At 71.6% G+C, this 56,639-nt stretch carries 55 protein-coding genes and 2 tRNA genes; 24 read left to right on the forward strand and 33 right to left on the reverse strand.

The features are described 5' to 3' along the window. Positions 1-107 precede the first annotated feature (107 nt). Both Csp2054_RS11330 and Csp2054_RS17795 read right to left on the reverse strand, forming a co-directional pair. Positions 108-1,646 carry a phospholipid carrier-dependent glycosyltransferase gene (locus Csp2054_RS11330; protein ID WP_096899430.1) on the reverse strand — a complete coding sequence of 513 codons (1,539 nt, stop codon included), beginning with the start codon at positions 1,644-1,646 and terminating at the stop codon, positions 108-110. A gap of 122 nt (positions 1,647-1,768) precedes the next feature. Beyond that, positions 1,769-2,404 (reverse strand): TetR/AcrR family transcriptional regulator, encoded by a 636-nt coding sequence (locus Csp2054_RS17795; protein ID WP_141399243.1) that lies wholly within the window; start codon positions 2,402-2,404, stop codon positions 1,769-1,771. Between the two features lie 32 nt (positions 2,405-2,436). Between Csp2054_RS17795 and Csp2054_RS11340 the strand changes: the two genes are divergently transcribed. Genes Csp2054_RS11340 through Csp2054_RS11355 form a run of 4 tightly spaced genes read left to right on the forward strand, consistent with a single transcriptional unit; the run spans position 2,437 to position 7,628 of the window. Beyond that, positions 2,437-4,092, forward strand: coding sequence for an ABC transporter substrate-binding protein (locus Csp2054_RS11340; protein WP_096899431.1), 1,656 nt, complete (start codon positions 2,437-2,439; stop codon positions 4,090-4,092). Between the two features lie 40 nt (positions 4,093-4,132). Next, positions 4,133-5,155, forward strand: a complete 1,023-nt coding sequence (locus Csp2054_RS11345) for an ABC transporter permease (RefSeq protein WP_255252711.1) — start codon at positions 4,133-4,135, stop codon at positions 5,153-5,155. Next, a complete protein-coding gene (locus Csp2054_RS11350) occupies positions 5,152-6,021 on the forward strand; it encodes an ABC transporter permease (protein ID WP_096899432.1) in 870 nt (289 codons plus the stop codon). Before Csp2054_RS11345 ends, Csp2054_RS11350 begins: the two co-directional genes overlap by 4 nt. Next, a complete protein-coding gene (locus Csp2054_RS11355) occupies positions 6,018-7,628 on the forward strand; it encodes an ATP-binding cassette domain-containing protein (protein ID WP_255252712.1) in 1,611 nt (536 codons plus the stop codon). The genes Csp2054_RS11350 and Csp2054_RS11355 overlap by 4 nt, the downstream gene beginning before the upstream one ends. Before the next feature lie 243 nt (positions 7,629-7,871). On the opposite strand, the gene proP is transcribed toward Csp2054_RS11355, so the two are convergent. Beyond that, positions 7,872-9,449, reverse strand: a complete 1,578-nt coding sequence (proP, locus tag Csp2054_RS11360) for a glycine betaine/L-proline transporter ProP (RefSeq protein WP_096899433.1) — start codon at positions 9,447-9,449, stop codon at positions 7,872-7,874. Positions 9,450-9,673: 224 nt separating this feature from the next. Between proP and valS the strand changes: the two genes are divergently transcribed. The 4 genes from valS to Csp2054_RS11380 all read left to right on the forward strand — a co-directional run bounded on the left by valS (position 9,674) and on the right by Csp2054_RS11380 (position 15,526). Next, the gene (gene valS, locus Csp2054_RS11365) at positions 9,674-12,268 is read left to right on the forward strand and encodes a valine--tRNA ligase (protein WP_096899434.1); all 2,595 of its coding nucleotides are present in this window, start codon (positions 9,674-9,676) and stop codon (positions 12,266-12,268) included. A gap of 88 nt (positions 12,269-12,356) precedes the next feature. Next, on the forward strand, positions 12,357-12,584 hold the full coding sequence (locus tag Csp2054_RS11370) for a hypothetical protein (protein ID WP_255252713.1): 228 nt from the start codon (positions 12,357-12,359) through the stop codon (positions 12,582-12,584). Positions 12,585-12,703: 119 nt separating this feature from the next. Next, positions 12,704-13,288, forward strand: a complete 585-nt coding sequence (locus Csp2054_RS11375) for a TetR/AcrR family transcriptional regulator (protein ID WP_096899436.1) — start codon at positions 12,704-12,706, stop codon at positions 13,286-13,288. A 210-nt stretch (positions 13,289-13,498) separates the two neighbouring features. After that, positions 13,499-15,526 carry a M3 family metallopeptidase gene (locus Csp2054_RS11380; protein ID WP_096899437.1) on the forward strand — a complete coding sequence of 676 codons (2,028 nt, stop codon included), beginning with the start codon at positions 13,499-13,501 and terminating at the stop codon, positions 15,524-15,526. A 178-nt stretch (positions 15,527-15,704) separates the two neighbouring features. Here the strand turns inward: Csp2054_RS11380 and clpX are convergent, their stop codons facing one another. Beyond that, a complete protein-coding gene (clpX, locus tag Csp2054_RS11385) occupies positions 15,705-16,985 on the reverse strand; it encodes an ATP-dependent Clp protease ATP-binding subunit ClpX (protein WP_096899527.1) in 1,281 nt (426 codons plus the stop codon). A gap of 232 nt (positions 16,986-17,217) precedes the next feature. Between clpX and Csp2054_RS11390 the strand changes: the two genes are divergently transcribed. Together Csp2054_RS11390 and Csp2054_RS11395 are read left to right on the forward strand one after the other, a co-directional pair. After that, positions 17,218-17,943 (forward strand): YcnI family protein, encoded by a 726-nt coding sequence (locus tag Csp2054_RS11390; protein WP_096899438.1) that lies wholly within the window; start codon positions 17,218-17,220, stop codon positions 17,941-17,943. A gap of 65 nt (positions 17,944-18,008) precedes the next feature. Further along, entirely contained in the window at positions 18,009-18,623 is a 615-nt protein-coding gene (locus Csp2054_RS11395; RefSeq protein WP_096899439.1) for a copper resistance protein CopC, read from the forward strand. 237 nt (positions 18,624-18,860) lie between these two features. On the opposite strand, the gene Csp2054_RS11400 is transcribed toward Csp2054_RS11395, so the two are convergent. The 5 genes from Csp2054_RS11400 to Csp2054_RS11420 form a co-directional block, all read right to left on the reverse strand. Next, on the reverse strand, positions 18,861-19,520 hold the full coding sequence (locus Csp2054_RS11400) for an ATP-dependent Clp protease proteolytic subunit (RefSeq protein ID WP_058725494.1): 660 nt from the start codon (positions 19,518-19,520) through the stop codon (positions 18,861-18,863). A 29-nt stretch (positions 19,521-19,549) separates the two neighbouring features. Next, positions 19,550-20,179, reverse strand: a complete 630-nt coding sequence (locus Csp2054_RS11405) for an ATP-dependent Clp protease proteolytic subunit (protein ID WP_058725495.1) — start codon at positions 20,177-20,179, stop codon at positions 19,550-19,552. 169 nt (positions 20,180-20,348) lie between these two features. After that, positions 20,349-21,677 carry a trigger factor gene (gene tig, locus Csp2054_RS11410; RefSeq protein ID WP_096899440.1) on the reverse strand — a complete coding sequence of 443 codons (1,329 nt, stop codon included), beginning with the start codon at positions 21,675-21,677 and terminating at the stop codon, positions 20,349-20,351. 36 nt (positions 21,678-21,713) lie between these two features. Next, positions 21,714-21,790, reverse strand: a tRNA-Pro gene (locus Csp2054_RS11415). A gap of 136 nt (positions 21,791-21,926) precedes the next feature. Next, positions 21,927-22,190 carry a hypothetical protein gene (locus tag Csp2054_RS11420; RefSeq protein WP_096899441.1) on the reverse strand — a complete coding sequence of 88 codons (264 nt, stop codon included), beginning with the start codon at positions 22,188-22,190 and terminating at the stop codon, positions 21,927-21,929. An 81-nt stretch (positions 22,191-22,271) separates the two neighbouring features. On the opposite strand from Csp2054_RS11420, the gene Csp2054_RS11425 reads away from it, so the two are divergent. Next, a tRNA-Gly gene (locus Csp2054_RS11425) sits at positions 22,272-22,342 on the forward strand. Between the two features lie 119 nt (positions 22,343-22,461). Here the strand turns inward: Csp2054_RS11425 and Csp2054_RS18545 are convergent. After that, entirely contained in the window at positions 22,462-22,623 is a 162-nt protein-coding gene (locus Csp2054_RS18545) for a DUF1905 domain-containing protein (RefSeq protein ID WP_255252714.1), read from the reverse strand. Beyond that, positions 22,620-22,751: a hypothetical protein gene (locus Csp2054_RS18550; RefSeq protein WP_255252715.1), complete on the reverse strand. Its 132-nt coding sequence runs from the start codon at positions 22,749-22,751 to the stop codon at positions 22,620-22,622. Before Csp2054_RS18550 ends, Csp2054_RS18545 begins: the two co-directional genes overlap by 4 nt. Positions 22,752-23,067: 316 nt before the next feature. Here Csp2054_RS18550 and Csp2054_RS11435 point away from each other — a divergent pair, with 316 nt between their 5' ends. After that, positions 23,068-23,664 carry an ArsR/SmtB family transcription factor gene (locus tag Csp2054_RS11435; RefSeq protein WP_096899442.1) on the forward strand — a complete coding sequence of 199 codons (597 nt, stop codon included), beginning with the start codon at positions 23,068-23,070 and terminating at the stop codon, positions 23,662-23,664. Next, complete coding sequence (locus Csp2054_RS11440) at positions 23,661-23,897, forward strand: hypothetical protein (RefSeq protein WP_096899443.1); 237 nt, start codon at positions 23,661-23,663, stop codon at positions 23,895-23,897. The genes Csp2054_RS11435 and Csp2054_RS11440 overlap by 4 nt, the downstream gene beginning before the upstream one ends. Before the next feature lie 3 nt (positions 23,898-23,900). Here Csp2054_RS11440 and Csp2054_RS11445 read toward each other — a convergent pair whose 3' ends face one another. The 7 genes from Csp2054_RS11445 to Csp2054_RS11475 all read right to left on the reverse strand — a co-directional run bounded on the left by Csp2054_RS11445 (position 23,901) and on the right by Csp2054_RS11475 (position 33,144). Continuing rightward, on the reverse strand, positions 23,901-24,191 hold the full coding sequence (locus Csp2054_RS11445) for a DUF1905 domain-containing protein (protein WP_096899444.1): 291 nt from the start codon (positions 24,189-24,191) through the stop codon (positions 23,901-23,903). A 268-nt stretch (positions 24,192-24,459) separates the two neighbouring features. Next, entirely contained in the window at positions 24,460-25,419 is a 960-nt protein-coding gene (locus Csp2054_RS11450; protein ID WP_096899445.1) for an endo-beta-N-acetylglucosaminidase H, read from the reverse strand. Positions 25,420-25,523: 104 nt separating this feature from the next. Further along, positions 25,524-28,580, reverse strand: coding sequence for an alpha-mannosidase (locus tag Csp2054_RS11455; RefSeq protein WP_096899446.1), 3,057 nt, complete (start codon positions 28,578-28,580; stop codon positions 25,524-25,526). Between the two features lie 91 nt (positions 28,581-28,671). Further along, positions 28,672-30,021 (reverse strand): glycoside hydrolase 5 family protein, encoded by a 1,350-nt coding sequence (locus Csp2054_RS11460; RefSeq protein ID WP_096899447.1) that lies wholly within the window; start codon positions 30,019-30,021, stop codon positions 28,672-28,674. After that, positions 30,021-30,983, reverse strand: a complete 963-nt coding sequence (locus tag Csp2054_RS11465) for a carbohydrate ABC transporter permease (protein WP_217990914.1) — start codon at positions 30,981-30,983, stop codon at positions 30,021-30,023. The genes Csp2054_RS11460 and Csp2054_RS11465 overlap by 1 nt, the downstream gene beginning before the upstream one ends. Further along, on the reverse strand, positions 30,980-31,852 hold the full coding sequence (locus Csp2054_RS11470; protein ID WP_096899448.1) for a carbohydrate ABC transporter permease: 873 nt from the start codon (positions 31,850-31,852) through the stop codon (positions 30,980-30,982). The genes Csp2054_RS11465 and Csp2054_RS11470 overlap by 4 nt, the downstream gene beginning before the upstream one ends. Then, positions 31,852-33,144, reverse strand: coding sequence for an ABC transporter substrate-binding protein (locus Csp2054_RS11475; protein WP_096899449.1), 1,293 nt, complete (start codon positions 33,142-33,144; stop codon positions 31,852-31,854). Before Csp2054_RS11475 ends, Csp2054_RS11470 begins: the two co-directional genes overlap by 1 nt. Before the next feature lie 101 nt (positions 33,145-33,245). On the opposite strand from Csp2054_RS11475, the gene Csp2054_RS11480 reads away from it, so the two are divergent. Next, entirely contained in the window at positions 33,246-34,301 is a 1,056-nt protein-coding gene (locus tag Csp2054_RS11480; RefSeq protein ID WP_096899450.1) for a LacI family DNA-binding transcriptional regulator, read from the forward strand. A gap of 117 nt (positions 34,302-34,418) precedes the next feature. Beyond that, the gene (locus Csp2054_RS18145; RefSeq protein ID WP_176491672.1) at positions 34,419-34,571 is read left to right on the forward strand and encodes a hypothetical protein; all 153 of its coding nucleotides are present in this window, start codon (positions 34,419-34,421) and stop codon (positions 34,569-34,571) included. Positions 34,572-34,677: 106 nt separating this feature from the next. On the opposite strand, the gene Csp2054_RS11485 is transcribed toward Csp2054_RS18145, so the two are convergent. From Csp2054_RS11485 to Csp2054_RS11495, 3 genes are read right to left on the reverse strand one after another with little or no spacing between them, the layout of a single operon-like run. Next, positions 34,678-35,541, reverse strand: a complete 864-nt coding sequence (locus Csp2054_RS11485) for an EamA family transporter (protein WP_096899451.1) — start codon at positions 35,539-35,541, stop codon at positions 34,678-34,680. 24 nt (positions 35,542-35,565) lie between these two features. Next, on the reverse strand, positions 35,566-36,228 hold the full coding sequence (locus tag Csp2054_RS11490; protein ID WP_096899452.1) for a response regulator transcription factor: 663 nt from the start codon (positions 36,226-36,228) through the stop codon (positions 35,566-35,568). Positions 36,229-36,246: 18 nt separating this feature from the next. Further along, positions 36,247-37,743, reverse strand: coding sequence for a sensor histidine kinase (locus tag Csp2054_RS11495; protein WP_096899453.1), 1,497 nt, complete (start codon positions 37,741-37,743; stop codon positions 36,247-36,249). 125 nt (positions 37,744-37,868) lie between these two features. Between Csp2054_RS11495 and Csp2054_RS11500 the strand changes: the two genes are divergently transcribed. Both Csp2054_RS11500 and Csp2054_RS11505 read left to right on the forward strand, forming a co-directional pair. Further along, positions 37,869-38,444, forward strand: coding sequence for a hypothetical protein (locus Csp2054_RS11500; protein WP_141399244.1), 576 nt, complete (start codon positions 37,869-37,871; stop codon positions 38,442-38,444). Positions 38,445-38,507: 63 nt separating this feature from the next. Beyond that, complete coding sequence (locus Csp2054_RS11505) at positions 38,508-39,332, forward strand: helix-turn-helix domain-containing protein (RefSeq protein WP_096899455.1); 825 nt, start codon at positions 38,508-38,510, stop codon at positions 39,330-39,332. Positions 39,333-39,676: 344 nt separating this feature from the next. On the opposite strand, the gene Csp2054_RS11510 is transcribed toward Csp2054_RS11505, so the two are convergent. Next, positions 39,677-41,080, reverse strand: coding sequence for a serine hydrolase domain-containing protein (locus Csp2054_RS11510; protein WP_096899529.1), 1,404 nt, complete (start codon positions 41,078-41,080; stop codon positions 39,677-39,679). Positions 41,081-41,113: 33 nt separating this feature from the next. Here Csp2054_RS11510 and Csp2054_RS11515 point away from each other — a divergent pair, with 33 nt between their 5' ends. Beyond that, positions 41,114-41,803, forward strand: a complete 690-nt coding sequence (locus Csp2054_RS11515; RefSeq protein WP_096899456.1) for an FMN-binding negative transcriptional regulator — start codon at positions 41,114-41,116, stop codon at positions 41,801-41,803. A 41-nt stretch (positions 41,804-41,844) separates the two neighbouring features. Beyond that, complete coding sequence (locus Csp2054_RS11520) at positions 41,845-43,287, forward strand: amidohydrolase (RefSeq protein WP_255252716.1); 1,443 nt, start codon at positions 41,845-41,847, stop codon at positions 43,285-43,287. A 15-nt stretch (positions 43,288-43,302) separates the two neighbouring features. Here the strand turns inward: Csp2054_RS11520 and Csp2054_RS11525 are convergent, their stop codons facing one another. The 3 genes from Csp2054_RS11525 to Csp2054_RS11535 are packed head-to-tail and all read right to left on the reverse strand — an operon-like array spanning position 43,303 to position 45,390. Beyond that, positions 43,303-44,232, reverse strand: coding sequence for an Fpg/Nei family DNA glycosylase (locus Csp2054_RS11525; RefSeq protein WP_096899457.1), 930 nt, complete (start codon positions 44,230-44,232; stop codon positions 43,303-43,305). Positions 44,233-44,250: 18 nt separating this feature from the next. After that, positions 44,251-44,739 carry a ribose-5-phosphate isomerase gene (locus Csp2054_RS11530; RefSeq protein ID WP_096899458.1) on the reverse strand — a complete coding sequence of 163 codons (489 nt, stop codon included), beginning with the start codon at positions 44,737-44,739 and terminating at the stop codon, positions 44,251-44,253. A gap of 21 nt (positions 44,740-44,760) precedes the next feature. Continuing rightward, positions 44,761-45,390, reverse strand: coding sequence for a helix-turn-helix domain-containing protein (locus tag Csp2054_RS11535; protein ID WP_096899459.1), 630 nt, complete (start codon positions 45,388-45,390; stop codon positions 44,761-44,763). Between Csp2054_RS11535 and Csp2054_RS11540 the strand changes: the two genes are divergently transcribed. After that, entirely contained in the window at positions 45,389-45,916 is a 528-nt protein-coding gene (locus Csp2054_RS11540) for a GNAT family N-acetyltransferase (RefSeq protein WP_096899460.1), read from the forward strand. The two genes, Csp2054_RS11535 and Csp2054_RS11540, sit on opposite strands and share 2 nt — an antisense overlap. A gap of 17 nt (positions 45,917-45,933) precedes the next feature. On the opposite strand, the gene Csp2054_RS11545 is transcribed toward Csp2054_RS11540, so the two are convergent. The 6 genes from Csp2054_RS11545 to Csp2054_RS11570 form a co-directional block, all read right to left on the reverse strand. Continuing rightward, positions 45,934-46,983, reverse strand: coding sequence for a hypothetical protein (locus Csp2054_RS11545; RefSeq protein WP_141399245.1), 1,050 nt, complete (start codon positions 46,981-46,983; stop codon positions 45,934-45,936). Further along, positions 46,976-47,431 (reverse strand): hypothetical protein, encoded by a 456-nt coding sequence (locus Csp2054_RS11550; RefSeq protein ID WP_096899462.1) that lies wholly within the window; start codon positions 47,429-47,431, stop codon positions 46,976-46,978. Before Csp2054_RS11550 ends, Csp2054_RS11545 begins: the two co-directional genes overlap by 8 nt. A gap of 61 nt (positions 47,432-47,492) precedes the next feature. Next, positions 47,493-48,080, reverse strand: a complete 588-nt coding sequence (locus Csp2054_RS11555; protein ID WP_096899463.1) for a hypothetical protein — start codon at positions 48,078-48,080, stop codon at positions 47,493-47,495. Then, a complete protein-coding gene (locus Csp2054_RS11560; protein WP_096899464.1) occupies positions 48,014-48,712 on the reverse strand; it encodes a hypothetical protein in 699 nt (232 codons plus the stop codon). The genes Csp2054_RS11555 and Csp2054_RS11560 overlap by 67 nt, the downstream gene beginning before the upstream one ends. Beyond that, positions 48,709-48,966, reverse strand: coding sequence for a hypothetical protein (locus Csp2054_RS11565; RefSeq protein ID WP_141399246.1), 258 nt, complete (start codon positions 48,964-48,966; stop codon positions 48,709-48,711). Before Csp2054_RS11565 ends, Csp2054_RS11560 begins: the two co-directional genes overlap by 4 nt. 159 nt (positions 48,967-49,125) lie before the next feature. After that, positions 49,126-49,767: a DsbA family protein gene (locus tag Csp2054_RS11570; protein WP_411897153.1), complete on the reverse strand. Its 642-nt coding sequence runs from the start codon at positions 49,765-49,767 to the stop codon at positions 49,126-49,128. Between the two features lie 127 nt (positions 49,768-49,894). Here Csp2054_RS11570 and pepN point away from each other — a divergent pair, with 127 nt between their 5' ends. From pepN to Csp2054_RS11585, 3 genes are all read left to right on the forward strand, one after another. Next, positions 49,895-52,435: an aminopeptidase N gene (gene pepN / locus Csp2054_RS11575; RefSeq protein ID WP_096899467.1), complete on the forward strand. Its 2,541-nt coding sequence runs from the start codon at positions 49,895-49,897 to the stop codon at positions 52,433-52,435. 73 nt (positions 52,436-52,508) lie between these two features. Further along, a complete protein-coding gene (locus tag Csp2054_RS11580; protein WP_096899468.1) occupies positions 52,509-53,567 on the forward strand; it encodes a mechanosensitive ion channel family protein in 1,059 nt (352 codons plus the stop codon). Continuing rightward, positions 53,564-54,034 (forward strand): globin, encoded by a 471-nt coding sequence (locus tag Csp2054_RS11585; RefSeq protein ID WP_096899469.1) that lies wholly within the window; start codon positions 53,564-53,566, stop codon positions 54,032-54,034. Before Csp2054_RS11580 ends, Csp2054_RS11585 begins: the two co-directional genes overlap by 4 nt. Positions 54,035-54,134: 100 nt before the next feature. Here the strand turns inward: Csp2054_RS11585 and Csp2054_RS11590 are convergent, their stop codons facing one another. After that, the gene (locus Csp2054_RS11590; protein WP_096899470.1) at positions 54,135-54,977 is read right to left on the reverse strand and encodes an NAD-dependent epimerase/dehydratase family protein; all 843 of its coding nucleotides are present in this window, start codon (positions 54,975-54,977) and stop codon (positions 54,135-54,137) included. A 52-nt stretch (positions 54,978-55,029) separates the two neighbouring features. Further along, complete coding sequence (locus Csp2054_RS11595) at positions 55,030-55,731, reverse strand: hypothetical protein (RefSeq protein WP_096899471.1); 702 nt, start codon at positions 55,729-55,731, stop codon at positions 55,030-55,032. 42 nt (positions 55,732-55,773) lie between these two features. On the opposite strand from Csp2054_RS11595, the gene Csp2054_RS11600 reads away from it, so the two are divergent. Beyond that, positions 55,774-56,628: an acyl-CoA thioesterase gene (locus Csp2054_RS11600; RefSeq protein WP_176491673.1), complete on the forward strand. Its 855-nt coding sequence runs from the start codon at positions 55,774-55,776 to the stop codon at positions 56,626-56,628. Positions 56,629-56,639: the final 11 nt, after the last annotated feature.

Genomic DNA, 56,639 nt, shown 5'->3' on the forward strand with positions numbered 1-56,639 from the left:
AGCGCCCGGTCCGGCGGGAGCGCCCGGTCCGGCGGGAGCGCCCGGTCCGGCGGATGCGCCCGATCCGGCGGGTGCGCCCGGTCCGGCGGATGCGCCCGCTCGGGCGGTCAGCGGGCCGGTACGAGGGCGACGGTCCGGTCGCCGCGCCGCACGGCGAGCCCGTCCTGCACCACCCAGACCCGCAGGTCGTCGACGTGGAACTCGCGGAAGGCGGCGGGGTGGTCCCGCAGGAGGCGCGCGATCTCCGGGTCCATCGGGAACCGCGGATCGACGCCCTCGACGACCACCCCGTAGTCACCTGACCGGGTCTCCTGGGTCTGCCCTCGCCTGCCGATGAAGGGCGCGAACGCCTGCTGCGTCGCCCCCGCGACGAGCAGCTGGTCGCCCGCGGGGACGCCGTGTGCTGCGAGCGCGGCGCCGATCCGTGCGAAGCCGGTCGACCGCGTCTCGGCCACGGTCCGGGCGACGGTCACGGCCGGCAGCACGGTCGCCGCGACGGCCACGAGCGCCACGACGGTCGTCACGGGTGGGCGGAGTCGCGCGAGCCGCACGAGCCCGATCGCGGCCAGGGCGATCGCCCACGGCATCCACACGTGGTAGTAGTGCGGCAGCGCGACGTTGGCTGTGCAGTAGAACAGGACGAGCAGCCCGAGCGAGATCCCCAGGAGCGCGACGAGCCGGTCCGGCCGGACCACCAGGGCGGCGACGATCCCGACGACGAGCACGACGGTGGTCGGCCACCCGACACCCTCCTCGACACGGACGAAGTTCGTCCACCACGGCGCGAGTTCGTGCACCCGGCCGAGCAGGTAGATCTCGTGCCCCTTGGCGTCGTGCTCGCCCTGGAACGCGAGCATGTACTGGATCGCCCTCCACCCGCCGACGGGGGCGTACGCCGCGACGAACACCACGGCGAACCCGACGGCCGCCACGACCCCGCCCGTGACCAGGCCGATCCAGCGGCGGAACAGCACCGGGACCGCGACGAGTGACAGCACGAGCACGGCGGTGGACACCTTCGACGTGACCGATGCGGCGAGCAGCGCCCCCGAAGCGGCCATCCACCACCAGCCGGCCCACGGGCCGTCGTCCGAGCGCCGTCGGACGCCCCACTGCCAGGCGGCGGCGACGGCGGCGACGGCGAAGAAGGTCATCATCGGCTCGAGCAGCGCGAGCCGGTCGATCCGCACGGCCTCCCCGCTGGCGACCCGCATCCAGGTGGGCGAGTCGCCGCGGGGGCTGAGCCACCACAGGCCCGCGGCGAGGAGCGCCCCCCAGAAGCCGACCGGACGGCGGAGCCAGGCGAACAGGACCGCGCCCGTGGCGAACGACGCGGTGGCGGCGAGGTAGCGGGGGCCGGCGACGCCCTGCCCGACGACGAGTTGCACGAACCCGTAGAGGTACTTCGCGAAGGGCGGGTGCTGCAGGTTGTCGGACAACCGGCCGTGCACGTAGTCCCACCCGGAGCTGATGTAGATGAGCTCGTCACCGTACGGCGTCTGCCGGCTGATGCGCCAGAAGGCCACGTACAGGCCGAGCGCGACGACCACCACGAACGCCACGGTGCGGAGCACGGTGACGGTCCGCACCGCGGTGTCGGCGCGCCGGGGAGCACGCTCCCGCACCACGGGAGGGTCGACGGTCATGAGCGTCGAGCATACTGAGGCCCGGCCGGGGAACCGGCGTGCGACGGGCCCCGGTTCCGGCGGGAACGCTCAGCCACGGCCGACGCGGCGACACCGACGCGGTCGCGGTCGCGCCGACGCGGTCAGACGCTGCGCGCGTCGAGCCCGGCGGCGACCGGGGTGAGCGCGGCCGCCACGTACTCCACGAGCGGCCCGCGGGACACCCCGTCGAACACCCAGACGCCGAACGCCGCGGCCGCCGCCCCGAGCAGGGCGCCGGCGACCGTCTGCGGCCAGAGCGCGCCCGGCCGTTCGCCGGTCCGACCGGCCACGAACGCGGCCACCGCGCCGTGCTGCTGCATGACCCGTGCCGCGACGCTCGCGACGAGCTCGGACCCGATGCCCATCACCTCGGCCTGGGCGACGGCCCACGGCACCCGTTCCGGGTCGTGTTCACGGGCGGCCGCGAGCAGGGCCTCCTCGACCGCGCGGACGGCGCTCGGCTCCGTGGAGGTGTCCAGCAGCCCGGGCAGCGAGGCGACCGCGGCGTCGAGTTCGAGCCACATGACGTCGGACTTGGCGGCGAAGTAGTTGAAGAAGGTGGCGCGGCTCACCCCGGCGCGGGCGGCGATCTGGTCCACGGTGGTCCGGCCGTACCCCTGCTCGAGGAAGAGCTCCGCCGCGGCGTCCGCGAGGACCTCGGCACTCGACCGGCGGGGCCGCCCACCACGGCGGACCACCTCGTCGGCGGGTGTCGACCCGGTCCCCTGCGCGTCCATGGCTCCCAGTAAACCGCTAGAATCGTCCAGCCATGAAGTTGGACCCAGTACAGAAACGCCGCGCCCGTGTCGCGGCCACCCTCGCCGGAACGGCCGCGCTCGCCCTCGCCCTCAGCGCCTGCACCGGCGGCGGCCAGTCGAGCAGCAGCACCCCCGTGGCGGGCGGCACGCTCGTGTACGCCTCGGGCGACGCCGAACCGACGTGCCTCGACCCGCACGTCGGCGGCAACTACCCGCAGGCCCTGCTGTCCAGCCAGTACATCGAGGAACTCACCGCGCTCGAGGACGGCCGACCGGTCCCCGCGCTGGCGGAGTCGTGGACGACGTCGGACGACGGCAAGACCCTGACCTTCCGACTCCGCGACGACGTGACCTTCACCGACGGCACGCCCTTCGACGCGGCCGCGGTCGTCGCGAACATCGAGCACGTGCAGGACCCGGCGACGGCGTCGAGCACCGGGTACCTCGCGCTGCAGTCGATCGCGAAGGCCACCGCGACCGACGACCACACCGTCACGCTCACCCTGAGCCGTCCGGACAGCGCGCTGCTCGAGTCGTTCTCGCAGCCCTGGGTCGGCATGGAGTCCCCGAAGGCCCTCGGGCGGTCCGAGGCGCAGAACTGCGAGTCCCCCGTCGGCACCGGCCCGTTCCGCATCACGGACTGGAAGCACGGCGACCGGGTCACCCTGACGAAGAACGCCGACTACACCCCGCTCGGCAAGCAGGCCGGCAGCACGACGAAGCCGCGGCTGAGCGGCATCACGTGGCGGTTCCTCCCCGACTCGACCTCGCGCTACGCGGCGCTGCAGTCCGGCCAGGTCGACGTCATCGACAACGCCCAGCCCGACCAGATCCGGGCCGCGAAGGCCGGGAAGACCATCCGCGACCTCGACGCACCCCGACCGGGCGCCTCCAACCGGCTCGAACTGAACTCGGGCCACGGCGTCTTCCGTGACGAGACCGTGCGCAAGGCGTTCATCCACGGCGCCGAGGTCGACCCGGGCATCAAGTCCCTGTTCCTCGGCACCGCGAAGCGCTCGTACTCGCTGCTCTCGAGCGTCGAGCCGTTCGCGTACTCGGCCGACGGCGACACGCTCTTCGACCACGACGCGTCCGAGGCCGCGAAGCTCCTCGACGACGCCGGTTGGAAGAAGGGCTCGGACGGCATCCGGACGAAGGACGGCAAGCGGCTGACGGTGACGTTCCCGGTGTCGACGAACCAGTCGATCCCCGCCGAGCGCAGCCTCTTCCAGCAGATCCAGGCCTCCGAGAAGGCCGTCGGGTTCGACGTCGAGATCAAGGAGCTCGACCTGTCGAGCTGGTACGCGGCGCTCGCGGCGAACCAGTACGACGTCGTCAGCGCGCCGTACACGAAGGTCGGCGCCGACGTCCTCCGGATCCTGTACGACAGCGCGAGCATCACGCCGGCACCGTCGGGCTACTTCGCGAACCTCGCGCAGCTCGACGACCCGACGGTCGACCGGCTGCTCGAGCAGGCCGCTCGGACCGCCGACACGAGCCAGCGCGGCGCGCTCTACGAGCAGGCACAGGAGGACATCCTCGCCAGCGCCACCGTGCTGCCGCTGTACGACCAGCAGAACCACTTCCTCGTGTCGTCGAAGGTGCACGACGTCGAGACCACGGCCGTCTCCACGCCGTGGTTCGGTTCCGCCTGGATCGACCGCTGACGGCCGGCAGCGTGACCGACGACCGGACGGGAGGCCCGACGTGACCCCGCCACGGCCGCTGCGGTCCGCCGCGCGGTCGCGGTGGGCCCGGTGGGGTCTGGTCCGCCTGGCCGGCGGGGTCGGCGTCCTGTGGGCGGTCGCGACGATCGTGTTCGTCGCGATCCGCCTGATCCCCGGCGACCCGGCGCTCGCGATCCTCGGTGGCCCGGGGTCGCAGGCCTCCGCCGCGGCGCTCGACCGGGTCCGGCAGGAGTACGGTCTCGACGCCCCGGTCGTGGTGCAGTACGCGGTGTTCGTCGGCCGACTCGCGACCGGGCAGCTCGGCGACTCGTACGCCTTCCGCACCCCGGTGGCGACGCTGCTCGCGCAGGAGCTGCCGGTCACGCTGACCCTGGCGGTCGCGGGGCTCGTCGTCGCCTGGGCACTCGCGATCGTCCTGGCGTGGTGGTCCACCCAGCGCGGCCGGATCGCCGCCGGGGTCACCGGGGCGATCACCGTCACGGCGAGCGTCATGCCGCACTTCTGGCTCGGCAGCGTGCTCATCGTGGTCTTCGCATCGGCGCTCGGGTGGTTCCCCGCGGTCAGCGACGGATCGGTGCGCGGGTGGGTGCTCCCGGTCGTCACGGTCGCGGTGCCGGTCGCCGGCTACCTCGCCGAGACCGTGCGCGACGGCATCGTGGACGCGCAGCGGTCGACCTTCGCGCTGGCCGCCCGCGGACGGGGCGAGGGCCGGACCGGCCTGTTCCTCCGCCACACGCTCCGGCACGCGGCGCTGCCCGGCATCGCGCTGTCCGCCTGGGCCTTCGGCTCGCTGGTGTCCGGCGCGGTCGTCGTGGAGTCGGTGTTCGCGCTGCCCGGGGTCGGCCGCGCACTCGTGACCGCGGTCACGCAGCGCGACATGCCCCTCGTGGCGGGGATCGCGCTCGTGTCCGCCGCGGCCTACGTGGTGGTCCTCGCCCTCGCCGACCTGGCCGAGCGCGCGGTCGACCGCCGGCCGCGTACCGGAGCGGTGACGCGCCGTCCGCGCGCGGTGCGACCCGGCCCCGAGGCGGTCGTGCGGTGAGCGGTCTGCCGGATCCGCGCCTCCCGGCCGGGCGGTCGTCCGGCGGTCCCGAGCGACGTCCTGGGGGGACGCTCGGGGCCGCCGGCTGGGCGGCCGCGGCCGTGGTCGTGCTGGCGGTGGTCGCCGCGGTGGCACCCGCGCTGCTCGGCGGTGCGCACCCGCTCGCCGTGCACCCGGAGGACGCCCTGCTGCCACCGTCATGGGCGCACCCGTTCGGCACCGACGAATCCGGTCGGGACGTCCTCGCGCGGGTCGTCGCCGGGACGCGGGCGTCGCTGGTCGTCGGACTCGCGGCCACCGTCGTCGGGACCGTCGCGGGCACCGTGCTGGGGCTCGCCGCCGGTGTCGGCGGGCGGATCGTGGACGCCGTCATCGGCCGCGTGACCGAGGTCGCGTTCGCACTGCCGCTCCTGCTCGTCGCGCTCGTCGTCATCGCGGTCACGGGGCCCGGCCCCGTCCCGGCCGTGCTCGCGGTCGGCTTCGCCACGGCGCCGGGGTACGCGCGGATCGTGCGCGCCTCCGTCCTCGCCGCGCGGGGCTCGCAGGTCGTCGAGACCGCGGTCCTGCTCGGACGCTCGCCCGCAAGCACCCTCGTCCGGCACGTCCTCCCCCGGGCGCTGTGGCCCCTGGTGGCGGTCGGCACGCTCGGTGTCGGTCAGGCCGTCGTGTGGGCGTCGGCACTGAGCTACCTCGGGGTGGGGACCCCGCCGCCGGCACCGGAGTGGGGGGCGATGCTCGCAGACGGCCGCACCTACCTGCAGACCGCGCCGTGGATGAGCACCTTCCCCGGGCTCGCGATCGTGGTGCTGGCCACCGCGGTCACCGTCCTCGGTCGCGCGGTCCGACGCCGAGGGACCGCCCGGTGAGCGCCGCGCCCGTGCTGGCGGTCGCGGGGCTCTCCGTCACCATCGACGGCGTGCGCATCGTGTCCGACGTGTCGTTCGAGGTCGCGGCGGGCGAGTGCGTGGCGCTCGTCGGCGCATCCGGGTCGGGCAAGACCGTCACCGCCCGCGCACTGCTGGGGCTCTCCGCCGACCGCGCCGTCGTCGAGGCCGAACGCCTCGAGGTCGCCGGCACGGACGCCCGCGGGCTGCGCGAACGGGGTTGGCGACGCCTGCGCGGCACGGCGGTCGGGTACGTCGGCCAGGAGGCGCTCGGCGCGCTCGACCCGCTCCGCCCGGTCGGACGCGAGGTCGCGGACGCCCTCCGGCTGCACACGGACCTCCGCGCGGCGGACCGGGTCGAGGCCGTCAGGACCGCGCTCGCCGGCGTCGGGCTCGACCCGGACACCGCGACCGACGGCCGGCTCGCCGGGACGCTCTCGGGCGGGATGCGGCAGCGGGCACTCATCGCCGCCGCGACGATCGGCTCCCCCGCACTCGTGGTCGCCGACGAACCGACGACCGCCCTCGACGCCGGGGTCGCCGTCACCGTCATGGAGCAACTGCGCCGGGCACAGCGGGCCGGAGCCGGGCTGCTCGTGATCACGCACGACCTCGGACTCGTCAGCGGGTGGGCCGACCGGGTCGCGGTGGTGGACGGTGGCCGCATCGTCGAGCAGGGTCCGGTCGACCGGGTCCTCCTCGCACCCGAGCACCCGGCCACCGCGGCGCTCGTCGAGGCCGCCCGTGCCGGCTCGGTGCCTCGGACGCCGGTCGAGGAGCGTGCGGTCGGGACGCCGACCATGGCCGGGGAGCGGCCGGCGACGGTCCTCGTCGCCGAGGGCCTCACGCGCTCGTTCGACGACACCGCGGCGGTCCGGGGCGTGTCGTTCCGCCTCGACCGCGGCCGCGTGCTCGGCATCATCGGCGCGTCCGGGTCGGGCAAGACCACGGTCGCGAGGATGCTGCTCGGCCTGGAGTCCCCCGACACCGGCTCCGTGACGCTCGACGGTGCGCCGTGGGCGCCGCTGCCCGAACGGGAGCGCCGGCCCCGTCGACACCGCATCGGTGCCGTCGTGCAGGACCCGGGGGCGACGTTCGACGAGCGGTGGGACGTCGAACGCGTGCTCGCCGACGCGTTCTCCGACGGTGCCGAGCGGCGTGCGCGCGGTGGCCTCGGCGAGCGGGTCGACGGCGCGCTCCGGCAGGTCGGGCTCGACCCGGCGCTGCGGTCGCGGTCGCCGCTGACCCTGTCGGGCGGGCAGCGGCAGCGGCTGGCGATCGCGCGGGCGCTCGCCACCGACCCGGAGGTCCTGGTGCTCGACGAACCGGTCACCGCGCTCGACGCGACCGTGCAGGACGCCGTGCTCGGGCTGCTCGAACGGCTCCGGGACACCACCGGCGTGGCCATGGTGTTCGTCTCGCACGACCTGCGGGCCGTCCGGCGGATCGCGGACGACGTGCTCGTCGTGCACGAGGGCACGGTCGTCGAGCACGGTCCGGCGGCGGCGGTGTTCGCCCGGCCGACGCACCCGGTGACCGCTCGGCTGCTGCGCGCCGCCGAGGTCCTGGCATCCGGTCCCGCCGCCTGACGGCCGCACCGGCGAGCCCGCGCGGCGCCGCGCCCGCAGCGGCACCCGAGCCCGCACCCGCAGCCGCGCCCGCACCCGCAGCCGCGCCCGTACCCGAAACTCGGCCCCGCGGACAGTTCCGCGGGCGGACACCTGCGGAACTGTCCGCTCAGCCGAGACTCGGGGCAGCGGTCCTGCACCCGGGCGACCAGACGTCCACCGCGCGGCGCGTGACGGACCGGTGGGGAGCCTCCCGGCCGGTCGTCAGGAGCCGGCGGGCGCCGTCCCCTCGGCTGCGCCCCGCGGGGCGTCGCCCGCGAGGACCGGGATCTCGCTCGTCGAGAAGTCCCGGGCCCAGTCGGACCGCGCGAGGTCGGACTCCGGGTCGTTGTAGTCCTCGATGACCGCCGCGACCTCGTCCTCGTGCGCGACCGTCGGTCCCGACCCGAGGAGCGGGGTGGCGGCGGTCTCCTTCGTGCAGTACACCGCGACGAGGCCGATGACGGCCGCGAGCATGAGGTAGAAGGCGGGGATGTCCTCGGCCCAGCCGAGTCCGGCGTCCTTCGCGGCGTTGATGAGCGCCGCGGTCGCGAGCGGGGTGGTGCCGCCGAAGAGCGAGACGGAGACGTTGAACGCGATCGCGAGCGCGCCGTACCGGATGATCGTCGGGAAGAGGGCGGGCAGCGTCGACGGCATCGTCGACGTGAACGTCACGAGCACGAGTCCGAGGACGAGCAGGCCGACGAACACGCCGACCCCGGAGCCGCTCTGGACCAGCTTGAGCGAGGGCCACGACAGCAGCAGGAACCCGAGGCAGCCCGCCGCGAGCACGGGCCGACGGCCGAACCGGTCGGAGAGCCGTCCGCCGAACGTGATGACGACCATCATGAGGATCATCACGATGACGATGAGGATCAGCCCGAAGGTGGCGTCCTGACCGAGGTTCTGCTCGAGGTACGTCGGCATGTACGACAGCAGCATGTAGTCGGTCACGTTGAAGACCAGCACGAGGCCGATGCAGACGAGGAGGCCGCGCCAGTTCTCGGCGAACAGCTTGAGGAACGGCGTCTTCTGCGACTCACGCTCGGCGGCCTGCTCCTGCTGCTTCTGGAAGGCCGGGGTCTCCTCGAGCTTGAGCCGGAGGTAGAGGCCGATGAGCCCGAGCGGGCCGGCGACGATGAACGGGATGCGCCAGCCCCAGCTCAGCAGGGCGTCCTCGGAGAGGCCGAACTGCAGAGCCGTGACGATCGACGCGCCGAGCACGTAGCCGGCGAGCGTGCCGAACTCGAGCCACGAGCCCATGAAGCCGCGCCGCTTGTCCGGCGAGTACTCGGCGATGAACGTCGCGGCGCCGCCGTACTCGCCGCCGGTCGAGAAGCCCTGCACGAAGCGGGCCACGAGCAGGAGCACCGGCGCCCAGAAGCCGATCGTCGCGTAGGACGGGATCAGCCCGATCATCAACGTGCCGGCGGCCATCAGGATCATCGTCAGCGCGAGGACCTTCTGGCGGCCGATCTTGTCGCCGATCGGGCCGAACACGGCACCGCCGATCGGGCGGACGATGAACGCGGCGGCGAAGAAGCCGAACGTCGCGACGATGTTCGCGGCCGCGTCGCCCTGCGGCAGGAAGACCCGCGAGATCGTGACGGTCAGGTACGCGAAGATGCCGAAGTCGAACCACTCCATCGCGTTCCCGAGGGCGGCGGCGGCCACGGCGCGCTTGAGGAGCGACTCCTCGACGACCGTGACGTCGTCCTCCGTGAGCCTGCGGCGGGCGCGCTCGGTGCGTGCCGTCGTGCGGCCCTCGTGCGCGGGGTGCGCCGCGTGGTTCGTGGTCGGCATGGGTCCTCCGGGTGGAGCTGCATCGGGGTCCGGGATCACGACGGACGGCGACGATGCAGCTCGGGAGCGAGTGGCCGCCCGTCGAACAAACTCCGACAGCCTAGCAGATGGAGCGCTCCACGGGCCGTCGGGCCGCTATCATGGCCGGACGCGCAGCGTGCGCGGACACGTCAGGCACCTCACCACGGACTCGGTGCCGCCCACATCGATCGAAAGGCCCTGCCATGTCGAAGCCCATCCCGGAGAAGCCCACCGTCGACGGACTCGAGGAAGCGTGGGGCCCGGTCTGGGAGCAGGACGGCACCTACCGCTTCGACCGTGCCGCCGCCGGCGACCGCTCGGCCGTGTACTCGATCGACACCCCGCCGCCGACCGCCTCGGGCTCGCTGCACATCGGCCACGTGTTCTCGTACACGCACACCGACCTCAAGGCCCGGTACGAGCGGATGCGCGGCAAGCACGTCTTCTACCCGATGGGCTGGGACGACAACGGCCTCCCGACCGAGCGCCGGGTGCAGAACTACTACGGCGTCCGCTGCGACCCGCAGCTCCCCTACGACCCGGCGTTCGTCCCGCCGTTCGAGGGCGGCGACAACAAGTCCTCCAAGGCCGCCGACCAGCTGCCGATCTCGCGCCGCAACTTCATCGAACTCTGCGAGCGCCTGACCGTGCAGGACGAGCAGCAGTTCGAGCACCTCTTCCGCACCCTCGGCCTGTCGGTCGACTGGACCCAGTCGTACCGGACGATCGACGACACCTCCCGGGCCAGCGCGCAGCGTGCCTTCCTCCGCAACCTCGAGCGTGGCGAGGCCTACCAGGCCGACGCCCCGACCCTCTGGGACGTCACCTTCCGCACGGCCGTCGCCCAGGCCGAGCTCGAGGACAAGGAGATGCCCGGCGCGTACCACGGCATCGCGTTCCACCGCACCGACGGCGGTGACGACGTCGTCATCCAGACCACCCGCCCCGAGCTCCTCGCCGCGTGCGTCGCCCTCGTCGCGCACCCGGACGACGAGCGCTTCCAGGACCTCTTCGGCACCACCGTCCGCTCCCCGCTGTTCGACGTCGAGGTCCCGGTGCTCGCACACCACCTCGCGCAGCAGGACAAGGGCGCCGGCATCGCCATGGTGTGCACGTTCGGTGACACCACGGACGTCGTCTGGTGGCGCGAGCTGCAGCTGCCGAACCGCGCGATCATCGGCTTCGACGGTCGTGTGCGCTCGGACGAGCCGACGTGGATCGAGAGTGCCCGCGGCAAGGAGCTCTACGCCGAGATGGCCGGCAAGACCGTGTTCTCGGCGAAGAAGGTCGTCGTGGACGCCCTCACCGAGTCCGGCGAGCTGATCGGCGACGTGAAGACGATCAACCACCCGGTCAAGTTCTTCGAGAAGGGCGACAAGCCGCTCGAGATCGTCTCGACCCGCCAGTGGTACATCGTGAACGGCGCCCGCGAGGAGCAGCTCAAGGCGACGCTGCGACAGCGCGGCGAGGAGATCGCGTTCCACCCGGACTTCATGCGCGTCCGCTACGACAACTGGGTCGGCGGCCTCTCCGGCGACTGGCTCATCTCCCGCCAGCGCTTCTTCGGCGTGCCGCTGCCGGTCTGGTACCCGCTCGACGCCGACGGCAACCCGGTGTACGACCAGCCGATCGTCCCGACCGAGGCGCAGCTCCCGGTCGACCCGGCGTCCGAGCCGGCACCCGGGTACGAGGAGTCGCAGCGCGGTGTCGCCGGCGGATTCCAGGGCGAACTCGACGTCATGGACACCTGGGCCACCTCGTCGCTCACCCCGCAGCTCGCGGGCAAGTGGGAGTCCGACCCGGCGCTCTACGACCTGGTGTTCCCGTACGACGTCCGCCCGCAGGCGCAGGACATCATCCGGACGTGGCTGTTCACGACCGTGCTGCGCAGCCAGCTCGAGGCGGCGCAAGCGCCGTGGAAGCACGCGAGCATCTCCGGCTTCATCGTCGACCCCGACCGCAAGAAGATGTCGAAGTCGAAGGGCAACGTCGTCACGCCGCTGTCGATCCTCGAGCAGCACGGAGCGGACGCGGTCCGGTACTGGGCGGCCTCGTCGAAGCTCGGCACGGACGCGGCGTTCGACCCGCAGAACCCGAAGCAGATCAAGGTCGGACGGCGTCTGGCGATCAAGGTCCTCAACGCGGCGAAGTTCGTCTACGGCTTCCCGCTGCCCGAGGGCGCGCACACGGTGACCGAGGCGCTCGACGTCGACGTGCTCGCCGAGCTCGGCACCGTCATCGACCAGGCGACCGCCGCGTTCGACGCGTTCGACCACGCCCGTGCCCTCGAGGTCACCGAGCGCTTCTTCTGGACGTTCTGCGACGACTACCTCGAGCTCGTCAAGGAGCGGGCGTACGGCACCGCGACCGACGCGACGCACGAGACGCAGGCGAGCGCGGTCCTCGCGCTCCGCGCCGCGATCGACGCGCTGCTGCGTCTGCTGGCGCCGTTCCTCCCGTTCGCGACCGAGGAGGTGTGGGCCTGGACCCACGAGTCCAGCGTGCACCGCGCACAGTGGCCGACGCGGGACGAGCTGCCCACGCAGGCCGAGCCGACGGGGCTGCTCGCGGCCGTCGGGCAGGCACTCATCGGCATCCGCGGTGCGAAGACGGCGGCCAAGGCATCGCAGAAGACGCCCGTGACCCGCGCGGTCGTCGCTGCCCCGGCGGAGACGCGAGCGCTGATCGAGCGTGCCGCGGTCGACCTGGCGGCCGTCGGCCGCATCGCCGACCTGTCGTTCACCGACGGGGCGGAACTGGCCGTCACCGAGATCGAGCTGGCGGAACAGCCGGCGTAGGGTCGCGTGGGCCGGCCGGGTTGCGTCCGCGACCCGGCCGGCGAACACCGGACGGGAGGCACGGATGCAGTTGGGCACACGATGGAGCGTGGGTGGGCAGCCGCCTGCGCGACTCCCCGAGGCGATGGTCGTCGCCGTGCGGGAGGTCGAGGACGAGCTCGCGGCGGAGTCGGTCGACACCGGGACGTGGGGGTGGACGCTCACGTTCCTCGAGGGCAAGCCGATCGTCGAACTCGACGACGGCACCTCGATCCACCTCGACCCCGCCGGGCACGCGCAGGTGACGAACCCGGACGACGCTCCCGAAGAGGACTGACCCGACGCAGCGTCGTCCGGGGTCGCGCCCTACACTGAGAACGTCCGTTCCCGCACCGCTGTCCGCGGCGGGCCGGGACGGACCGTGCGCAGAAGCAGGGCACAGGGAACGAGGCACGGATGGCGACGGTGACGGTCGAGGCGACGACACGGGCGCACATCGTCGAGGTCGCCGACGAGCTCTTCTACGCGCGCGGCATCCAGTCCGTCGGCATGGACGCGATCCGCACCGCCGCCGGGGTCTCCCTGAAGAAGCTGTACTCGGCGTTCCCGGGCAAGGAGCAGCTCGTCGCCGCGGTGTTGTCCGGCCGGCACGACCTGTGGGAGCGCGGGATCGAGCGGGCCGTCGCAGCAGCGTCCACGCCGCGCGACCGGCTGCTGGCGATGTACGACTTCCTCGAGCACTGGTTCGGCGACGCGACGTTCCGGGGCTGCGGGTTCATCAACGCGTTCGGCGAGCTCGGGGCGACGTCCCCGTCCGTGGCGCGGATCGCTCGGGAGCACAAGGAGTCGTTCCAGCGTTTCGTCGCGGGGCTCGCGGGCGAGGTCGTTCCGGACCGCGGGACCGCCGAGGAGCTCGCGGCACAGTTGGCCCTGCTCGCCGAGGGTGCGCAGACGACGGCGGCGATCAGCGGCGATGCCTCCCCCGCGGGGCACGCCCGCCGGGCCGCCGCGACGCTCATCGACGCCGCCACCCGCGCTTAGGTCACCGAACCGCTCGTGGCTTGCCGTTTCGCTCGTGGCTTGCCGATTCGCTCGTGGGTTGCCGAATCGCTCGTAGGAGGTGGTTCCTTCCGGCCTCCGACGAGCGGAACGGCTTCCTACTGCGGGCGTGATGGGTCGGAACGGTCACCGATGCGGGACGGGAGGCGCGTGCCGGGCCCGCACCGTGCCTCCAGTCCGTAGGGTGGCGACATGGCAACCCCGTTCGATGAACCGAGCACCCTCCCCTACGCCCTCCCGCCGTTCAGCGACGTCCGGCTCGAGCACTTCCGTCCGGCGTTCGACGCCGGCATGGCCGAACAGCGTGAGGAGGTCGAGGCGATCACCGCCGACGCCGACGCGCCGACGTTCGAGAACACCCTCGTGGCCCTCGAGCGGACCGGGCAGCTCCTCGGCCGCGTGAGCCACGTGTTCTTCACGCTGTCGTCGGCGGACTCGACCCCGGAGCTGCACGACCTCGAGGCCGAGATCTCCCCGCTCCTCGCGGCGCACCGGGACGCGATCACGCTCGACGGGAAGCTCTACGCGCGGGTGGACGCGGTCCGGGCCTCGCTCGCCGACCGGGACGACCTGACCGACGAGGACCGTCGGCTGGTCGAGCGGACACTCACCGAGATGACCCTCGCGGGGGCCGGTCTCGACGACGCCGGCAAGGAACGGCTCACCGCGATCAACCAGGAGCTGTCGACGCTGACGACGACGTTCGAGCGGAACCTCCTCGAGGACACGAACGACCTCGCCGTGCACGTGACGGACGAGGGTGAACTCGCCGGGCTGGACGAGGGTGCGAAGTCGGCCGCCGCCGGGGCCGCCGCCGACCGTGGGCTGGACGGCTGGCTCATCACGCTGCCGCTCTACACGGGCCACCCGTGGCTCGGCTCGCTCGCCGACCGCGGGCTCCGTCAGCGCATCATGGAGGCGTCGCTCTCCCGCGGGCGTCGCGGCAACGAGCACGACAACCGTGACGTCCTGCTCCGCGTCGTCCGGCTCCGCGCCGAACGCGCCGAGCTGCTCGGGTTCCCGAACCACGCCGCGGTCGTCACCGCGGACGAGACCGCCGGCACGCCCGAGGCCGTCGACGGGCTGCTGTCCTCGCTCGTCGGCGCCGCCGCACGGAACGCCGACGACGAGCGGGAGGTCCGCGCGCGCGTGCTCGGGCACGAGGTCGAGTCCTGGGACTGGGCGTACGCCACCGAACTCCTCCGGGGCGAACAGTTCGCGGCGGACAGCTCGGCGCTCCGGCCCTACTTCGAGGCCGACCGGGTCCTGCACGACGGCGTGTTCCACGCGGCGAACGCGCTCTACGGCCTGACGTTCACCGAGCGTCCGGACCTGCACGGGTACAACGACGAGGTCCGGGTGTTCGAGGTGCGCTCGGACAGCGACGAGCCGGTCGGGCTCTACCTGCTCGACCTGTACACGCGGGACGGCAAGCGCGGCGGCGCGTGGATGAACCCGGTCGTGGAGCAGTCGGCACTGATGGGCACGCTCCCCGTGGTGGTGAACAACCTCAACGTGGCGAAGCCCGCGGCCGGCTCCCCCACGCTGCTGATCCAGGACGAGGTCGAGACGCTCTTCCACGAGTTCGGGCACGCGCTGCACGGTCTCATCGCGCGGACGACCTACCCGCGGTTCTCCGGCACGAACGTCGAGCGTGACTTCGTCGAGTTCCCGTCGCAGGTGAACGAGATGTGGGTCTCGTGGCCGTCCGTCCTGGCCAACTACGCCAAGCACCACGAGACCGGGGAGCCGCTGCCGCCCGAGCTCGTCCAGGGGCTCAGCGAGTCGGAGGGCTTCAACGAGGGGTTCGCGACGACGGAGTACCTCGCCGCGGCGCTCCTCGACCAGGCGTGGCACCGGCTCTCGGCCGCTGACGCCGCCGCGATCACCGATGTCGAGGCGTTCGAGCGGCAGGCGCTGCAGGATGCAGGCATCGCCGTCAACGCCGTGCCGCCGCGGTACTCGTCGACGTACTTCGCCCACACGTTCTCGGGCGGGTACGACGCGGGCTACTACGGGTACATCTGGTCCGAGGTGCTCGACGCCGACACGGTGGAGTGGTTCCGGTCGAACGGTGGGCTCTCTCGCGAGGCCGGCGAGCAGTTCGCCACGAAGCTGCTGGGCGTCGGTGGGTCGAAGGACCCGCTCGAGGCCTACCGCGACTTCCGCGGGCGGGACGCCGAGGTGGGGCCGCTGTTGCGGCGCCGCGGGCTCGAGTAGGGCGCCGCGCGGCGGGCGCACTGCGCGGCGTCCCCTCACACGAGGAACCAGGTTCCGGACACAGCACCATGAAGAAGCACGGTGTGGTGTCCGGAACCTGGTTCCGGCGGGCCGGCAGGCCGACGCACCGACGCGGCGACGGGGCGACGGGCCGGCGTACCTGCCGCGCCGCAGCTCGCTACGCGGACTTCTCGATGCGCTTCGCGCGCGGCCGCGGCACGATCGTCGGCGCCGCGTTCTCGAGCACGGACTCGCGGGTGATCACCACGCGTGCGACGTCGTCGTCCGAGGGGACGTCGAACATCACCGGGCCGAGCACTTCTTCGAGGATGGCGCGGAGCCCACGAGCACCGGTCTGCCGCAGCACGGCGAGGTCAGCGATCGCCTCGAGCGCGCCCTGCTCGAACTCCAGCTCGACGCCGTCGATCTCGAACATCCGCTGGTACTGCTTCACCAGGGCGTTCTTCGGCTCGGTGAGGATCTGCATGAGCGCGGCCTGGTCGAGCTGCGACACCGTGGTCACGACGGGCAGTCGACCGATGAACTCGGGGATGAGCCCGAACTTGTGGAGGTCTTCCGGCAGGACGTCGGAGAACAAGTCCTGCTGGTCGAGCGGGCTGTGGAGCGGAGCACCGAAGCCGATGCCGCGCTTGCCCACCCGGGAGGAGACGATGTCCTCGAGCCCGGCGAACGCCCCCGCCACGATGAACAGCACGTTCGTCGTGTCGATCTGGATGAACTCCTGGTGCGGGTGCTTCCGTCCGCCCTGCGGCGGCACCGATGCCGTCGTGCCCTCGAGGATCTTGAGCAGCGCCTGCTGCACGCCCTCGCCCGAGACGTCGCGGGTGATCGAGGGGTTCTCGGCCTTGCGGGCGATCTTGTCGACCTCGTCGATGTAGATGATCCCGGTCTCGGCACGCTTGACGTCGTAGTCCGCGGCCTGGATGAGCTTGAGGAGGATGTTCTCGACGTCCTCGCCGACGTACCCGGCCTCGGTCAGGGCCGTGGCGTCGGCGACGGCGAACGGCACGTTGAGGCGCTTGGCGAGGGTCTGCGCCAGGTAGGTCTTGCCACAGCCGGTCGGCCCGATGAGCAGGATGTTCGACTTCGCGATCTCGATGTCGTCGCGGTCCTCGGCGGCGGTGATCTGACCCTGCGCCCGGATGCGCTTGTAGTGGTTGTAGACGGCGACCGCCAGGGCACGCTTCGCCGGGTCCTGCCCGATGACGTACTCCTGGAGGAAGTCGAAGATCTCGCGCGGCTTGGGCAGCTCGAAGTCGCCGCTCGAGGTGTCCTCGCCCGCTTCGGCCAGGCGCTCCTCGATGATCTCGTTGCAGAGCTCGACGCACTCGTCGCAGATGTAGACGCCCGGACCGGCGATGAGCTGCTGGACCTGCTTCTGGCTCTTGCCGCAGAAGGAGCACTTGAGCAGGTCGGCGCTCTCTCCGATGCGTGCCATGTGCGTGCCCTCCCTCGGCCGGACGTCGACGCTGCCGTCGTCGCCGTGACGAACCCCCGGGCGCTGATCCACCCGGCTTCGTCCGAGCCTAACCGCTCCCGGTGACAGCGACGGCGACGCCCTGCCGGAATCGTGGCCCCCGTTCGCCCAGGGCGTTCACCCCTGGTACTGTGTCCCCGGTTCCTCTACAACTTGTAGAAGCGCCACACCGCAGTCCCCCGAAAGGAACCCCATGCGCAAGCGTCCCGCCGTCATCGGCACCGCGACCCTCGGCGTCACCGCTGCCCTCGTCCTCGGCACCGCCGCGGCCGCGAGCGCCCACGTCGAGGCAACGGCGACCTCCACCGCGGCGGACTCGTACACGACGGCCACCTTCTCGGTGCCGCACGGCTGCGACGGCTCGCCCACCACGAAGCTCACCTTCCACGTGCCGGAGAGCATCATCGAGGTCACCCCGACGGTCAACCCGAACTGGTCGATCACGAAGACGACCGAGGCGTACACGAGCCCGTCCGCGTCGTCGGACGACGAGTCCGCCGAGGACGCCGGCCAGCGCGTGACCGCGGTCACCTACACCGCGAAGACGCCGCTCCCGGCCGACGAGCGCGACACGTTCTCGCTGTCGTTCTCGCTGCCGGACGGCAAGGCCGGCGACCGCGTGGAGTTCCCCGTCACGCAGACCTGCGAGAAGGGCTCCGTCGAGTGGGACCAGCAGCAGGAGGACGGCAAGGCCGAGCCGGAGCACCCCGCCCCCTCGGTCGTGCTCACCGCCGCCGTCGCGACCGAGGCCGACGGCGACCCGGTCGAGTCGACGGCCACCACGGCCGCGGCCGAACCCGCGACCACGACCAGCGACCCCGACCTGGTCGGCCGCTTCCTCGGCCTGGGCGGCCTGGTGCTCGGCGCCGCCGCCCTCGTGGTCGCCGTCGCCTCGACCCGCCGACGGACCAGCAAGTGAGGCACCGGCCCGACGGCCCGGCTGCGCGTGCACCGCGTGGCCGGTCCCGTCCGTCCGGGAGGCTCGTGGCCGCGTCCGCCACGGCCCTCGCGATCGCGGGCGGCGCGGTCCTCGGGCTCGCCGCACCCGCCAGCGCGCACAACTACATGATCGCCTCGACGCCGAAGGTCGACGGCACGCTCACGTCGTTGCCGAAGGCGTTCGAGATCACGACCAACGACAAGCTGCTCGACATCGGCGGGTCGAACGCCGGGTTCGCCTACCGGATCGTCGGCCCGGACGGCAAGTACTACGAGGACGGCTGCCTCGAGGTCGACGGCCCCTCCATGACCACGAAGGCCGCGCTCGGGGCCTCCGGCAAGTACACCGTCGAGTGGCAGATCGTCTCGGCCGACGGGCACACCGTCTCGGACGAGTACCCGTTCACGTGGCAGGCGCCGGCGGGCTTCGCCCCGGCGAAGGGCGCTGCGGAGCCGCCGACCTGTGCGACGGCGTCGGACGGGTCGACCAGCCCGGCGACGACGGACGGCACCGCGTCGGGGTCGACCGACTCGGCCGGCACCGACGCGCTCTTCATCGGCGCGGGCGGCGTGGTCGTGGTGGGCGCGGTCGTCGCCGTGCTGCTGCTCCTCCGCCGACGCCCGGCAGCGCCGTCGCCGGACGACCCCGACGAGGACTGACGCCGACGCACCGGACGCGCACCGCGCCTCCCGGCCGCCCCGCCGCACCGCCTGCCGCGCCGCCTGCCGCGCACCCGGAACCAGGTTCCGGACACAGCACCGTGAAAAAGCGCGGTGTGGTGTCCGGAACCTGGTTCCGCGCGCCGGGGACACGCCGAACGCGCGCACCTCGGGGCGGCACGCACACCACGCACGAGGGCCCCGCACCGGACGGTGCGGGGCCCTCGTGGTGCAGCGCTACTTGACGAGCGCCGGCACGTTCTTGCGGCTGGTGAGGACCTGGTCGATCAGGCCGTACTCCAGCGCCTCCTCGGCGGACATGATCTTGTCGCGCTCGATGTCGTTGTTGACCTGCTCCGGCGTGCGGTTCGAGTGCTTCGAGAGCGTCTCCTCGAGCCAGGTGCGCATGCGGAGGATCTCCGCCGCCTGGATCTCGATGTCGGACGCCTGCCCGCCACCCTGCTGGGTCGCGGGCTGGTGGATGAGCACGCGGGCGTTCGGGAGCGCCAGACGCTTGCCCGGGGTGCCGGCCGCGAGGAGCACCGACGCGGCCGAGGCAGCCTGGCCGAGGCAGACCGTCTGGATCTGCGGACGGATGTACTGCATCGTGTCGTAGATCGCCGTCATCGCGGTGAACGAGCCACCGGGCGAGTTGATGTACATGACGATGTCGCGGTCCGGGTCCATCGACTCGAGCACGAGCAGCTGCGCCATGATGTCGTCGGCCGACGCGTCGTCGACCTGGACGCCGAGGAACACGATGCGGTCCTCGAAGAGCTTCGCGTACGGGTCCTGCCGCTTGTAGCCGTAGGCCGTGCGCTCCTCGAAGCTCGGGAGGATGTAACGGTTCGACGGAGCCGGGACGTTCTGCGCGCCACCGAGCATGGGGAGATGCATTCTCGTTTCCTTTTCTTCGGTGGGTCGGGTCAGGACTGGGCGCCGGGCTCGGCCGCGTCGGTGGGGGTCTCGCCGTCGCCGACGGTTCCGCCGCCGCCGACGACCTCGGCCGCCGAACCACGGAGGTGGTCGACGAAGCCGTACTCGAGGGCCTCCTGTGCCGTGAACCAGTTGTCGCGGTCGTTGTCCTTGAGGATCTGCTCGATCGACTTGCCGGTCTGCTCCGCCGTGAGCTCGGCCATCCGCTGCTTCATGTCGAGGATGACCTTCGCCTGCGTCTGGATGTCGGCAGCGGTGCCTCCGAAGCCACCCGACGGCTGGTGCAGCAGCACGCGCGCGTTCGGGGTGATGTAGCGCTTGCCCGGGGTGCCCGACGAGAGCAGGAACTGCCCCATCGAGGCGGCGAGGCCGATGCCCACCGTGACGATGTCGTTCGGCACGAACTGCATCGTGTCGTAGATCGCCATGCCGGCGGTGATCGAGCCACCGGGCGAGTTGATGTAGAGGTAGATGTCCTTCTCAGGGTCCTCGGCCGCGAGCATCAGCAGCTTCGCTGCGATCTCGTTCGAGTTGTCGTCGCGGACCTCGGAGCCGAGCCACACGATCCGGTCTCTCAGAAGGCGGTCAAAAACACTGGGGTTCAGTGTCGCTTCGGCCATGGAAAAGCTCCCGTTCAGTTGTCGCTTGATGTCGAACTTATCGGGTGCAACGCACCACTTCGCGTGTGTTCGCTCTGGGCGGTCGTGACGCGCCCCACAACGGACGGGAGGCGCGGTGCCAGCTGGCACCGCGCCTCCCGTCCGGCCCGTGGGCCGTTGGTCGGAGCGCCTACTCGGCGTCCTCCGCCGGGGTCGTCTCGTCGTCCGAGGCGGTCTGCGCGACACCCGCGGTGAAGGCGGAGAGGTCGACGGCGTCGCCGTTGGAGTCCTTGACGGTCACCTTGGAGAGGACGGTCGCGACGGCCTTCGAGCGGGCCACCTCGCCGACCATGCCCGGGATCTGCCCGTTCTGGTCGATGACGCGGATGAACTCGGTCGGCTCCATGCCGTACTGCGCGGCGGCCTGGATGAGGTACTGCGTGAGCTCCTCCTGCGAGACCTGGATCTCTTCCTTCTCGGCGATCGCGTCGAGGAGGATCTGCGAGCGGAAGGCCTTCTCGCTGGACTCGGCGACCTCCTTGCGGTGCTCGTCGTCCTCGAGGCGGTTCTCCTGCTCGAGGTGGCGGTGCACCTCGTCCTCGATGAGCTTCTCCGAGATCGGGATGTCCACGTCCTCGATGAGCTTCTCGACGAGCTTGTCGCGGGCGGCGGCGCCCTGGCCGAAGGTCTTCGACTTCGCGATCTGCTCCTTGAGGTCCGCCTTGAGCTCGTCGATCGTGTCGAACTGGCTCGCGATCTGCGCGAACTCGTCGTCGGCCTCGGGGAGCTCGCGCTCCTTGACGGCGGTGACGGTCACGGCGATCTGCGCGGTCTCGCCCTCGCGGTCGCCACCGACGAGCGTCGACTCGAAGGTCGTCGACTCACCGGCGGTGAGCGACTCGAGCGCCTCGTCGATGCCCTCGAGCAGGTCGCCCGAACCGATCTCGTAGGAGACGCCCGTGGCCGAGTCGACCTCGTCGTCGCCGATGGTGGCGGTGAGGTCGATCTGCGCGAAGTCGCCCTTGGTCGCCGGACGGTCGACCGTGACGAGCGTGCCGAAGCGGGTGCGCAGGTTCTGCAGCTCCTCCTCGATCTCGTCGTCGGTGACGTCCACGGCGTCGACCGTGAGCTCGTAGTTCGCGTAGTCGGGGAGGTCGAACTCCGGACGGACGTCGACCTCGAAGGTGAGGACGAGGTCGCCCGTGAAGTCCTTGACGTTCGGGAGCTCGGCGACGTCCGCCTCGGCACGGCCGAGGATGCGCAGCTCCTGCTCCTCCACCGCCTGGCGGTAGAAGGTGTCGATCGCGTCGCCGACGGCGTGGTTCAGGACCTCGCCACGGCCGACACGCTGGTCGACGATCGCCGGCGGGACCTTGCCCTTGCGGAAGCCCGGGATGTTGATCTGCTCGGCGATGTGCTTGTACGCGTGGTCGATGCTCGGCTTGAGGTCTTCCGGCGTCACGTTCACGGTGAGCTTGACGCGGGTGTCGCTCAGCTTGTCGACGGTGCTGGTGGCCAAGGGATGTACTCCTGTTGGTTGACGTTCTTGTGGACCTGGTCGGGGCGACAGGATTTGAACCTGCGACCTCCCGCTCCCAAAGCGGGCGCTCTACCAAGCTGAGCTACGCCCCGTTTGACTGGGCCAGGGGTGGGCGCGCACGCCTGACGGCGCGGACGACCCCGATGAGTCTAGCGGTCCGGCGGTCCCGGGTTCCCTGGAGGTCTGGAGCGTCGTGGATCCGGGTCGTCCGGACGGGCCTGTGGAGGATCAGTCGCCCTCGGCGCGCCGGCGCAGGTCCCGCCGCCACCGGAACCCGACGAGGACCTGCACGGCAGCGGCGGCCAGCACGAGCACGACGCCGAGGACGATCCGCCAGACGTGCAGGAGCGCGTGCACGGGCTGGCCCTGTGGATCCCCGAACAGCGCCGGTCGCAGCGAGAACACCACGGCCGCGAGGACCACCAGCACGTAGGAGACGACCCGCGACCACCGGATCCGTCGCGCGTCGCGGTCACTCGGTGGGAGGACCACGCGAGAGCGTCCGTCGTGGGGTGGCATGTCGGTCGCTGTTCGTCCGCTACGATGGTCGGGCTGCGACTCGTGCGCAGCCGCGGGGATGTAGCTCAATGGTAGAGCCCCAGTCTTCCAAACTGGCTACGCGGGTTCGATTCCCGTCATCCCCTCCGTGCTCGTCATCGCCCGTGCTCGTCAGGCGCTGCGCTCCCGCTCTGGTCGCGGTGACGGAGCTCGATCTCCGTCATCTCTCCACACCCCCCACGGGCGGGTCTCGGCTCTGAACCCCTCAGGCGTCGCCGAAGGTGGGCGTGACGTGCGGGCGGTCACCGAGCTCGACCTCGGCACGACGACGCTCGACAGCCCGGAGCGGCAGGAGGTACCCGCCGTCCTTCGGGAAGAGCGAGGTCGTCCACGACACCGTGCCGATCGACACGCGGGCCGGGATCACGCCCACCCGTAGGTGAGCATCGGCGCGAGATCGTGGATCGTCTCGGCAGCGTCTGATGGCACGACGGCGTAGAAGAACGGCGCCGGGCCGCGCCACTCGATGACCTCGCCGTCGAACTCGATCTCCACGCGGCGATCGCACGACGTCGGGCGGACCGATCTGCGGATCGACAGTTGGCCGATCCGGTGCGCGGATCCCGAGGGTCGTGCACCGGATCGGCCACGGCCGAATCAGAACGCGCGCGCACAACGGACCCGGGGCGAACCCGGATCAGCACCAGCACCAACACCAGCACGGCGCATCGCCTGGACGAACGGCCAGGTCTTCCTCGCAACGTCCGACGCTGCGGAGCGTGTCGCCACCGTTGTCAGCACCGCAGCAGGAAGCTGATGACTATGCAAAGAAGTGTTTGCAAATGCTTCTTTGCGGTGTAGGCTCACCGGCATGACCCACGAACCCCGCGTCCTCGACGTCGCGGCCCTCAAGGCACTGGCGCACCCACTCCGCGCCCGGCTGCTCGACCTGCTGTCGCAGCACGGGCCCTCCACGGCGACGACCCTCGGCGCGCGGCTCGGCGAGTCCAGCGGCTCGACGAGCTACCACCTCCGCCAACTCGAGAAGCACGGCCTCGTGCACGAGCTCCCGGACCGCGGGACCGCCCGCGATCGGTGGTGGCAGCGCACCGAGGGCCGGTTCACCATCGGGAGCTCCGGAGCCGGCGCCCCCTCCCCTGCCGAGCAGACCGCGACGCAGCTCGCCGCACTCGCCCTGCAGGACTCCGAGAACGACCTGGTCCGCGACTGGACGACCCGCGACCAGCAGTCGGTGCCCGCGGAGTGGCGGGGGGTCTCGGGTTCGAGCACATACCTCGCCCTGACACCGGACGAGTACGACGCGATGTGGCAGGAGATCGCAGCGGTCGTCGACCGCTACCGCGCCGTGCGCGGTCGTGTCGTCGACCTCCCGGAGGGGGTCCGGCGCGTCTTCACCCAGGTACGCACCGTCCCGATCATCGACGACCACGAGGAGCAGCAGCCGTGACCACCTACCAGCCGCGCACGCTCCCGACGCCCCCGGTCTCCACCGTCGAGGTCCTGACCAACCGGCTCGGTCTGGCCCTCGTCCGCTGGAGCATCCGGCACGCCGAGCGCCGCGCCCTCCGAGCAGCCGCCGACCGCGAGCACGCCCTGCGCCGGGCTGCCGGCGTCGACACTCCGCCGCTGACGAGCGCGACGACCGACCTCGTCCGGGTGCAGGTCACGCGGCGCTGGTGACCGTCAGGCGTCGCCGAGGGTGAGCGTCACGTGCGGGACGTCGCCGAGCTCGACACCCGCACGACGTCGCTCGACGGCACGGAGCGGCACGAGGTAGCCGCCGTCCTTCGGGAACAGCGAGGTCATCCACGTCACGCTGCCGATCGACACGTTGGCCGGGATCACACCCCACCCGTAGGTGAGCATCGGCGCGAGCTCGTGGATCGTCTCGGCAGCGTCGGGCGGCACGACGGCGTAGAAGAACGGCGCCGGGCCGCGCCACTCGATGACCTCGCCGTCGAACTCGATCTCCACGCGGCGATCGTACGACGTCGGGCGAGCCGGTTCCCGGATCCGGCGATGGCCGATCCGGTGCGCGGATCCCGAGGATCGTGCACCGGATCGGCCAAACGAAGCCGAGGTCATGTCCGACGCACGCCGACGGGACGGGCGCACTCCGCGCCTCCAGGCCGGTGCCAGGTCCGACGCGCGCCGGCGGGACGGACGCACCCCCGCGCCTCCGGGCCGGTGCCGGAGACGCGGGGCGCGGGGCGCGCAGAGCGAGCCGTCGGGACGACGCGTGTCAGTGGTACGTCGCGGCCTGCCCGTAGAGGACCTGCGTGAACGACGAGACGTACGGCGAGACGTCACCGTCCGGCAGGTTGTACGTCATGAAGACGCCGTACCCGTCCGCCTTGGTGCGCTCTGCCAGGGACACGGCGGTCAACTGCGGGGTGTTCTGGATGTCGACCGCGGCCGCCGAGAGCTGCGCCTTCGTCAGGCCCGGGATCGACGGCGCCGAGTAGGTGCCGTAGTACGGGTTCCAGGCGTAGTCGAGCTGCGAGCCGATGGCCGGGCTCGACGACGACAGGGCGTCCGAAGCCGGGCCGATGTCGTAGAACGAGATGAGCTTGCCGGGCATGTCCGCGCGGAGGGCGCTGATCAGCCACCCGATGGACTGCTGGTTCGGCTGCGGGGTGCCGTTCGTGCCGTAGTCGGAGTACTCGTCGTCGAGGTCGACGCCGTCGAGCCCGTACTTCGCCACGGTCGCGGAGACCTGTGCCGCGAAGTCCGCCGCGGCAGCCTGCGTCGGGAAGTTCGCGATCCCGGCGCCCTGGTGGTTGCCGAGGATCGACAGCGAGACCTTGATGCCCTTCGCCTGCAGCGGGCGGATCTGCGTCGCGGCGTCGTCGAGTGTGCGCTGCACGTTCTCGTTGTTGTACAGGACCGCCTTCGACCCGTCCCAGTTGATGTTCGCGGCGAAGATGATCGCCACGTCGAACGCGTTCGCGCCGTTCGCCAGGGTGTACCGGCCGACGTTCGACAGCTGGTCGTTGTTGACCTCGACGTAGGCGATGCTCGTCGGCCCCGCCTTGGTCGGGGCGGCGTGGGGCTGCTTGCCGTGACCGACACCGTGGTGCGCGCCGACGCCGTGCGCCAGTCCCGTGGGCGACGGCGCCGCCGAGGCCGCGGCCGGCACCAGCGGTGCCGCCACCATCGCGGCGATCGCCGCGACGATGCTGAGCTTCGTGGACTTCTTCATGACACTCCTCTTCGAGTGATGAACCGGCCGACGGGTGCCGACCGGGGGTCGGCGAGCGCCGACCAGGCCGCCGCCGGGGCACCCGAAGCCCCGGCGGCGGAGTCTCAGGCGTCGGTCCGTGGGAAGCGGAACGTGCGCACCTCGTACGCATCGACCGGGAACGCGGCGACGCCGTCGGTGACCGAGGCCACACCGGGCAGGGCCGCGTCGGGCTCCTCGAGCAGCGTGACCTCGACCGGATCGCCGAAGACCGCGCCCGAGGCGGGCCCCGCACCGGCCCCGGGCACCGCGATGCCGCCGGTCCCCCGGCGTCCGGACGGCTCGTACACGCGGACGACCAGGTCACCCGAGCGGTCGTCGGCGAGCTTGACGCTCGACAGCACGATGTCGCCGGAGACCTGCACGAGCGGCGCGAACCCCTGCGCACCCGTGACCGTGCGTGCGGGGGCGTTCATGACGACTCCGGCCGCCGTGGCGCCGAGCTGGTCGGTCCCGATGACGATCCCGTACCGGTGCGTCTGCACACCCTGGTCGGTCTCGGGGTCGGGGAACCGCGGCGCGCGGAGCAGCGAGAGCCGCACGGTCGTGGTGACGTGGCCGTCGACGGCGTCACGAGTCGTGTCGAACCCGTGGATCGAGTCGTTCACCAGTGCGACGCCGAACCCGGGCTCCTCCACGAGGACGTACCGGTGCATCGAGGTCTCGAACTTCGCGGCCTCCCACGAGGTGTTCGTGTGGGTCACCCGCTTCTGCGCACCGAACTGGGTCTCGGCGACGGTGTGCTCCGCCCGGACGTCGAGCGGGAACGCCACCTTGAGGAACTTCTCGGTCTCGTGCCAGTCGGTGACCTGCGCGAACTCGACCGTGCGGGAACCCGGGGCGAGCGTGATCTCCTGCGTGACGGTCGAGTTGCCGAACGCCCGGGCGACGGTGACCCGCGCGGTGCCGTCGACGTCGACCGAGGCGGCGAGCGAGGTGACGTCGACGAGGTCCTCGACCCGGTTGCGGTAGTAGCGGTCGACGTCCCACGCGTCCCACATGTTCGGGAAGTCCTGGTGGAGCTGGAGCAGGTTCGCGACCTGCCCGGGTGCGATCGCCTCGCGTCCGGTGGTCAGGTCGACGGCACTCGTCACGAGGCCACGGCCGTCGACGACGACCCGGACCAGCTCGTTCGTCAGGACGTACCCGCCGTCCTGCTCGGCGAGCGACACCGGGTTCGTCGCCGCCACGTCGGTCGCCGCGATCGCGCCCTGCGCGGGTGCGCCGGCCTGGAGGAACGGGGCCGGGTTGACCACGACGGTCGCGTCGCCGACACCGGCGAGCGCCGACAGCGCCCGCTCGATGATCGCCGACAGTGCGGCTGCAGTCTCGGCGTACTTCGCGACCGCTTCGCGGTGCACCCAGGCGATCGAGGTGCCCGGGAGGATGTCGTGGAACTGCTGCAGGAGGACCTGCTGCCACAGCGCGTCGAGCTCGTCGTACGGGTACGCGAAGTCGGTGCGGGCGGCGGCGGTCGCTGCCCACAGCTCGGCCTCGATCAGGAGCTGCTCGCAGCGGCGGTTGCCCTGCTTGGTCTGGTGCTGGCTGGTCAGGGTGGCGCGGTGGAGCTCGAGGTAGAGCTCCCCCACCCACACCGGCGGGTTCGGCAGCTCGGACTTCGCCCGCTCGAAGAACGCGTCCGGGTGCTCCCAGCGGACCTTGGCGCTGCCCTCGAGGTCGGCGAGCCGCGCGGCCGTGCCGGTCATCTCGCGGGTGGTCCCACCGCCGCCGTCACCCCACCCGACGGGCGCGATGGAGCCCGTCGCCAGCCGGTTCTCGCGGAACTGCCGGGAGGCCTTCGCGACCTCTTCGCCGGAGAGCCGGGAGTTGTAGGTGTCCATCGACGGGAAGTGCGAGAACACCCGCGAGCCGTCGATGCCCTCCCAGAGGAACGTGTGGTGCGGGAACTTGTTCACCTGGTTCCACGAGATCTTCTGCGTGAAGAACCACTCGAAGCCCGCGCGGCGCATGAGCTGCGGCAGGGCCGGCGAGTAGCCGAAGCTGTCCGGCAGCCAGACGCCCTTCGGTCGGATCCCGAACTCCCGCTCGAAGAACCGCTGGCCCTGCGAGAACTGCCGCACGATGCTCTCGCCCGTCGGCATCACCGTGTCGGACTCCACCCACATGCCCCCGAGCGGCAGGAACCGACCGGCCTCGACAGCGGCCCGCACCCGGGCGTACACCTCGGGCCGGTGCTCCTTGATCCACGCGTACTGCTGCGCGCTCGACATGCCGTACAGGAAGTCGTCGGTCTGGTCGATGAGCTCGGTCATCGTCGACGTCGTGCGGGCGACCTTCCGGATCGTCTCGCGGACCGGCCAGAGCCAGGCGGAGTCGATGTGCGCGTGGCCGATCGCCGAGATCGTGTGGGCGGACGCGTCGGCCGGCGCCGCCAGGACCTCGGCGAGCGCCGCACGGGCGTCGGCAGCGGTCTCCGGGATGTGCTGCAGGTCGAGCCGGTCGAGGGCGTCGTCGAGGGCCTGCAGGATGCGCATCCGTCGGGGTCCGTCGGACAGCTGCGCCTGGAGTTCGAGCAGCACCTCGAGGTCGAGCGCGAGCTCGTGCACCTCGGACTCGAACACGGCGAGGTCCATGCGGCGCGAGGTGTAGAGGCGCTTCGGGGACGAGGTCTCGATGTCGCCCTCGTGCGTGACGAGGAAGGGGTGGTAGTCGAGCAGGACCGGGTTCGACGCGGCCTCGACGAAGAGCTCCACGGTCTCGCCGCCCGCGGCCTCCTCGGCGACGAGGACCCACTGGTTGCGCGGGTTGATCGACTTCACCGGGGTGCCGTCGGCGAGGTACACCAGGCCCTCGCACTGGAAGCCCGGCATGTTCTTGTCGAAGCCGAGGTCGATCACGGCCTCCACGCGACGCCCGGCCCACTCGGCCGGCACGGTGCCGCTCAGCCGGAACCACGTCGTGCCCCACGCCGCACCCCACGTCGTGCCGACCTCGTACGGCTCGAAGTCGAGCTGCAGGCCGGACGCGGGCGGGATCGGCTCCCCCGGCAACTCGTGCCAGGCGGTGTCGAGCGGTGTCGCCGTGGCGTGCACGGCGGGCAGGATCCGCTCGTCGAGGACCCGTCGGGCGCGTCCGGTGGTGAGGGGGATGTCGTCGTGCATGGGGTCCTTCCGGGAGGGAGGGTCGGCGTCGCTGCCGGCAGCAGGGCGGATGGGATGGTCGGGGGCGTCGCCCGGGGCAGGCGTCGCCCGGTCAGGGCATGGTGGCGGGGTGGGCGACCGTCAGGGCGGTGCCGTCGAGGTCACCCGGCACGTCCACGATGGTGGTGATCCCCCGCGCGGTGCGGAGTGCCTCGTCGGCGAGTCGGGAACGCAGGAGCACCTGCGGGCCGCGGCCGTCAGCGGACGACTCGGCGAGCGCGAGCCACGCGGCGGCGAACCGTCCGCCGGGCGCGCAGTCGGCCCGGGTGCCGTACCGGGGCGCGCCGTCGTCGAGCACGTCGTCGAGCACGAGCGCGGTCGACGGGGGCTCCGCCGGCGACGGCACTCCCGCACGGGCGAGCGCCGCGAACGCCTCCCCCGCGGGCTTCAGCGCGCCGTCGTTCGTGAACAGCCCGAGGTCGTACTCGAGCTCGGGGAAGTCCGCGAGCGACCGGGAGACGTCGTGCGAACACCACCAGGTCACGCCGAGGAGCTGTTGCGCGCCGAGCACGTGCCGGATCGTCTGCTCCGTGAACGACGCCGCCTGGTCCGCCGGGACGACGTTCGTCGGGGCGCCGACCTCCTGCAGCCAGTTCGGCCGGTCGGGCTCGCGGTTCCACGCCGCGGCGAGCTGGAGCAGGTACTCGCCGTGCCGGACGGACCCGGCGCCGAGCGGACCGTGCAGCGTGGCCGTGCCGTTGAACACCCACGAGTGCGTGATCGTGGCGTCACCGTGGTCCGCCGCGTGCTCCGGCCCGAAGGGCTGCGCGTCGTCGTACCAGGCCGCGTCGTACTGCGCGACCGTCACCAGCGGCCCTGGGCGCGACCCGGCGTCGGAGGCGACCGACGTGCCGGACCCGAGCCGGGCCTCCCGTCCGAGTCCCCGCCGCGCCGCGGCGACCATCGCCGCCGCCCACGCGTGCCCCTGCTCCGCCGTGATGTCGTGCGGGGCGGGGTGCGGTGCGTGCGCGAACTGGTTGACCTCGTTGCCGATCGACATGCCGAGCAGGTTCGGGCGGTCCGCGACCGATCCGGCGAGCGCCTCGACGTACGCGGCGGTCGACGCGACGACGTCCGGGTCGGTGAACATGTTCCGGCGGTGCCAGCTGTCGAGCCACGACGGGACGAAGTCGAAGCTCGACAGGTGTCCCTGCAGGGCGTCGACGTTGACGTCGAGCCCGAACGATCCGGCGATGTCGACGACCGTCGCGACGTCGCGCAGTGCCGATGCCCGGATGAGCGTCCGGTTCGGCTGCACGACAGGCCAGAGCGGGAAGATCCGGACGTGGTCCGCTCCGAGCGAGGCGATCGCCTCGAGGTCCCGCGCCGTGTCCGACGCCGAGAAGTCGAGCCAGGAGTGGAACCAGCCGACGGCCGGGGTGTAGTTGACGCCGAACCGCATCAGCCCTTCACACCGCCCTCTTCGACGCCCTTGAAGAAGAACCGCTGCAGCACCGCGAAGATCACCGCGATCGGGATGAACGCGATCATGGTGCCGGCCGCGATCATCCGCTGGTCGGTGGCGAACGTGCCCTGGAGGTACTGCAGGCCGACCGTCAGGGTGAGGTTCTGCGGCGACTGGAGCACGATGAGCGGCCAGAGGAAGTCGTCCCACGCGCCGATGAACGAGAAGATCGCGATCACCGCGATGGTCCCCTGCACGGCCGGCAGCGCGATGTACCGGAGGCGCTGCATCGCGTTCGCGCCGTCCATCACCGCGGCCTGGTCGATCTCCTCGGGGATCTGTCGGAACGCGTTGAACATGAGCAGGACGTTGAGCGCCGCGATCATGCCGGGCAGGGCGACGCCGACGAGGTTGTCGGCGAGGCCGAGGTCCTTCACGGTGACGAACTGGCTGATGATCGTCGCCTCGCCCGGCAGCACGAGGGTGGCGAGGAACAGGCCGAGCACGACCTTCCGGTAGCGCCACTGCAGTCGGGCGAGGGCGAACCCGGCGAGGGTCGCGAAGACGATGTTGCCGAACACGTCGATCGCGGCGACGAGCAGCGAGTTGCCGATGTACCGCCAGACCGGGATCGCCGCGGCCACCTTGAGGTAGTTCTCGATGGTCGGCTCGGTCGGGATGAACGACGGGTTCGCGGTGTAGATGTCCTCGCCCGCGCCCTTGAGCGAGGTGGACAGCTGCCAGAGGAACGGCCCGATCGTGATGAAGAGCACCACCACGAGCAGGACGTAGCGGACCACCTTCTCGCGGGTGGACATGACGCCCCAGACGACGCGGCGTCGCCCGCGGGGCGGCCGGGAGGCACCACCCGGCCGGGTCGCGCCGGTCACGTCCGGCGTCGGGCTGGCGGCACCGCGGGCGCCGGTCAGGGCGGGTTCGGTGCTGGTCGTGTTCGTCACTTGTCGGCCTTGCTGTTCATGCGGGCGAGGGCGAGCATCGGGATGAGCGTCACGACGAAGAGCAGGAGGCTCAGGGCGGACGCGTAGCCGAGGTTGCCGGTGAACCCGCGGGCGTACTGCTGGATGAGCATGACGAGCGAGTTGTCCTGCCCGCCGGGGCCACCCGTGCCGTTGGTGAGGATGTAGAGCTCGCTGAAGACCCGGAGCGCCGAGACGCACACGAGGATGCCGACGAGGGTCATCGTCCCGCGGACGCCGGGCATCGTGACCGACCAGAACCGCCGCACGGCTCCGGCGCCGTCGAGCGCCGCCGCTTCGTGGAGGTCCTTGCCGACGTTCCCGAGCGCCGCGAGGAAGATGATCATGTAGTAGCCGAGGCCCTTCCAGACGGTGAGGCTGATCGCGCTGATGAGCAGCAGCCACCGGTCGGTGAGGAACGGGATGCCCGCGCCGCCGAGGGCCTTCACGATCTCGTTGATGACCCCGCGGTCGTCGAGGATCCAGGTCCAGATCAGGCCGACGACGACCGCGGAGGCGATCACGGGCGTGTAGTACGCCGTGCGGAAGAACGCGATCCCGGGGAGCTTCTGCTGCACGAGCACCGCGATGAGCAGCGGCAGGATCGTGAGCAGCGGCAGGCAGATCGCCATGTAGATGACGCTGTTGAGGAGCGCCTCCCACACCTGCGGGTCCGCGAGCAGGGTCCGGAAGTTCGCGAGGCCCACCCACTGGCTCACGCCCCCGAGCGGGCTGGCGTTCGTGAACGACAGCCGGACGGTGTTGATCGACGGCCAGAGGCTGAACCCGACGAGCCAGACGAGTGCCGGCAGGACCAGGAGCCAGGGCGTGAACCAGCGGTTGGCGCGCATCAGCTGTTCGCCAGCAGGGTGTTCATCTTGGTCTGCGCGGTCTCGAGGGCCTGCTTCGCGCTGACCTGGCCCTTCATGGCGAGGGCGATCTGCTGGTCGAGGAAGTCCGTCATCGCGGAGTTCGCCTGGACCGGGTTGAGGACCTTCGCCTGCTTGAGCGCCTCGTTCGCGAGCACGCGGGCCTTGCCGTTCACGGTGCCGTCGTCCTTCGAGAAGTACGGGTCGGACTGCGACGAGGTCGTCGACGGGAAGATGTTCACCAGGTGTGCGAACGCCTCCTGGTTCTTCGCGTTCGTCATGTACTGCGCGAACGCCTCGGCGGTGGCGAGGTGCTTCGACTTCGACGACACCGACAGGCCCTGCACGTACAGCGGCGGGGTGTCGAGCGCCGGGCTGACGACGACGTTGCCCTTGAGCGACGGGTTGTTCTTGATCATGTCGCTCAGCGCGGTCGCGCCACCGGTCGTCCAGGCGACCTTCTGCTGCGTGAAGAGCGTCGAGTTGCCGAGGTAGTCGCTGTTCAGGACGTTGGAGGGCATGTAGCCGTCCTGGTACGCGGTCTTGTAGCGGTCGATGAGGTCGGCCGCCTTCGACGAGTCCGCGAACACGAACTTGGTGCCGTCGCCGTTGAGCACCTTGACGCCGGCGAGCGTGAAGTCGCCGAGGCCGGGCTTGCGGCTCATCAGGTAGTCGGTCGGGCAGTTCTCGTGCATGGTCTTCGCCTGCGTGAACAGCTCGTCGGTGGTGGCCGGCGGGTTGGACGCGTCGAGACCGCACTTGTCGAACATCGACTTGTTCCAGTAGTCGACGTCTGTGTTGAGGTACCACGGGTAGCCGTACGTGCCGTCGAGGCCCTTGTACTCGTACGAGTCGAGCGCGCCGGAGACGTAGGTGCTCGCGAGCTTGCTGTCGTCCTTCGACACGTCCTGCAGGTAGCCGCGCTTCGCGAGCGGCAGGGCGATGTCCGGCGGCAGGTTGATGACGTCCGGCAGCGTGTTCGACGAGGCCTGGCTGAGCACCTTGTCCGCGTAGCCGTCGCCCGGCTGGTCCTGCAGCTTCACCTTGGCGTCCGGGTGCTCCTTCTCGAACCCCGTGATGACGCCGTTGAGGTAGTCCGTGTACGTCGGCGTGAGCGCCCAGGTCTGCAGCGTGATCGTGCCGTCGATCTTCCCGCTGCTGCTGCTCGTCGCACCGCTGCCGCTCGAGCAGCCGGTGAGCACGAGCGCCGTCGCCGCGGCGGTCGCGAGGAGGGCTGCTGCACGGCCCCGCGTCGCTGTTCTGGTGGTCCTCATGGATCTGACTCCTTCGTCGTCCTGCTGAACCGGTTCAGTCCCTGTCGCCGAACCCGTCGAATGCAGCGATGGTGACCGACTAAAGCGCTATAGTCAAGCCCGTGGTCAAGAACCGTCGGACGACGATCGCCGACATCGCAGCACGCGCGGGCGTGTCCATCAGCGCGGTCTCGTTCGCGCTCAACGACCGTCCCGGGGTCTCGGACGACACCCGTCGACGGGTGCAGGAGATCGCCCGGGCACTCGACTGGCAGCCCCACTCCGCGGCCCGGGCACTCGGGGGTGCGCGTGCCGGGTCGATCGGGTTCGTCCTGAACCGCCCGGCACGGACGCTCGGCACCGAGTCGTTCTTCGGCGACCTCATCTCCGGCATCCAGCTCGGGCTCGCGGGCAGCCACGTCGGGATGAACCTCCTCGTCGCACGCGACGCGGACGAGGAACTCGCGACCTACCGGGACTGGTGGCGCGGACACCGGGTCGACGGGGTGATCCTCATCGACCCACGCCGCGAGGACCCTCGCCTGACACTCCTGGCCGAGCTCGGCATGCCCACCGTGGTCGTCGGCTCACACCCCTCCCCGGCCGGCACCGCGCCGACCGTCTGGATCGACGACTCGGACGCGGCCGACACGGTGCTGCGGTACCTGCACGCGCTTGGCCACCGCCGCATCGCGCACGTCGCCGGGCGCCCCGAGTTCGAGCACACCGCCATGCGGATCGAACGGGTCAGGGCGTTCGCCGCCTCGGGCGAGTTCGACGACGCCGCGTCGGTCCCGACCGACTACTCGGCCGAGGCGGGGGCCGCCGCGACGCGCGCGCTGCTGTCGCGGCAGGTCCGCCCGACCGCGATCGTGTACGACAACGACGTGCTCGCCGTGGCCGGCCTCGGCGTCGCGAGCGAGATGGGCGTCCAGGTCCCGGGCGAGGTCTCGATCGTGTCGTTCGACGACTCCGCGATGATCCGGCTCGTCCGCCCGTCGATCACCTCGCTCACCCGCGACACGGTCGACCTCGGCCAGCGGGCCGCGACGCTCCTCCGCGCCCAGATCGACGCCGACGCACCGCTCCCGTCGCTCGCCGGACCCGCGTTGACGCTCAGCGTCCGGGAGTCGACGGGGCCCGTCCCCCGCTCCGGTGCGGCAGGTGGAGTCCGCTGAGCGCACTGCGTTGACATGCGCCTCCAGGGCGAGGATCGTTTACGCCACACCGGTACAGCAAGTAACTCGATCATCGAGACTTTCGATGGGTCGAACGACGTACTGGAAGGAGGCACCATGAAGAAGAGTGAGGTGCCGTCCTGGGTGGCGCACGTGCTCACCCCACCCGAGGTCATCTCGGCCTACGTGGAGCGACGGGTCAACGACCCGGCACTCCTGTCGGGTGAGCAGTCCGAGCCCACGTACGCGGACTTCCTCCGCGACGAGTAGGCGGGTCTTGTCCGGACTGGAGGCCCTGCGCGCGTTCCGTCCGCACGGAACGTGATGCGGGCCTCCAGTCCGAGTCCGGGCCCCCGGCCGCGCTGCGCGCGGCCCGTCAGACCGCCGGCGGGAGGACGCCGCGCCGTCGGCGCGCGGACAGCGTGACCCCGATGCTCGCGACCGTCACGCAGACGAGCGCCGCCACCTCCAGCACGGAGAGCCCCTCGGCGAGCACGAGCAGTCCCGCGAGGGCCGCGACCGCCGGTCCGGTGCTCTGCAGCACCCCGAACACGCGCGTCGGCATCCGGCGCAGCGCGAGCATCTCGAGCGCGTAGGGCAACACGCTCGACAGCACCGCGACCGCGCCGAACACGAGCAGCAGCGACGGATCGGCGACGATCCCGCGCACGGCCGCACGCGCGCCGAACGGCAGCGCCACGACCATCGCGACGAGCATCGACACCGCGAGGCCGTCCACGCCGGGGATCGCCTGCCCGACGTGCCGGTTCATCACGATGTAGCCTGCCCAGCACGCCGCGGCCAGCACCGCGAAGACGACGCCGGTCGCCGAGGTGACGGCCGACGGCCCGATCCCGAGCAGCACGACGCCCGCGAGCGCCAGCGCTGCCCAGAGTGCGTCTCGCCAGCGTCGGGTGTGCACGAGCGACAGGGTGAGCGGTCCGAGGAACTCGATCGTGACGGCGACGCCGATCGGGATGCTCGCGAAGGCGACGTAGATGCAGACGTTCATCCCGCCGAGTGCGACCCCGAGCGCCAGCGCTCCCAACCACTGCGGCCGCGACCAGCGCCGGACACGGGGCCGGACGACGAGTGCGAGGACGACCGCGCCGATCACGAGCCGGAGGGTCGCGGCGCCGACCGACCCGACCTCGTCGAAGCGCGTCTTCGCGATCGCCGCGCCGAGCTGGACGGAGACGATCGCCGCGAGGGCGAGGAGCGGGGCGGGGACGCGTGTCACGAGGTTTCGGGGTCGGTGCCGGTGTCAGCCGAGGTAGGCGAGCACGGCGAGGACTCGACGGTGGTCCTCCCCCGTGTCCTCGAGCCCGAGCTTGCCGAAGATGTTCGTGACGTGTTTCTCCACCGCGCCGGTGCCGATCACGAGGGTGCGGGCGATGGCCTGGTTCGTGCGTCCCTCGGCCATGAGCCCGAGGACGTCGCGCTCGCGGGGTGTCAGGGCCTCGAGCGGGTCACGGCGTCGGCCCATCAGCTGCGTGACGACCTCGGGGTCGAGGACTGTCCCGCCCGCGGCGACCCGACGGACCGCGTCGTCGATCTCCTCGAGCCGGGTGACGCGGTCCTTGAGCAGGTAGCCGATCCCGGTCGCGCCGGCGGCGAGGACGTCCTCGGCGTACGCAGCCTCGACGTACTGCGACAGCAGGAGCACCCCGGTGCCGGGACTCACCCGCCGGGTCTCGACGGCCGCGCGGACGCCCTCGTCGGTGAACGTCGGCGGCATCCGGACGTCCATCACGACGACGTCGGGTGCGGCGTCCGGCAGGGTCGCGAGGAAGGACTCCGCGTCGGCGTGCTGCGCGACCACCTCGATGCCGGCCTCGTCGAGCACCCGGGCCAGCCCTTCCCGGAGGAGCACGGCGTCGTCGACGACGACGGCCCGGATGCGTGCTGCACCCGGGCCGTCGCTCATGCCGACGATCCTACCGACCTACCGGTGCTGCACCGGGACCCCGCTCAGCGCACCGAGCGGGATCCGGGCGGTGGCCTCGGTCGGGCCGCCCGCGGGGCTCGACACCGTGAGCTCGCCGTCGAGGGCGCGCATCCGACCCATCAGCCCCTCGATGCCGTGGCCCTCCTCCGGGCGGGCACCACCGCGGCCGTCGTCGGTCACGCTGACCGTCAGGTACCAGACGCCCGAGGCGTCGACGACGAGGCCGAGGTAGACGGCCGCGGTCGAGGCGCCGGCGTGCTTGGCGGTGTTCGTGAGGAGCTCGCTCACGGTGAAGTACACGTTCCGCTGGACCTCGGTCGCGAGTTCCAGCCCCTCGGGCAGGCGGACCTCGAGTCCGGTCGGGACCGGGGTGCGCGCGACCAGGGCCTCGAGTGCCGCGCCCAGACCACGGTCGAGCAGGATCGGCGGGGCGAACCCGCGCGACAACGCTCGGAGTTCGTCGAGCGCGTCCTGGGCGTGGGTCGATGCCTCGGCGATGAGCTGCCGGGCCTTCGCCGGGTCCTTGTCGACGGCGCGCTCGGCGGCGGACAGGTCCATCCGGAGCCGCACGAGGCGCTGCTGCGGGCCGTCGTGCAAGTCGCGCTCGATCTGCCGGAGCGCCTGCCCCTCCGCCGTCACCGCACCCGCACGCGAGGCCTGGAGACCCGCCACGCGCCGCTCGAGCACCTCGGCGCGGAACCCGCCGAGCAGCCCGGCGTCGATCCACCAGTGCGCGATCACCGAGCCGCGCGCCCAGAGCGGGGCGAGGGCGACCGAGGCAGCCATCGACAGCAGCCCGAGCGCCGCGAGCCCGACCACCGACGTCGTGGTGAGGCCGCCGGAGTACCCCGCGGTGACGCGGTTCAGCAGCCCGATCCCGCCGATCGCGATCGGCCAGGTGAAGCCGAGGACGAGGAGCGCTCCCGCCCCGACCGTGACGAACGCGGCGATCGGGTACACGACGGCGGCGTGCAGCAGGTACAGCCAGTAGTGCGGGTTCGCGACGGCCGAACCGGTGCGGGTCCACCAGTTCTGCTGCCAGCGCGGCGTCCAGTCGACCGGGCGGATCGGACGCTTGTCCGCCCACCCGATGCGGAGCTTCTCGAACTGGCCGAGCCACCGCGCCACGAAGAGCGCGATGAAGAACATCAGCAGCACGAACGGGTTGAAGAGGTCGCGGAACCCGCCGCCGAACACCGCCGCGGGGAACGCCGCGTACAGCGTGCCGAGCAGCACCGCGGTGAGTGCCATGTAGCCGAGGTCACGGGGGAAGCGTCGCCAGGCCTCGCGGTAGACCGCGCCGGCCGTCATCCCGGACCCCGTGCCACCGCCGGTGCCGGTACCGCCGCCGGTGCCGGTCGCGCTGGCGGGCGGGGTCCCCTGCCACCCGGGCGGCGGGGTCGGCTGCTCGGGCATGGGTCGTGTGGCTCCTGTCGGCAGCGGGTCGTCGAGCGGGACGGTCTCGGCCTGGTCGAGGCGTGCGGTGTCGGTCATGACACCCAGCCTCCCGACCGGAGGGTCCTCGTCCCATCCTGCCGCCTCCCGGTTGCGGGGTGGGGTTGTCCCCCGCACGCGGCGCGCCCGCCCCGGTCCGCCCCGACCGGGCGTACGCTGCCGGCATGCAGAGGAGCACGGGGGAACACTGGATCGCACTCGCCGCCGTCGTCGCGGCTTTCGTCCCGGCGGTGCGCGGCGTCCTCGAGGTCACGATCGTCTTCGTCCCCGGCAGGTGGCTCGTCGCTGGTGCCGTGATCGGTGCGGTCGGGGCCGCCGTGGTGCTCGTGGCCGCGCACCGCAGCGGGGCGCGGGCGACCGTGACCTTCGCGCTCGCCACCCTGCTGTACGCCGTCTCGTGGCCGGTGCCCGGCGTCATCGGCTCGTTCCTCGACCTGATCGGGATCGGGCTGCTCCTCGGCTTCGGCGTCCTTGTGGTCCGCGGTTCGACGGGGTACCGGCGCGTCCTGGGGTGGATCGTCGCCGTGGGTGCCGCCGGGCTGGTCGTCGGCCACTTCGCGCTGAGCTGGTTCTTCCCGCTCACCCTGGTGTCGCAGACGGCGCTCGACGTGATCGTCGTGGCACCGAGCATCGTGCAGGCGGTGACGTACGGAGCCGCGGGCGTGCTGTTCCTCCCGCCTCTGCTGCGTCCGGTCGGGGCCGGGGTGCGGACGCTCTGGTCGTCCGCCGAGGTCCGCTGACCCGTTCTCCACAGCTCGGGGATCCGCGTCGCGCGGGCGTCTGCGTCCTGCCACGATGCGGACGTGACGGACGCGCTCCAGGCCCTGGTCGACATCGCGCAGGTGTCGTGCCGCTTCGGGCACGAGGTCCTGTCGGCCCAGCCGGACTGGACGCTCCCGCTCGGGCAGGTCGACGCGTCGTGGGTCGCCACGCGGTACGCCACGGTCGTCCTGCAGCGCGGAGACCGGTCGTGGCTGCTGTACCCGGGCTGCGCCGCGCTCCTCAGGGGCGGCATCCCGATGTCGGTCGGGACGTCCTCCACGACGCATCCTCCCCCTGGGGACCCCGATCCGGACTTCCCGCGCGTGACCGGCGTCGCGGTCGGCTCGGCGTCGTTCGGACCGCTCGCCGACGAGGCGCTCGCACTGCCGGAGTTCCTCGAGACGCAGCCACACGGCGTCCCCGAGCCGACCATCGTGGAAGCTGTACAGCAGTTCTCGGGGCTCCCGCAGCGCTGGGGCCATGGTCAGGCCGACGCCCTGGCACAGGTGGTCGTGACCACCGTCCTGCGGCACGGTCCGCCGCCGGTCCTCGCTGCGGACAACAGTCTCGGCGCGGTCCTCGACGTCCTCTTCGACCCGACCCGGACGCCACGGATCGACGACCTGCTCGGAGCGACGAGGATGTCCGCGCGGACCCTCCGCCGGCGCTGCGCAGAGGCCACCGGACTCACGCCGACCGCACTCGGCCGGTGGTACCGCTCGCTCCGCATCCGGGGCGATCTGCAGCGCGGGACGGAACCCGCCGCCGTCGCGGTACGCAACGGGTACGCGTCGGTCGCCGCGATGCGCCGCGCGCTCGCGAACACCCGACCGCCGAACGGCCATCCGCCCGCGTCGGCGTGCTGATGTCGCACAGACGCCCGCTCGTGCATCCGCTCCCCCACGCGATCCCCGACGCACTTCCCCTCGCACTCCGCGACGCACTCCCCCACGCACTCCCCGACGCAAAGCCGGAGCCGTCGGCACGAGCGCCCCGCCCAGGCCCGCCGTCGAGGACAGGTTCCCGTTCCTGGCGATGGCCGATCGGGTTCGTTCTCCCCGCACCGGGATCCCCCGATCGGCCACCGAACGGATCGCGGACCCGGTCGCCCGCCGTTCCTCGGGGACCCTGGGTGTGGGTGCGGGTGCGGGTGCGGGTGTGGGTGTGGGTGCGGGTGCGGGTGCGGGTGCGGGTGCGGGCTGCCGCGCGGTCAGACGAGGGCTGCGGCGACCTCGGGAGACTCGTCGGGGAGCGTCCACGGCGTCTCGGTCATGCCGCCCCCACCGCGGATCGACCGCACGGAGCCGTCCGCGGCCCGGTCGTAGGTGATCTCCTCGTCGATCGACCCGAAGCGGGAGCCGTGCGTCATCCGGAGGGTGTCCGCGTCCACGACCGCGAGGCGGGTGGGCGACTCGAGTGGCGCCGGCGCCGTCGGGTCGATCGCGAGGAGCCGGTCGCCGATCCTGGCCACGTCGGTGACGCCCCACGGGTTCGCGAACCGGCCGGTGAACCGAGTCGAGTCGACCTCGTCCGGGATCGGGGACCCGGCGGCCGACGGGTCGGCTGCGGCGTCGAGGAGCGCCAGCACGGCGTTGGCGATGAGCGTGGCCGGCCCGCCCGCTGCGCTCGTCAGCACCGACACGACGAGCCCCGAATCCGGGTCGAACCACGACTGCGTGATGTGTCCGGGGAACCCGCCGGAGTGCCCCCGCACGGCACGGCCGCCCTGCGTGTCGGTGATGAACCCGGCGCCGTAGCCGCGGGTTCCCCCGGTGTCGGACGGGCTCCACGCCACCCGCTGCGCGAGACGCTTCGCGTGGTCGGAGAGCAGGTCGCCGTGGCCGATGACGTGCTGCGAGAAGTACCGGACGAGGTCGGACGCCGTGCCGTGGAAGCCGGTCGCCGCGGCCAGGGCCCGGGTGTCGACGTGCTCGAAGCGATGGCGGGTCCGGCCGGTGTGCAGCCCCGAGTAGCCCACGACGAACTCGTCCGCCCGGTCCGGGTCCCAGTCCGGACCGGTACCGGTCAACCCGAGCGGCTCCACGATCGATCGCCGGACGAAGTCGGCGTAGGTTTCACCGCTCGCCGCGGCGACGACGAGTCCGAGCAAGCCGTACCCGAGGTTCGAGTAGCCGAACGACGCCCCCGCCGGGGTCTTCTGCCCGCGGTCGAGCACGAGGTCGAGGAGTGCCTGCTCGTCCGGGAACGGCCGGAGCTGTGACCAGTGGTCGCCGTCGTGGCCGTCGCGGATGACGCCGGCACCCATCTCCATGAGCTCCCGGATCGTGGCGTCGGCGATCGGCGACCCGCCGTCGACGAGTGCTGGGACGTACCGGCCCACCGGGTCGTCGAGCCGGAGCCGCCCCCGTTCCGCCAGCTGCAGGAGGGCCGTCGCGGTGAACGTCTTCGAGTGCGAGGCGATGCGGAAGATGCTCATCGTGGTCAGCGGGCGGCGGGCCTCGACGTCGGCCCAGCCCCACGCCTCCGAGAACAGCTCCGCTCCGCCGTACCCGATCGCCACCTGCACGCCGGGCACCCGCAGCTGCCACACCTTGTACGACACCCACTCCCGGATGTACGGCAGGACGGTCTCGTACGCGGCGCGGTTCGTCATGTGCTCCACCCTGGCATGTGCCACGCTCGACCCATGCGGCACACACCCCACTTCCTGGTGACCGACGTCGACGAGGTGCGACGGCTCATCCGGGAGCACCCGTGGGCCACGATCGTGTCGCACACCGACGCGGGTCTGGTCGCCTCCCACTACCCGGTGCTGCTCGACACGAGCGCCGACGCGGACCCCGGCTCCGACGAGATCGTGCTCGTCTCCCACGTCGGCCGCCCCGACGAGGTCGCGCACGAGCTCGGCCGGCACGAGGTCCTCGTCGTGTTCCAGGGGCCGCACGGGTACGTTTCCCCCGCCTGGTACCCGCCCGAGCAGTTCGTGCCCACCTGGAACCACGTCACCGCCCACTGCTGGGGCACCCCGGAGGTCCTGTCCGACGACGAGAACTTCCGCGTCCTCGGCGAACTCGTGGACCACTTCGAACAGCGGATGCCCGAGCCGGTGTCCCTCGACGTCGACGAGGCCACCGCCCGCCGGATCGCGCTCGGCACCGTGGGCATCCGCATCCGGGTCACCCGGTTCGACGCGCGCGCGAAGCTGTCCCAGAACAAGGCGCCCGAGGTCGTCGAGCGGATCGTCGCGGGACTGCGCGGCGACGGCCCCTACGCGTCGCCGGCGCTCGCCGACGAGATGGTCCGGGCACACGGCCGGGAGGCGCTGGGCCCACGCCGCCGGTCCCGAGCCGACGCGCCAGCGGCGGACCGGCCGTGACGGTGGGGAGAGCAGAGGTCCTGCTCCGCACGGTCCGGCGCGTGGGGACGTCCGGTGCCCCGTCCGACGTGCTGGTCGTCGACGGGCGGGTCGCCACGATCGCGCCGGCCGGCACGCTCGATCCCTCCGACGCGGACAGCGAGGTCGTCGAGGCGTCCGGTGCCTGGCTCGGCCCCGGGCTCGTCGACCACCACGTGCACTTCGACCAGTGGGCCCTCGTCCGCCGTCGCGTCGACGTCTCCGAGCAGCACACCGCCGAGGACACGGCCGCGGCGGTCGCCGCGGTCGCACGGACCGGTGTGTCGGACCGGGTCCTCGTCGGCCACGGCTTCCGCGATGCCCTGTGGCCGCGCCCTGCGCGACGTGCGCTGCTCGACGGAGCCGCACCGGGCCTCCCGGTCGTCGTCATCAGCGCCGACCTGCACGCCGTCTGGTGCAACACGCTCGCGCTCGCCGCGGTGGAGCAGCTCGTCGGACGCCGCCTGCAGGCGGCCGACGACGGGATCCTGCGCGAGCAGGACGCCTTCGACGTGACCGCCGCGCTCTCGCGCGTGCCGGACGACGTGCTCGACGCCTACGCGGCCGACGCCGTCGAGGCCGCCGCCGCCCGCGGCGTGACGCGGGTGACCGACCTCGAGATGGTGTTCGGCATCGACCGGTGGACGCGACGGGTGCACGCGGGTACCGACGGCCTGCGCGTCGACTCGGGCGTGTACCCGGACGAGCTCGACGCCGCCGTCGCGCGGGGCCTGCGCACGGGGGACGTCATGCCGGGGACCCGCGGCCTGGTGCGGATGGGTCCGTTCAAGGTCATCACGGACGGGTCGCTCGGCACCCGGACCGCGGCGATGACCGACGGGTCCGGCGTGCTGGCGTACGCGGTCGAGGACCTCGAGGCGATGGTCCGTCGCGCGGTCGATGCCGGTCTGGTGCCCGCGGTGCACGCGATCGGCGACCGGGCCAACACCATCGCACTCGACGTGTTCGAGGCCGTCGGCGCCCGCGGCTCGATCGAGCACGCGCAGCTCCTCGTGGACGCCGACGTCGAGCGGTTCGCACGCCTCGGGGTCGTCGCGTCCGTGCAGCCCGAGCACGCCATGGACGACCGGGACATCGCCGACCGCTACTGGGCCGGTGAGACGCACCGGGCGTTCCCGCTGGCCTCGTTGCACCGGGCGGGCGCGGCGCTGTGGCTCGGTTCCGACGCGCCGGTCGCACCGCTGGACCCGTGGGTGGCGATGGCCGCCGCCGTCGGACGGGACCGCGACGGACGCGAGCCGTGGCACCCGTCGGAACGACTCGACGTGCTGACCGCGTGGCGTGGTTCGACCGAGGGCGGCCGGGTCGGGGTGTCCGTCGGGGACGTCGCCGACGTCGTGCTGCTGGCGGAGGACCCGCTGGCGGCTGCCTCGTCGGGCGCGCTGCGCTCCGCCCGGGTGCTCGGCACCGCGATCGAGGGACGGTTCACGCACCTCGACCTGTGACGGACGTGACGGGCCCTACTTCTGGTCCTTCGGACACCAGTAGAGCTTGCGTCCGGCCATGTCGGCCATCCGGATCTCGGTGCCGCACACCCGGCACGGCTCGCCCTGCCGGTGGTAGACCCAGTGGCGGTCCTTCCGCGAGCGCACGGCCTTGGCGTGGTCGGCCTTCGACAGCCCGTCCATCGTGAGCATCAGACCGTCGCGGACGCCCGCGTGCAGGAGCTCCGACCAGTCGTGCCACAGGGCCTTCGCCTGCTTGACCGTGAGCTTGTTCCCCGGCTTGTACGGGTCGATGCGCTGCCGGAACAGGAGCTCCGCGCGGTAGATGTTGCCGATGCCGCTCACGACGGACTGATCCATGAGCAGCTGACCGATCGCGACCCGACGCTTCCGGACGTTCTCGACGAAGGTCTGCTCGGCCTCCGGACCGTCGTCGTTGATCGGGTCGGGACCGAGCTTGTCGAGGGCCTTCTGGACGCCCGCCGGGTCCTCGACCACGCAGGCCGTCGGGCCGCGGAGGTCGGCGACGGTGTCCTCGGTGAGGATGCGGACGCGCACCTGTCCGACCGGGTCCGGTGGGAACGCCTCGATCGGGTCCTCCGCCTTCTCCTGCTCGGCCATGCGGTACCGGGCGAGCCGCGGGGCACCGATGGACGACAGCGACTCCTCGCCGTCGCCGTCCTCGGAGAGCGCCTCGGCCGAGGAGATCACTCCCGCGAAGTCCCACGCGCCGTACAGGCCGAGGTGGACGCGCAGGAACAGGTCGCCCTCGAACTCGAGGAACATCTGCTTGCCGACCGCCCGCGCCGCGACCATGCGCTTGCCGTCGAGCCGCGCGGCACCGGCGGCGAACCGTCCCTGCGGACTCGACACCTCGCAGCGCTTGCCGACGAAGTGCCGGGTGAACTGGTTGGCGATGCGGTGGACGGAGTGACCCTCGGGCATGGAGCCTGTCTACCCGGCCTACTCGTCGATCTGCTTACCGGCGATGTGCCCCGTCGTCTCGTACTCGGCGAGCTGCGCGATGCGGCGGGCGTGGCGCTCCTCGCCCGAGAACGGCTCCGCGATGAAGAGGTCGACGAAGCGGATCGCCTCGTCCTCGGTGTGCTGCCGAGCGCCGATCGAGATCACGTTGGCGTCGTTGTGCTGGCGGGCGAGGAGCGCAGTCGACTCGTTCCAGACGAGCGCGGCCCGGACGCCCTCCACCTTGTTCGCGGCGATCTGCTCGCCGTTGCCCGACCCGCCGAACACGACGCCGAGCGCCTCGACACCCGCACGCTGGTCCTGCACGACCGCGTGCGCCGCGTTGATGCAGAACGAGGGGTAGTCGTCGAGCGCGTCGTACTCGGTCGGACCGTGGTCCACGACCTCGTGTCCCGCCTCGGTCAGGTGGGTGGCGAGGGTCTTGTTGAACTCGAGGCCGGCGTGGTCCGTTCCGAGGTGGATGCGCATGGACCGATCCTATTCCCGGGGTCAGCGCCCCCTGACCACGATGACGACGTACCGTGCCACGTCGTCGCCGGCGTTCCGGTACACGACGTCTGCGGGCTCGCCGAGCTCGATCCGGTCGCCCGCGGCGAGCCGCGTCACCGCGTCGCCGACGACGAGTTCCAGCGTCCCGTCGAGCACCCAGATGCAGTGGCGCAGGAAGGCGTACGCGGACGCCGGGTAGGCCACTTCGCGGCCGGCCGGGAGGCGCACCTCGGTCACGTCCGCGGGGAAGTCCGCACTCGAGACGGGACGGCGCCGGTACCCGGTGTCGGGATCGGTCCAGGAGTCCGCGGTCGCGCCGCGTTGGACGCCGCGCGCCTCGTCGGGGTCGGCTCCCCTCGGCACCTCGTGCTCGAGCGACTCGTCGAGGAGCTGTGACACCGTGAGCCCGAACGCGCCGGAGAGCCGCCCGAGGATCGTCGCCGTGGGGCTCGACACCCCGCGCTCGACGCGGTTGATCATGGCGCGGGAGACGCCGGACTCCTCCGCGAGCTCGGTGAGGCTCCACTTCCGCTCGGTCCGCAGGCGCTGCAGCCGTTCCCCGAGCCGCCGCTGGGCAGCGTCGTCCGCCGTTTCCGGTTCCGACTCCGGTGCGTCTACGATCTGAGACATGGCGACAGCATATGCGACGAACGGAACGGGCCCGGTGACCGTCCGCGACTGCGAACCGCGGGACCTCGACGTCGTCCACGCGCTGCACGTCGACGCCGTCCTGCACACGACGGCCATCTGGCAGGAGGAGCCGCACCCGCGCTCGTGGTTCGACGGCTGGCTCGCCGAGCGCCGGGCGGCCGGACTCCCGGTGCTCGTCGCCGAGGTCGACGGGGCGGTCGCGGGCTACGTGACCTACAGCGCGTTCCGGCCGCACGAGGGGTACCGGCACACGGTCGAGCACAGCGTCTACGTCGTCCCCGCGTTCCGGGGTCGGGGCATCGCCCGGACGCTCATGGACGCGCTGGTGGCGCACGCCCGGGCAGCCGGGATGCACGTCATGATGGCGGGCATCTGCTCGTCGAACACGGGGTCGATCGCGCTGCACGAGCGGCTCGGGTTCGTCACCGTCGGTGTCCTGCCGGAGGTCGGGCGGAAGTTCGACCGGTGGCTCGACCTCACGCTCATGCAGTTGCGCTTGGGCTGAGCTCGCAACATCGCCGGTCACTCGTCGCCGGGCAGCGGGACCTCGATCGGTGGCGGTGACGGTCGGAACGCCGGAGCGGTGTCGCCGTGTGCAAGCGGACGATGCGTGGCGAACCACTCCCAGGCGACCACTTCCTCGGCCTCCGCCTGGCTCTCCGCGAGACACTCGTTGCACCGCGTGTGCCAGCCCTCGTCGTCTTGCCACCGGTGCGGGTGTCCCTTCGGTACCCAATCCGGCGACCACTTGACCTCGAAGGCGTACGCGATCTCGGCGGCGATCCCCCACGCCACGCTCTTGAGCGTCTTCTCGTCGATGCCGGCGTCCCACGTGAGCTGGCCGTACCGGAGCTCGGTGAAGACGTTGTCCGCGAGCAGTGCGTGGTTCTTGTCGTCCCATTCGTCACTCGAGGAGCGCACGACGACCGCGGGCTCGCTCGGGGTCGGGGTCGGTCCGGCATCGAGCGCATGGTCGTCCTCGGCGGGCTCGGCACTGTGCGTGCGCGCGTACCGTTCGCCGTCCGTCGTGTTCATCAACCACACCGAGTTCGCGAGGTCATCGTCCGGCTCAGCGACACCGGGTGCTGTGACGTAGCGACTCCGCACCGTCGCGATCCGGTCCGCGCTGCTGCGCTCGGGTTCGACGAATGCGAGCTCTGAGCCGGCGCGGACGAACATCCCGCTCGTCAGGAGGCCCCGACGAATGCCGACCTCGACGGTCCGTAGCGCCATCGCCCGGGCTCGGGCACCGTCGGGCTCGTGGTCGGTCCGCGCCATGCGGTGCAGCGCGCGGAGGTCGGTCGCGCACCCGTTCCGGTTGAACTCCGTGAGTCCGAGGAGCAGCTGTTCTTCGGGCGTCCGGGGCGCTGGCTCGTTGCTCGGTGGCAACCCACCGTCGCGCCGGACGCTGCGCCGCTGCACCCGGGGATCCTCGGCGTCGACGGGAGGGACGACATCGATGTACGCCTCGTGTCCCGGAAGCGGCTCCCGCATCGCCGCGATCGAGCCGTCGGGCATCTCGCGGACTTCCTGCGCTGGGAAGGGGACGTACTCGAGGCCTGCTTCAGACAACGATCTCATCCCCGTGCGGCTCGACGACGTTGCCGTCTGCGTCCCAGATCCCTTCGAAGTAATGGCCCACGTGTGCATCCGGATCGAGGCCCGCTGCTCTGCGGCGGACCCGCTCGGCCTCGTAGAGAGCCATCCCTCGAGGGGTATCGGTCGCGAAGACGTTCCAGAGGGTGCCGGTCGTGCCGTATCTCTCGTGAGCTCGCTCGAGACGTTCCGTCACCGACCCTTCCCAGTTCGACCACCTCCCCCGACCATCCTCGTCGGGTTCGAGCGACCCGAGTCCCATGATGTCCTGCTCGACCGATGCCCGGATGTAGCCGAGGACACGGGAGCGCGTTGTCGCGTCGTCCTCGCCGGTACGTGATGCAAGCGTCGTGTGCCACCCGTGGAGGTCCGTGCCGAGACCGTCTGCGACATCGGCGAGAAGTTGGTAGGTCAGTTGGTTCATTGAGCGCCTTCCAGTGGTTCGTGTGGACCCGATGCCTCCCAACCCTGCCGGGTCTCCAAGTTCATCCGTATCCCTCTGGATGTGCGTCGTTCGGAAGATCGTGGGGATCAGACCCCTTCGGCATGTGCACTTTGACCGGCTTGACTCCGTCGCGTTGCACCTCGACCACAGGGCCGCCAGATTTGCTGTCCCGCCGGTACTGGACACGCGTTCCGTCCGGCAGGACGACGGCGATGCGATCCGGCGTCGAGTCTGCAGTGGCTCGTCCACCGCGACTCAGTTCCCGCCAGGCTTGCACGACATGCTCGGGCGTGTCGACCACGCGATGGGGCGGGCTGTCTCCGGGCCGGCCGATCGCGCCGATCGTTCTGTCAGCTTCCGCGCCCGTCATCGGCCCGACGGCATCGGTCATGATGCCAGCACCACCCGCGACCTCGCGCGGCTTGCCGGTGAGCGGATCGTGCGTCCACGCCCAGGCGTCCCGGTCGGCCTGCGCCATCCGCTGCCGCATGACTTCGGCAGGCGTCTGCTGCTTCGCGTCGCCGCTCAGACCGAAGAGGATGCCGAGCAGTCCGAGCGCGCTCAGCCCCCCCCGGCCGCAGAACCGCTCCCCGCGGCGGTCCCGCCCGCAGCGCCGAGCCACGGCCACGGGAACTGGAACGGTGTCGACGGGAATCCTGGGAGCGGTGCCGGTGCCACCAGGCTCGCGGTCCGGACGTCGGTCCCGTCCGTCGCGAGCCCCGACGTCGACTCGCCGCCGGAGATCGCGCGGATCCGGCGGGCCAGTTCTCGCTGCCAAGCCCGCCCCTGCTCGTTCCAGGCGGCCACAGCGGTCCGGATTGCGGCGTCCTCGACGGCGAGCGCGGGCACCTGCTCCCACGGCGTGGGACTGGTGGGCGGCTCCGGGAGCGCGGCATCGTGCCGCGCGACGGCTGCGTCCAGACCCCTGGCGAAGGTGGAGATCCGTTCGGCGACCGCAGCGCGGCTGGTGCGGAACTCCGCGAACTCGAAGGATGCCGCATCCAGGAGTCGGTGCAGTCGTCGGACGCTGTCGGCGAGCTCGTCGGCGACGCTCGTCGAGCGGTGCGTCATCGCCGGCATCGCATCCCTCACACCGGGCATCTCGAACACCGCCGGCATCGCCGACCAAGCCCGGTCACCGTCGGAAGCGGACGCGTGGACATTCTCCGCGACGTCACGGAGCGACGCTGCGGCCGCGACGACCGACGCCATGTCCAGTCGGATCTCGTCGAGCGCGTCCACCGCGATGATCGCGGTCAACGGCGTGCCGCCTGCGACGTCCGGCTCGCCATCCGCGCGTCGGCTTCGTCGACGGCCGCGAGTGCGACGACTCCGACAGCACTGACGGCCTGCAGGTGCGTCCCGACCCGCTCCGCGGTGGCCGCTCGCTCCACAGCGAACGACGCGAGCGCCGCGGCGACCTCGGGCGATCCCCCAGCAGCGGTCACGAGTGCGTCGAGCGCACCGCACATCCCTGCCGCGTGCTCGGCGACTTCGGCCGCGGCAACGCGCACGTCCGCGACCGTCCGGTCGCACTCCCCATGGTCAACGCGGTACGACACCCCATCGAGATCCCCATCCCCTGATACTTCACCGGACGGAAGCGACCGTAGCAGGACGGGAGGCGCGGTGCCAGCCCGCACCACGCCTCCCGTCCGACAGCGACAGCTGTCTCAGGCGGTGGTGTCGAAGATCGGGCCGACCGTGCGGGAGCGCTTCAGCTCGAAGAAGCCCGGGTACTTCGCGACGGCGACGACGCCGTCCCAGAGGTCGAGGGCCTCCTGGCCCTTCGGCGCCGGCGAGATGACGGGTCCGAAGAACGCGGTGCCTTCGACGGCGATCACCGGCGTGCCGACGTCCTGGCCGACGCGCTCGATGCCGTCCTGGTGGCTCGCGCGCACGGCCTGGTCGACCTCGTCGGTCCAGGCGTACTCGACGAGGTCGGCGTCGAGGTCGAGCTCGGCGAGGACCGCGGGGACGACCTGCTCCGGGTCCGACTCCTGCCGATGTTGGATGTGCTCGCCGAGCGCGTCGTACAGCGGCTTGACGACCTGGTCGCCGTGCCGGAGTCGTGCCGCGGTGACGATCCGCGGGTACACCTGGCCAGCGGTGAGCCGCTCGCGGTAGCTCTCCGGGACGTCCTGGTGCTCGTTGAGCACGAACAGGCTCATCACGTGCCAGGTCACGTCGATCGGGCGCTGGCGCTCGACCTCGCCGACCCAGCGGCTCGTCATCCAGGCCCAGGGGCAGTTCGGGTCGAACCAGAAGTCCACAGCGGTGCGTTCGGTCGTCTTGTCCACAGTCGTGTCGGTCACGGGTGCGAGCGTACGCGCGCTCGCTAGGCTGGACTCGACCGTCCCGCCGGTGCACGACGCCGTGCCGGGACCACCCCTCGCACGCGGACAACGACCGTCCGCGTCCCCAGTGGAAGTTGGAGCGTCCGTGCCCGGAGAGAACCTCACCCGAATCGAAGCCCAGGAACGCGCCGCGATCGTCGACGTGCAGTCGTACGACGTGGAACTCGACCTCACCCGCGGCGCCGAGACCTTCGGCAGCACCACCCGCGTGCGGTTCACCGCGACGGCCGGGGCCTCGACCTTCATCGACGCGATCACGAAGACCGTGCACTCCGTCACGCTGAACGGCACCGCGCTCGACGTCGACGCGGTGGCCGACGGCGTGCGGATCCAACTCGACGGGCTGCAGGAGCAGAACGAGCTCGTCGTCGTCGCCGACGCGCTGTACACGAACACGGGCGAGGGCCTGCACCGCTTCGTGGACCCGGTCGACGACGAGGTGTACCTGTACTCCCAGTTCGAGGTGCCGGACTCGCGGCGCATGTTCGCCGTGTTCGAGCAGCCGGACCTCAAGGCCGAGTTCTCGTTCACCGTCACGGCGCCGGCCCGGTGGCAGGTCGTCTCGAACGCCCCCACCCCTGAGCCGCACGTCGACGGCGACGTCGCCACGTGGTCGTTCGCGCCGACCGCCCGGATCTCGAGCTACATCACGGCGCTGATCGCCGGCCCGTACGAGGTCGTGCGTGACGAGCTGACGAGCCGTGACGGCCGGACGATCCCGCTCGGGGTCTTCGCCCGCAAGTCGCTCGCCGAGTACCTCGACCCGGAGTACGTGTTCGAGACCACCAGGAAGGGCTTCGCGTACTTCGAGGAGAAGTTCGACGTCCCGTACCCGTTCGAGAAGTACGACCAGCTGTTCGTGCCCGAGTTCAACGCGGGCGCGATGGAGAACGCCGGCGCGGTGACGTTCACCGAGACCTACGTGTTCCGCTCGAAGGTGACCGACGCGATCAAGGAGCGCCGGGTCGTCACGATCCTGCACGAGCTCGCGCACATGTGGTTCGGCGACCTCGTCACGATGAAGTGGTGGAACGACCTGTGGCTCAACGAGTCCTTCGCGGAGTGGGCGTCCACGATCGCGACGGCCGAGGCCACCGAGTGGACCGAGGCGTGGACGACCTTCCAGGCCATGGAGAAGTCGTGGGCCTACCGGCAGGACCAGCTGCCCTCGACGCACCCGATCGTCGCGACGATCAACGACCTCGAGGACGTCCAGGTCAACTTCGACGGCATCACCTACGCCAAGGGCGGCTCGGTCCTCAAGCAGCTCGTCGCGTGGGTCGGCATCGACGCGTTCTTCGCCGGTGTCTCCGCGTACTTCAAGAAGCACCACCACTCGAACACCGAGCTGCGCGACCTGCTCGTCGAGCTCGAGTCCACCAGCGGCCGCGACCTCTCGGAGTGGTCGAAGCTCTGGCTGGAGACCGCCGGGGTGAACACGCTCCGCCCGGAGTTCGACGTCGACGCGGACGGCACGATCACCTCGTTCGCGGTGCTGCAGGAGGCGCCGTCCGACTACCCGACCCTGCGCCCGCACCGCCTGGCGATCGGCGTCTACGCGGCGGCCGACGGTGGCAAGCTCGAGCGCACCCACCGCGTCGAGATCGACGTCGACGGCGCCCGCACCGACGTCCCGGAGCTCGTCGGCGTCCACCGGGGCGACCTCGTCCTGCTCAACGACGACGACCTCGCCTACGCGAAGATCCGCCTCGACGAGCAGTCGCGCCAGACCGCGATCGCGCACCTCGCCGACATCGCGAACCCGCTCGCGCGCTCGATCGTGTGGGGTGCCATCTGGGACGCCACCCGTGACGCCGAGGCCCCCGCGAGCGACTACGTGCGGCTCGTGCTCGGCAACATCGCCACCGAGACCGAGTCCACGACCATCCGCACGACCCTGTCGCAGCTGCTCCTCACGGCGCGGAACTACGTCGCGCCGGCGAAGGCCGAGGCGACGATCCAGCAGGTCGGCGACGCGCTCTGGACCCTCGCGACCGAGGCCGAGGCGGGCTCCGACGCGCAGTTCCAGTTCGTGAAGTTCTTCGCGCAGATCCCGTCGACGCCGGAGCACGTGGCGACGCTGCGGGGGCTCCGCGACGGCTCGGTCACGCTCGACGGGCTCGAGATCGACACCGACCTGCGCTGGGAGCTGCTCGAGGGCCTCGTGCTCGCCGGCGCCGCGGACGGATCCGACGTCGACACCGAGCTCGCCGCCGACCGCACCGCGTCGGGCGAGCAGGCCGCGGCCCGGGCCCGTGCGGCGATCCCCACGGCCGAGGGCAAGCTCGCCGCGTTCTCGTCGCTCGTCGACTCGGACGCGCTGCCGAACGCCATCGTGCGCCAGACCACGGTCGGGTTCCAGCACGTGAACAGCCCGGTCGTGCTCGAGGGGCTCGTCCCGGAGTACTTCGACGTGCTGACCCGCATCTGGGCCGAGCGCAGCTACCACATGGCCGACACGATCGTCACCGGGCTCTACCCGGCGCCGCTCGCCTCGGCCGAGCTGCGCGACGCCGCTCGTGCGTGGCTCGAGGCGCACCCGGAGACGCCGGCGCTGCGGCGCATCGTGACCGAGAACCTGGCGGGCACGGAGCGGGCGCTCCGCGTCCAGGCCGCGGACGCCTGAGCCTCGTTGATCGCAGGCGGGGCCGTGCCGTTCCTCAGCGGACGCCATGGCCCCGCCCTCTAGCATCGGCCGGATGATGTTGTTGGCTGCAGGGACCGACGAGACCTCCAAGTGGATCTCGAACAACTTCACCGAGTTCGTGACGACCTGGCGGATACCGATCGTCATCGTCGTCACGATCCTCGCGGCGATCATCGTGCGGTTGATCCTCCGCCACTCGATCAAGGGCGTCGTCGACCGGGTCGTCACCGGGGTCAAGCGCCGCCAGGGCAGCGAGGACACCCAGGCGCTCATCGCCTCCCCCGTGCAGGCGGCGCGTGTCGTGCAACGCACGCGAACCCTCGGGAGCGTCCTCGAGAACCTGGCGACCGTCGTCGTCGTGATCGTCGCACTCGCGGTCATCATCCCGCAGGTGCTGCCGAACGCCGCTGTCGGCATCGTCGGGGGCGCGTCCCTCGTCGCGGCCGGTCTCGCCGTCGGCGCGCAGAGCATCGTCCGCGACCTGCTGTCCGGGATCTTCATGCTCCTCGAGGACCAGGCCGGCGTCGGCGACGTCGTCGACACCGGCCAGGCCACGGGCGTCGTCGAGAACGTCGGCCTACGGGTCATGCAGATCCGGGACGTCAACGGCATCCTCTGGTTCGTGCCGAACGGGCAGATCCTCCGCGTCGGCAACCTCTCCCAGGGGTGGTCCCGCGTCCTGGTGGACATCACCGTGCCCTACGACACCGACATCGACGCCGTGCAGGATGCCCTGCTCCGGGCCGCGGTCACGATGTCCCAGGAGCCGCGCTGGCGGCAGCGGATCGTCGAGAAGCCCGAGATCTGGGGCCTGCAGTCCGTCTCCGACGGCGGCATGGTGTTCCGCCTCGTCGTGAAGACCCGCGCGTCCGAACTGGACGTCGTCGGCCGCGAGCTCCGCATCCGGCTGAAGCGCGCCGTCGACGAGCTCGGCGTGACCCTCCCCGCGATGGCGATGGTGATGCCGGCCGGCTGGGAGAACGCCACCTCCATCAACGGGTTGCGGTCCGTACGCACGCAGCCGACGCCCGCGCCCACCAAGTCGCGGAAGCCGAAGCGCAACCTGCTCGGCCAGCCGATCACCACCGACGACACCGAGGACCGCCGATGACCGACGACACCGCACCCGCCGACGTCCCGACGCCGGGCACCGTGCCCGGGCAGCCGATCACCCTGCGTGTGGGCGCGCAGGGCGTCTCGGCGACCGGTTCGCTGTACGACCGCATCGGCGGTGCACCGACCTTCGATCGACTCGTCCGCCGCTTCTACGAGGGCGTGCGACAGGACGACGTGATCTGGCCGATGTACCCTGCCGACGACCTCGAGGGCGCGGTCTGGCGGCTCTCCGCGTTCCTGCAGCAGTACTGGGGCGGACCGACCACCTACAGCGAGGAGCGCGGCCACCCCCGGCTCCGGATGCGGCACCACCCGTTCCGGATCACGCCCGACGCGCGTGAGCGGTGGCTCCACCACATGCGGGACGCCGTCGAGTCACTCGGACTCGCGCCCCTCGACGAGGCCGAGCTCTGGGGCTACCTCGACCGCGCGGCGCACGCCATGACGAACACCTTCGACTGACGGTCGTCGCGCAGCCGCGCCGTGACGGACGGGAGGCCCGTGGCGGCGCCGCCACGGGCCTCCCGTCCGTCACCGGCTCGTCCCTGCGCCGGTGGCGGCGTCAGCGCACGTAGGAACCGTCGGCCAGGTCGTCGACGAGCGACGGACGCGTCGGGTTCCACCCGAACGCGGCGCGCGCGTGCGCGCCCGCCGCCTCCTGGTGGAGCAGCAGCGCGTCCGCGAAGTCGGTGCCGAGGCGCTCCCGCGAGGCGTCCACGCTCTCGGCGACCACCGGCGAACCGTGCGCTCCCGCCTCGGCGATCTCGCGCACCGTGGGGTTGTCACCGGTCGCGGCGACCACGTAGCCGTCCTGCTCGGCGCGGTGCAGCGCGAGGACGTAGAGCTCGCCGAGGTCGTCGATGTGCACCGTCGTCCACCGCTGCGAACCGTCCCCGACCAGGCGGACCTCGTGCTCGCCGTCACCGACGAACATCGCCGGGATGCCCGCACCACGGCCGTAGACGATGCCGGGCGCGACGATGGTGGTGCGGGCCTCGCTGGCGCGCACCGCGGCCTCGTTGGCGACGCGCCACGCGGTCAGGGCCGGCGGATCGATCGGGGACTGCTCGGAGATGTCCGTCGAGTTGCCGAACGTGAAGATGCCGCCGGTGTGGACGAAGGGCTTCGGCGTCCCCTCGAGCGCGCGGAGGACGGTGGCGGTGAACGCCGGGTCGACCCCCTCGGCCGAGGCCGTGTGGACCACGCCGTCGCACTCGTGGGCGAGCCGCTCGACGACCTCGGAGTCCGTGACGTCACCGACGATCGCGTGGCCGCCGGCGTCGCGGACGTGCTGGGCCTTCTCGTCGGAGCGGACGATCGCGGTCACCTCGTGCTCGTGGGCGACGAGGGCGCGCAGGACGGAGGAGCCGATGTAGCCGGAGGCGCCGGTGAGGAAGACGTGCATGGTCTCACCCAACCACGCTCGGATCGGCGCTCCCTGGTGGGGCGTCAGGGCGTCAGGGCGTGAGCGACCAGGCGCGCCGCTTCACGAGCACGTGCCCGCGCGACGTGGTGAGCCGGCTCCACGGCCCGGTCTCGAAGAGTCGGACCGGGTCGTGCCCGAGGAACCCCAGGCTCTCCCCCGCGAAGCCCGCACCCGCGGGGAGGTGCTCGATCATCGGGATGGGGCGCCCCCACACCTCGGACCGGACGCGACGGACGATCGCCTCGCCGGCGTTCGACGGCACCGCCTCGGCCACCTCCGCGATGCCGGCCTTCGCGGCCCGGCGGAGGAGCTCCGCCGAGACGTCGGGCAGCGGCACCCAGCCACCGCGCGGCGGCGAGATCGCGGCCCAGGTCACCGTGTGCACCTCGTGCGGCAGTTCGACCTCGATCGGGGTCGCGCGCGTCGGGTCGACCCCCTCGGCGTGCTGAGCGTCCTGGTCCGCCGCGAGCAGCCGGAGGCGCTCCTGCAGGGAGGCGAGCGGGACGACCGCGTCGATGCTCGCGGGCTCGACGAGGGAGAACGTCCGCAGTCCCAGCACGGTCGGCAGTTCGTCGAGGAGGCCCACCGGGTACAGGATCGCCGTGTAGACGGCGAGGACGCCCGAGTCGGCGATGAGCCGCACCGAACCGTCCTCGACCCGGGCGGCGCGTCCGAGGTAGGTGCGGAGGTCGCCGAGGGACGCGGCGTCGGGGAGCGTGAAGGTGGTGCCCATGTCGACCCGATCCTACCGGGGCGGACTTCGTAGGATGGCGGCGTGAGCGAACCGGACTTCCTGCGCACCCTGCGGCTCGACGACACCGGGGCGAGCACCGGCGAGACGATCCTCACCGGTGCGAGCCACTGGTCGCCGAACGGTCGGGTCTTCGGCGGACAAGTGCTCGCGCAGTGCGTCGTCGCGGCACAGACCACGATCGACGGCCGCGACATCCACTCGATGCACGGCTACTTCCTCCGTCCCGGCGACATCCACGTGCCGATCACGTTCGGCGTCGAGCGCATCCACGACGGCCGTTCGTTCGCGACCCGACGCGTGCAGGCGTACCAGAACGGCGTGCCGATCTTCTCGATGATCGCGTCGTTCCAGAAGCCCGACGACGGTGTCGAGCACCAGGACCCGTTCCCGCTCGACCTGCCGGCGCCGGAGGACCTGCCGTCGGCCGCGTCGATCCTGTCCGCGATCGACCACCCCGTCGCGCAGGCCTGGGCGGAGCGGTCGATCGATCTCCGACACGTCGAGGGTCCCGTCTTCGTCGACGTACAGGGGGAACGGGTGCCGCACCAGGCGGTGTGGTTCCGGGTGGACGGCGACCTGCCGGAGGACCCGGCGCTGCACCGTGCCGTCCTCGGCTACGCCAGTGACCTGTCGATCCTGGAGCCGGTCATGCGCCGGCACGGGGTCGCCTGGGGAACGCCCGGGGTGAAGAGCGCGAGCCTCGACCACGCGATGTGGTGGCACCGTGACGGACGCGCCGACGACTGGGTGCTGTACACGCAGGAGTCGCCGAGCGCGCAGGGCGGCCGGGGGCTGGCGTTCGGCCGGATGTTCTCGCGCGACGGGCGCCTGCTCGCGAGCGTGGCGCAGGAGGGCATGATGCGGGTCCCTCGCTGAGCACGGTCGGG

The organism is Curtobacterium sp. 'Ferrero', from assembly GCF_002412165.1.
Lineage (GTDB): Bacteria > Actinomycetota > Actinomycetes > Actinomycetales > Microbacteriaceae > Curtobacterium.

Bases quoted from the DNA above. Each gene is read 5' to 3' on its own strand.
- proP (WP_096899433.1), bottom strand. From the start codon at position 9,449: ATGCCGACCACGAACCACGCGGCGCACCCCGCGCACGAGGGCCGCACG.
- Csp2054_RS11390 (WP_096899438.1), top strand. From the start codon at position 17,218: ATGCGCAAGCGTCCCGCCGTCATCGGCACCGCGACCCTCGGCGTCACC.
- Csp2054_RS11405 (WP_058725495.1), bottom strand. From the start codon at position 20,179: ATGGCCGAAGCGACACTGAACCCCAGTGTTTTTGACCGCCTTCTGAGA.
- clpX (WP_096899527.1), bottom strand. From the start codon at position 16,985: ATGGCACGCATCGGAGAGAGCGCCGACCTGCTCAAGTGCTCCTTCTGC.
- Csp2054_RS11450 (WP_096899445.1), bottom strand. From the start codon at position 25,419: ATGAAGAAGTCCACGAAGCTCAGCATCGTCGCGGCGATCGCCGCGATG.
- Csp2054_RS11375 (WP_096899436.1), top strand. From the start codon at position 12,704: ATGGCGACGGTGACGGTCGAGGCGACGACACGGGCGCACATCGTCGAG.
- Csp2054_RS11470 (WP_096899448.1), bottom strand. From the start codon at position 31,852: ATGCGCGCCAACCGCTGGTTCACGCCCTGGCTCCTGGTCCTGCCGGCA.
- Csp2054_RS11455 (WP_096899446.1), bottom strand. From the start codon at position 28,580: ATGCACGACGACATCCCCCTCACCACCGGACGCGCCCGACGGGTCCTC.
- Csp2054_RS11500 (WP_141399244.1), top strand. From the start codon at position 37,869: ATGCAGAGGAGCACGGGGGAACACTGGATCGCACTCGCCGCCGTCGTC.
- Csp2054_RS18145 (WP_176491672.1), top strand. From the start codon at position 34,419: ATGAAGAAGAGTGAGGTGCCGTCCTGGGTGGCGCACGTGCTCACCCCA.
- Csp2054_RS11330 (WP_096899430.1), bottom strand. From the start codon at position 1,646: ATGACCGTCGACCCTCCCGTGGTGCGGGAGCGTGCTCCCCGGCGCGCC.
- Csp2054_RS11595 (WP_096899471.1), bottom strand. From the start codon at position 55,731: ATGGGCACCACCTTCACGCTCCCCGACGCCGCGTCCCTCGGCGACCTC.
- Csp2054_RS11530 (WP_096899458.1), bottom strand. From the start codon at position 44,739: ATGCGCATCCACCTCGGAACGGACCACGCCGGCCTCGAGTTCAACAAG.
- Csp2054_RS11475 (WP_096899449.1), bottom strand. From the start codon at position 33,144: ATGAGGACCACCAGAACAGCGACGCGGGGCCGTGCAGCAGCCCTCCTC.
- Csp2054_RS11460 (WP_096899447.1), bottom strand. From the start codon at position 30,021: ATGCGGTTCGGCGTCAACTACACCCCGGCCGTCGGCTGGTTCCACTCC.
- Csp2054_RS11490 (WP_096899452.1), bottom strand. From the start codon at position 36,228: ATGAGCGACGGCCCGGGTGCAGCACGCATCCGGGCCGTCGTCGTCGAC.
- Csp2054_RS11380 (WP_096899437.1), top strand. From the start codon at position 13,499: ATGGCAACCCCGTTCGATGAACCGAGCACCCTCCCCTACGCCCTCCCG.
- Csp2054_RS11340 (WP_096899431.1), top strand. From the start codon at position 2,437: ATGAAGTTGGACCCAGTACAGAAACGCCGCGCCCGTGTCGCGGCCACC.
- valS (WP_096899434.1), top strand. From the start codon at position 9,674: ATGTCGAAGCCCATCCCGGAGAAGCCCACCGTCGACGGACTCGAGGAA.
- Csp2054_RS11435 (WP_096899442.1), top strand. From the start codon at position 23,068: ATGACCCACGAACCCCGCGTCCTCGACGTCGCGGCCCTCAAGGCACTG.
- Csp2054_RS11540 (WP_096899460.1), top strand. From the start codon at position 45,389: ATGGCGACAGCATATGCGACGAACGGAACGGGCCCGGTGACCGTCCGC.
- Csp2054_RS11580 (WP_096899468.1), top strand. From the start codon at position 52,509: ATGATGTTGTTGGCTGCAGGGACCGACGAGACCTCCAAGTGGATCTCG.
- Csp2054_RS11495 (WP_096899453.1), bottom strand. From the start codon at position 37,743: ATGACCGACACCGCACGCCTCGACCAGGCCGAGACCGTCCCGCTCGAC.
- Csp2054_RS11550 (WP_096899462.1), bottom strand. From the start codon at position 47,431: ATGAACCAACTGACCTACCAACTTCTCGCCGATGTCGCAGACGGTCTC.
- Csp2054_RS11400 (WP_058725494.1), bottom strand. From the start codon at position 19,520: ATGCATCTCCCCATGCTCGGTGGCGCGCAGAACGTCCCGGCTCCGTCG.
- Csp2054_RS11590 (WP_096899470.1), bottom strand. From the start codon at position 54,977: ATGCACGTCTTCCTCACCGGCGCCTCCGGCTACATCGGCTCCTCCGTC.
- Csp2054_RS11510 (WP_096899529.1), bottom strand. From the start codon at position 41,080: ATGACGAACCGCGCCGCGTACGAGACCGTCCTGCCGTACATCCGGGAG.
- Csp2054_RS11535 (WP_096899459.1), bottom strand. From the start codon at position 45,390: ATGTCTCAGATCGTAGACGCACCGGAGTCGGAACCGGAAACGGCGGAC.
- Csp2054_RS11525 (WP_096899457.1), bottom strand. From the start codon at position 44,232: ATGCCCGAGGGTCACTCCGTCCACCGCATCGCCAACCAGTTCACCCGG.
- Csp2054_RS11515 (WP_096899456.1), top strand. From the start codon at position 41,114: ATGCGGCACACACCCCACTTCCTGGTGACCGACGTCGACGAGGTGCGA.
- Csp2054_RS17795 (WP_141399243.1), bottom strand. From the start codon at position 2,404: ATGGACGCGCAGGGGACCGGGTCGACACCCGCCGACGAGGTGGTCCGC.
- Csp2054_RS11585 (WP_096899469.1), top strand. From the start codon at position 53,564: ATGACCGACGACACCGCACCCGCCGACGTCCCGACGCCGGGCACCGTG.